This window comes from Sulfitobacter sp. TCYB15 (assembly GCF_040435955.1).
GTDB lineage: Bacteria > Pseudomonadota > Alphaproteobacteria > Rhodobacterales > Rhodobacteraceae > Sulfitobacter > Sulfitobacter pontiacus.
Map to the genome: position 1 here is coordinate 1 of NZ_CP159195.1, position 57,449 is coordinate 57,449.

The window sequence follows — 57,449 nt, forward strand, 5'->3', positions numbered from 1 at the left end:
TTGGCGGATGGTTCTCATAAAACTCTAGGATTGCAGCTAAATGTCATCGGGCCGTTCGATTTGCGGCGCACCGATGGGTCACGTGTCACCATCACCTCGAAGAAGGCGCGCGCTGTGCTGGCGATGTTGGCGGTCGCCCCCGGTGGCAGGCGCGAAAGACGTTGGTTGCAATACAAGCTATGGAGCGAACGCGGAGAGCGTGAGGGTGCGGCGAGCCTGCGCCAGACGCTGTCTGCCCTGCGCCGTGCGCTTGCCCCGATGGGCGATGTGCTGGAGGCGGATCGCACCACGGTCACGCTGTCGCTGAGCGAGGTCGCGGTAGATGCGCTTGAGCTTTCGTCGGTGGCGCAGCGGTTGCCGGGGCAGGCGGAGTTCCTTGAAGGGCTTGATATCAGGGACCCCGAATTCGACAACTGGCTGCGCGAGCAACGCGCCTTTTGGTCCCGCCAGCTAGAGACCTCGCAGGGCGGTCCCGACCCATCAGAGGTTGACTTCGCCCCGCCGCTGGATGTGCCCTGCGTGACGCTCATGCCCTTTGCCAGTGCCGAGCCGCTGACCCCTCAGGCGCAAGAACTGGCAGAGCAGGTGTTGGACCAGCTGGCGCGGCATCGTTGGATCAGCTTTATGGATTGGGCCGTGCACAGTGGCCGCAGCGCCGCCGGTGCCGCGCGGCCTGCGACGGCGAATTACGTGGTGACCGGCCAGTTGCGCCAGAGCGGCGGGCGGTTGGTCTTGATGGTGGAGCTGACGCATCTGACCACGGGGCAATCGGTGAAACGTGCGCAGTTTACCGCGCCGCTGGCCGATGCTGCCGACATCGGGGCGGGGTTTGCCGCAGTCGCGCGGGATATGGCGATCGAGGTGGCGGGGAATTTCAGCTGTGCCTTGGCGCAATCCTACGAACAGCGGTCCCAGTCGCGGCCGGCACAAAGTGACGAGGCGCTGGTGTGGCAGGGGCGTTGGCATATCAACCGTCTCACGGCCGAGGATTTCGAGAAGGCGCAGGCGATCTTCGAGGATATCATCGCGCGCAACCCCGGTCATGTAGAGGCCCATGTCTATCTTGCGCTGACCACGCTGTGGCGGGTCTGGACCTGCCGCGCCGATCCGCGTGACATCAAGCTGGCGCGGCGACAGGCGCAAAAGGCGATCAAGCTGGATGTGTCGGACGGGCGGGGCTATTGGATCGCGGGCTGTGCGGAATGTTGGCTGGGCAACAAGACGGCGGCTGTGCATTACACGGACGAGGCGATCCGGCTGTGCCCCTCGCTGGCCTTTGCCCATGACCAGCGCGGCACGAATCTGGCCTATGATGGCAACCCCCTGGCCGCGCTGGAGGCGCTGGAACATGCGATCCGCCTGTCGCCGCACCACCCGCAGCGCTTTTGTTTCGAGGGGGAGACAGCCCTTGCCGCGCTGCTGGCCGGGGATCTGTCGGCCGCGTTGCAGCATGCGGATCACGCCTTGTTGCTGCGCCCCGCCTATTGGTACGCCCATATGGTCAAGGTCCTGGCGCTGCACCGCATGGGCCGCCCCGACGCCGTGGCGCGTGCCAAGCGCGACCTGTACGAGTTCGAGCCCCGTTTCAACCGCAGCTATATCAACTGGCTTCCCTTTTCGGACCGGTCGCTGAACGCACGTATGATTGAAGAGATGTTCTAGGTACGGCGCGCCGGCTGGTGACCCCCCGGGGGGCCTTTGCAGAAGGCATCCGACGCATGACGAAATATGCAGACAACTACGCTGGTATCCGGCAAGCGCAGGCGGAGGAGCGGGCGCATCCCTCTGATCTGGGAACGCGGCATTTCACGCTTGATGCGCTGAACGGCAGTTGGGTCGCACAGCTGCGTAGCCGGATCACGCAAGGGCTGATGAAACATGGCGGGCTGCGCCTGATGCAGCGGATTGCGCCGGTGGTGCGTTTGGGGCCATATCACTTTGTCACGCGCCACGCCGATATTGTCGCGGCATTGCATCGGCCCGATGTGTTCGGCGTGCCCTTTGGCCCCGAGATGGAAGAGATGGCAGGCCCGCCGGTTTTTGCTTTGGGCGATGATGCACAGACCCATGCCGCGCAGATGGCGATTTTGCGCGATCCTTGGGCGGCGATTGATCCGGCGACCCATGTGCGCCCTGTGGTGCGCCGCGTGACCGAAGCCTTGCTGGAGGATAGCGGCGGGCAGATCGACATGGCGCGCGATGTCTTTATGCGCGTCACGGCAGAGGCCTGTCTGAAGACCTTTGGCATCGCAGCCCCGAGCGCGGAGAACTTTGCCGCGTTTTCGGCGGCCTGTTCCTCGCTGATCTTTGCCGACCCCTCGGGCACGCCTGCGGTGCGTCGGCAGGCGATGATCGGGGCCAAGCGCATCTGCGATCTGCTGGATGCCAGCATCGACGCCTATGCCAAGCTGTCCGCCGACGAGCGGGCGGACCCCGCACAGGCGGGGTTCTTGCAAGGGTTGATGGATCAGGTCGCGCGGCAAGGCGATGCTGGGCCGGTTTGGGAACAGTCGGACAAAGACACCGTGCGGGTGATCCTGTTCGGGGTGATCACCGGCTTTGTGCCCACCACCGCGCTTGCGGCGGGCAAGATACTCGACCAGATGCGCCGCAAGCCGGACCAGTTCCATCAGGCGCTGCGCTGTGCCGCGCGGGCCGAAGCCACCCCCGATGACCCGCAGGCCCGCTTGGCCCTGCGCGACATATTGTTCGAGATCGCCCGCTTCAATCCGTCGCTTTTTCCCGGCCAGTTCCGCCTGCGTAAAGACGCCGGCGATACGCAGGGCCTGCCCGAGGCGCTGCGGCGGATCAAACCCGGTGCCGTGGTCATTCTGGCAACAGCGCAAGCCCTGCATGATCCGCGGGTGGTGAAACACCCCAACCGCTTCATGCCCGGCGAAGGGTTTCTGGCCAAGGACGGCACCGCGCTGCCGGATCTGTCCTTTGGTTTGGGGATGCATCACTGTCTGGGGCACGAGATGGCGCATGAGATCATCACCGAGGCATTCCAGATCATTCTCTCGCGCCCCGGCATCGCCTTTCTGCCCGAGCGGCCAAAGTTCTATGGCCCCTATCTGGGCCGCTTGCGGATGCGGTTCGACATGGTGGAAGGCCACGCGGCACAGTCGACGATCGTGGCGCCTGTGCCCTTGAAAGAGGGGGTGGATATAGAGGCGCTGCGCGCGGTCCTGGCGGGGTTGCAGGAGGAGACATCAGATTTGAAGCAGGGGCTTGAGGGCACGGGGATCGTGCATTTCGCGAGCCTCAATCTGGTTAATCTGGGGGCCGAGACGCGGCTTGATGCGCGGCCCACCCATCTGCTGGCAGAGTTCAACACCGATGGCATGCCGCGGGACGCGCTGGCGCGGCTGGCGCAACGGATCGACGCGCCCTGTTCGACCGTGCTGCCGTTTCTGAAAGATGCGCAGGGCGGGTTTATCGCGGCGGTGCGCGCGCATCTGCTACATCCCGATACCAAGCCCTGGGGCACCATCGGGGTGAACTTCAACGGCACCGAACATATGCCCGTGCGCCAGATCGAGGAGGAGAGAAACCTCTATGACTGGGCCGAGGCGCAGGTGCGGCAGCGCGCAGCCGAGGGCACCACGGACCCTGCCGATCTGGTGGCCGATATCCGCAGACAGATGCAGGAGGACCCTGCGAAAGCGGCGCTGCTGTACCGTCCATCCCATCGCTATCCGCGCTTCTCGCGGCACAAGGATTTCCCCTTCTCGGGGTTTATCGCGAAATATGCGGGGCTGGGGCTGAAGCCCTTGGCGGTCTTTGCGCTGCTGGCGTTGGTGCTGCCTGTGGGGCTGGTCGCCTTTGGTATTGTCAGTCTGTTGCAGGCGGCGGATGTCTATGTCTCGCTTTGGATGGTGCCGCTGTTGCTGGCGCTTACGGTGGCGGGCGGGGTGCTGGCATGGTTGCGGCGGGTCGAAACACGCGAGACGCCGGATGACCGCTATGCGCCTCATGATCACGTCGCCGCCGTGCAAGCGATGGAGGATCTGCCCGGTTACGCGCAGAACCACATCACCTCGGTCAGTGCCTTGAAGCCCGGCCTGCTGCGGCGGCTGACCACGGCGCTGGCGTTTCACATCATCAAATATATGAAAATCCTGTGGTTCCGCCCCGGCTTTGTCACCGATTTCGCCACGATCCATTATGCGCGCTGGTACTGCCCCAAAGGCAGTCAAAAGCTGATCTTTCAGGGCAATTACGACGGCAGCTGGGAAAGCTACCTCGAGGATTTCATCACCAAGGTGCACCGTGGGCAGACGATGGCGTGGAATAACTGCGTGGGTTTTCCGCGCAGCCGGTGGTTTTTTCTGGATGGGGCGCAGGACGGTGACAGGTTCAAACGCTGGGTGCGGCGCCAGCAGGTGCAGACGCAGGTCTGGTACAGCCGCTTTCCAGAGCTGACCACTGGGATGATCCGCACCAATGCGCTGGTGCGCGACGGGCTGGCGCGGGCGCTGACCCATGACGAATATCGCGCGTGGGCCACCCTATTCTACACCGCGCCGCGCCCCGCCGATGCGATCGAGACGGACCAGGTGCAGACCTTGCTGTTCAACGGGCTGGGGCGGCATCCGTTGATGACCGCGCGGGTGCTGCGCTTTGACACGGGGCAGGGGGGCAAACGCCTGATCGCGCAGTTGCTGCAAGAGGCGCGCAATGCCGAAACCCCCGGTGCGCCCTGGGATGCGCGGCTGAGCTTTGGCGACGCCTATCCCGATTATCCGGCGCATTTCATTGCCCTGTCCTCTGGCGGGCTGTCGCTGCTGGGGTTTCCCGACACGCCCCACGACGGGCGCGCGACGTTGCCCCATGCCTTTGCCAGCGGCATGGCGGCACGGGCGCGGGTGTTGGGCGATGCGGGCACGCCCGCCGATCCCGCCCGCTGGCGATGGAGCGACGGCGCCGCGCACGCTTTGCTGCTGTCCTATGCCCGCGATCCTTCGGAGCAGGCGGCGACCGACGACACGCTGACCGTGATGTTCGAGCAATATGGCATCGCGGTGGACAGTATCGTGCGGGCGGATCTGCAACGCCGCGGCTTGGCCCATAGCGACGGGTTCGGCACGCGTGACGGTATCTCGCAGCCGATCATGCGCCACACCCAGGCCTTTGCCAAAGGCAAGGCCGCGCCGGATGATGTGGTCGGCGCGGGGGAGTTCATCCTGGGGTATCCCGATTCCCGGGGCTACCTGCCGCTGGCGATCACCGTGCCCGCCGATACGCCGGCGGCGCAGGGGCTGTCGGCGGTCGAGCGGCCGGTCACGGATCTGGTGCCGCGCTTTGGGCGGCTGCATCTGGGGGACCAGCGTGATTTTGGCCGCGGCGGGAGCTTTCTGGCGGTGCGGCAGATCTTGCACAATGACAAGGCTTTGAAGGAGTTTGTGGCGGCCAAGGCGCGCGGGCTTGAGGCGCGACATCTGCCGCAAAAGGGCATCGCGGATGCGATCCGCGAGGATATTCAGGCCGACATCAGGATCCGGCAGGGCGACCGCATGCCCGGCGACAAGGATATCGTGCTGGGGGATATGCAGCGCGGGCAGATGGATCAGTCGCCCTATGGCGATGTGCCTATGGGGCCGGATGCACGGCAGATCTGGATGGAGCAATGGATCACCGCCAAGATCATCGGTCGCTGGGCCGACGGCAGTTCACTGGCGCGCAACCCGTCGGTGTCGCGCAGCCTGCGCAACCGCGCGCGCTATCACGCGGTCGTGCGTCGCTATGTCGGGCTGCGCCTCAAGGCATTGCAGGCCGCCACGGGCCAGCGCCCTGCGACCGACGGCCATCTTGTTGCGCTGCAGCAGTTCCTTGACCGGACACGCACGCCAAGGGGAAGCGGCCGTTTGGGCGTGCATGGCGGGCTGAGCATGGATGAGACGATCTGGACGACGCAGGGCTGGGCCGCGTTCAACGATGCCTTGTCAGAGCTGGAGCATGAAGTCGGCCCCCTTGGCATACCGCGCGATCTGCTGCGGCCGGTGATTCCCGACAATGATTTCCGCCATGGCGAGGATGACCCCTTGGGGCTGTATTGCCCGATCGGGTCGCATATCCGCCGCGCCAACCCGCGCGACAGTTTCCGCCCCGGTCACGAGATCACATTGCAGATCAACAACCGCCATCGGCTGTTGCGGCGGGGCCGGACCTATAGCAGCGCGTTTGACACGCCGCAGGACGCAGGCTTGATCGACGCGGGCTGGGTGCGGCGCGATACCGAGACCGTACCGCCGGTTGAGCAAGAGGAAGGCACCTTCTTTATGTGCTTTAACGCCAATATCGAACGGCAGTTCGAATTCGTGCAGCAGACCTGGATCAACGCAGACGGGTTCCACGGCGGGCGGCATGGGCCGGACCCTTTGATCACGCCGAAACAGAAGGGTGATACGTTCATTATTCCGGGGTCGGAGGAGTCGCTGGCGCTGGATATGTGCCCGATGTCTCGCGCGGAAGGGGAGGGGGTCGCGCAGCCTGCGCCGGTGGATTTCACCCGAACGGTGGCAGGGGGGTACTTCTTTATGCCAAGCAAACAGGCGCTGGCATATCTGTCGCAACTATAGGTTAGGCCCCCTAGCGTTTAGCGATGAAAAACCGCCTGATGCGTTCTTTTTTCACGATTTTTTCACGGAGCGCCGCGCAAAAAATTACGGTACGTTTACGGTCGATTTTTAACCTTTCTTAACCTGCTGCGATTTCGGCAGGCACCCGCCCGCTTGGGGCTATTTAGAAAGGGCATTCAAATGAAACTTTACATGCAACTGATGACAACGACCGCGCTGGCGCTGAGCGTCGCGGCCTGCGGGTCATCGAACGGGGTCGACAAGGTGATTGATGTGACAGACATCACCGAAGAGGCGCAGGCCAAACGGACCTTTGCGACAGACGAGGACGGTGATCCGGTCGATGCCGGTGCTGCGATCGCGTCAGGCAAGACACTGACCGCGCGCGCCGTGGGCGTCGCCTTGCAGAACCTGAACTATCACACCGGGGAAACCAGCACGACGACTGATGTCACCGCGTCGATCAAGCGCAATGATGATGGCGCGCTGACCGTGACCATCGACGGCGAAGAGCTGGCGTTCACCCCTGCCGACGTGAATGGCGAAGGTGACGGCTACGAGGTCGAGGTGGATGGCAAATTCGCCGGGGTCTATAACTTTAATGGTCCGGTCGAAGAACTGCTGACGGCGGGCAATGGCTTTGCCCAGGTGGTAAGCATTTTCCGGACATCCGAGAACGCCGAAGGTCACGTGTCGGGTGACAATACCTTTGCGATCTTTGGCACAGAGACGGCGGATGAAGATCTGAAAGATCTGCCAAAAGCCGAATATACGGGTCGGTCGCGGATCAATGTTGTGCCAAACAGCGGCTTCGAATCGAACAGCGAAAGCCGGTACAAGGTGCGTAGCGAGATCGCGATGACGGCAGACTTTGGCGCCGGCGAGATCTGGGGCACCATCGGGAACACCACCATCGAAGACCCCGAAGACGGTGAACGTGATGCCGTTGAAGGGACCATCGCGATGGATAAAACCACGTTCGATAACAACGGTTTTGCCGGGACATTGACGGCAGATGCGGACTTCATCAGCGATATCGACGTCAATAGCGCCGAAGGGACGTACTCCGGTGCGTTCTATGGGCCAAACGCCGAACAGGTTGCCGGTGCGCTGACATTTGGTATCGGCGCTGACGACGGGTCGCTGAACGGGAACGGCTACTTCTCGGCCGACAAAGTCGACTAAGGTCGACGACAACGGGATAGAGAAGCGTCGATCAAATTACGGGTCCCGCTTCTCTGGGCGTGGGCATGACCTCAAGCCATGCCTGCGTCTCCCCATTATTTCATGTGGGAGACGCAGTGCAGAGTTCAGGTTTCACGCCGATTTAACTGCTTGAGGGTTAATCCATGAAACATCTTCTTTTTGCCGCCCTGATGGGCGTTCTTTTGGCGTGCCAATCGCCCGGACAGGCGCAGGCCGCGACACCACAGGACTATCTGGAACAGGGAAACTATGACGCCGCGCGGGCCAGTCTGGCGCAGTTGGTCAAGGGGGATCCGAACGGGCCCTTGCATCAGGCCTATCTGGAAGGTCAAATCCTGATGCGCCAGAACCAGCCTGCGGCGGCGGTTGATCTGTTTCGCGATCTGGTACGCATCGCGCCCGATTATGAACCGGCAAGACGAGAGCTGACCCTGCTGCTGGCCTATCGCGGTGATGTGACCGCTGCGCGCTATCATGCGGAACGGTTGGTCGCGGAAACCGCCGACGAACAGCTGCGCGCCGGATTGCAGACCTTTATCCTGAACAATACCTCGCGCAAGCCCGGCGGCTTTGCCCTGCGGTTCGCGCTGTTGCCGTCGTCGAACCAGACCCGCGGCAGTGCCGAGCAGGAGATCCTGATTGGCGGGGTGCCGTTCACGCTGAACCCTGCATCGCGCGCGTCTTCCGGGGTGGGGCTGGCGATTGGCGGCACGGCGTGGCGGCGCTGGCAGTGGAATGAAAGATGGTCCGGCGTGGGCACCGCCAGTCTGGATGCGAAATTCTACGATTCCGCGCTGAACACCGAAACCACGGCGGTCGCTCGGTTCGATGTCATTCGTGGCGGGCAGCGGGGGCGGTTCTCTTTCGGGCCGATTGCCGAGCTGAGCTTTTCTGATTCAGACATCGTGCGACGCCGGTGGGGGGCGGAGCTGCGCGGCGCCTATCAGCTGCGTCCGCGTGATCTGGTGTCGGGGGCGCTTCGGTTTGATCGGCAGACCTATGACCAAAGCCCGTTTCGGGACGGGCACCGGATGCGGGCTTCGGTCTCGTACCAACATCGGCTGACGCCCACGCTCGGGCTATCCTTCGGCCTGTCGCAGCTGCGCGAAACGACACAGCGCGCGCATCTGGATCACCATGAAACCGGCGTGTCGATGGGGATCGACAAACAGTGGAAATCGGGCCTGTCGACCGGCGTGATACTGGCATACGAACAGGACAGATACGACGGCATCTTCCCCGGCACCACGACCCCGCGCGAGGATGACACCACCAGCCTCACCTTCACCGTGCAGCACAACAAGGTGCAGATCGGGAAATACGTGCCGCGCATCACCTATACCTACACGCGGGCGAAATCGAATGTGGCGTTGTTCGACTATGACAGCCACGACATCGGGGCGAGTCTCTCGCTCAAGTTCTGACGTGGGGCGGGCAGCCTGATGGTGTGCCCGTTCCTGCAAACACCAAAGAGACGGCCCGAATATCCTGACAAAACACAGGTTTGCGGGCCATTCGGGCATGCCCTTGCCGTAAAACTTTCAAAAAGTTGGATTAATTCGCCTGCCTTACCTTGCGGCGCCTCGATCCGAGGTGCAGAAAGACGCCATCTACGCGGTGGTCTGCAAAGCAAGGGAGACACGTATGAAAGACTGGAACGCTTTGGCGAGCGCGCTGTATGACGGCAGCTTTCGGCCGATGTTCATCAACGGTAAATGGTGCCCGGCCCAATCGGGCGCAGAGATGGATGCGCGCAATCCGGCGAACGGGTCTTTGCTGGCGACCGTACCGGAGGGGGGCGCGGCGGATATTGATGCCGCCGTGAAAGCCGCCCGCGCGGCGTTCGAGGGGCCTTGGGCCAAGTTCACCCCGTTCGAGCGTCAGGCGCTGCTGCTGCGCATCGCCGACAAGTTCGAGGCCGAATGGGAACGCCTGTGCCTGTCGGACACGTTGGATATGGGGATGCCGATCCAGCGCACGCTGGCCAACAGCCGTCGCGTTTTGGGGATGTTGCGGTTCTATGCGGGGCAGGCGGTGATGATCCACGGCCAGACAATCTCGAACTCCTTCCCCGGCGAGATCTATTCATCCACCGTGCGTGAACCCGTGGGCGTGGTCGGGGCGATCATCCCGTGGAACGCGCCAATCGCCGGTTCCGTCTGGAAGATCGCGCCCGCGCTGGCGACCGGCTGCACCGTGGTGTTGAAACCGTCCGAGGAGGCGTCGCTGACCGTGCTGATGATCGCGCGGTTGATGCAAGAAGCGGGGCTGCCCGACGGGGTGCTGAATGTGGTGACTGGATTGGGGGCCGATGCCGGTGCCGCGCTGGCGGCGCATCCGGATGTGGACAAGATCGTGTTCACCGGATCAACCGCCACCGGTCAGGCGATTGCCCGCGCGGCGACAGGCACGTTGAAACGGGTCTCGCTTGAGCTGGGGGGTAAATCGCCGGTCATCGTTTGTAAGGATGCGGATATCGACAAGGCGGTGCCCGTGGCCGCGATGTCGGTCTTTGCCAATTCGGGTCAGATCTGCATCGCCGGATCGCGGCTGTTTGTGGCGCGCGAGATCCATGATGAATTCACCCGCCGCGTGGCGGAGTTTGCCGCAGGGCTGAAGATCGGGCAGGGGATTGACGAGGGCACGGATATCGGGCCCATCATCTCGGCCCGTCAGGCCGAACGGATCGCCGGTTTCCTGTCGGACGGTCCGGCCGAGGGCGCAACGGTTCTGACCGGGGGGCAACGCGCCGAAGGGGCGGCGCTGGAGGGTGGGCATTTCATCCAGCCCACCGTTTTTGGCGGCGTCACCGACGACATGCGCATCGCCCGCGAAGAGATCTTCGGCCCCGTGATTTCCGCGCTGCCGTTCGATGATCTGGACGAGGTCGTGACACGCGCCAATGACACGCCCTATGGGCTGGCTGCTGGTGTATTCTCGACCAATCTGGGGACGGCGCACAAGCTGGCACATCGGCTGAAAGCAGGGTCGGTCTGGGTGAATATGTATCACGCCATTGATCCAGCGGTGCCCTTTGGTGGGGTCAAGATGTCGGGGTATGGCCGCGAAGGCGGGACCGAGCATCTGGAAGAATATCTGGACACCAAAGCGATCTGGATCAACGCGGATTAAACCGCGCTGCGGGACAAAGGGAGGAACGCGATGAAAGTTGGCATTATCGGTGTCGGTCTGATGGGCCACGGCATTGCGCGGAACGTCTTGCGCAAGGGCAAGTTCGAACTGGGCTTTCTGGATCACCCCGGCAACCAGCCGGTAGACGAGATTACGGGCCTTGGCGCGGTGGCGTATGACACGCCTGCCGCGCTGGCGGCGGTGAGTGATGTGATCATACTCTGCGTCACCGGATCGCCTCAGGTGGAGGCGATTGTCACGGGCGATCACGGGCTGGTGTCGGCGTTGAAACCCGGCGCGGTGGTTGTCGATTGTTCGACCGCGCTGCCCGACAGCACCCTGCGTATGGGCGACGCGGTGCAGGCCGCGGGCGGGGCCTATCTGGATGCGCCGATGACGCGCACGGCGAAACACGCCCATGACGGGGCGTTGAACCTGTTGGTCGGGGGCGACGCCGCGGTGCTGGAAAAGGTCCGGCCCGTGCTGGCAAGCTTTACCGATACGGTCGACCACGTCGGGGCGCTTGGTCACGGGCACCGGTTAAAGCTGCTGCATAACTATGTGTCGGTCGGGTTCATGACCCTGCTGGCCGAGGCCGCAGCGCAGGCCGCCGATGCGCAGATCGATCCGCAGGTCTTTGTGGATGTTCTGGCCGGTGGTGGCGGGGCCAGTGTCGCGCTTGAGCGTTTGGCCCCCTACATCACGCAAGGCGACCGCGAAGGGCTGCCCTTTTTCGTCAGCAATGCACAAAAAGACATCGACTATTACCGTGCCATGTCGACCGCATCGGGGGCGCAACAGACCGTCGCCGATAACGTCTCTGCCGCGCTCGCCCGAACGGTCGAGGCGGGGCATGGTCAGGCCTATGTGCCCGAGCTGGTAAAGTTGTTCCGGAAATCCGCGCAGGGCTAAGGCAGCGTTGCGCGGTGCCACGAGGGCTGCATCTTGTCAGCTTTGGTGGGTTTAGATAGCACATCCACAAGGTTACTGGGAGGTTACCATGAAATTCAATCTGACACATTTTGCGGCCGCAAGCGCCTTTGTCGCGCTGGCGGGTGCCGCCGCTGCGCAGACCGAGATCAAGATCGGCTATGCTCTGGCCCCCGACAGCCACTACGGCGTCGCGGCGCAGAAATTTGAAGAGGTGGTGCTGGCGGAGACCGGCGACCAGTTCAGCTTCAAGCATTTCCCGTCCTCGGGTCTGGGCGGCGAACGCGAAGTGATCGAGGGGCTGCAACTGGGCACCATCGAGGCAACAATCGTGTCCTCGGGCACGCTGGCGAACTTCGTCCCCGCCACCGGTGTTTTTGACATTCCGTTCCTGTTCAGCGGGTTGGACCACGCCCGCGCAGTGCTGGACGGGCCCATCGGTCAGGACATTCTGGGCGAGTTCGACACTGTCGGCCTGCACGGTCTGGCATGGGGCGAACAGGGCTTTCGCCACATCACCAACAACCGCAATGCGATCCACACGCCTGCCGATGTCGAAGGGCTGAAGATCCGCACGATGGAAAACCCCGTGCACCTCGCGGCCTTCGACGCCATGGGGGCCGCCCCCACGCCGATGGCTTGGCCCGAGGTGATTTCGTCGTTGCAGCAAGGTGTGATCGACGGTCAGGAAAACCCGCTGTCGGTGATCGTTTCGGTCAAGCTGAACGAAGTTCAGAAATACCTGACCCTGTCGGGCCACGTCTATTCGCCCGCGATGCTGCTGGTGTCCAAACCTTTCTGGGATGGGCTTGACGACGATCAGAAAGCCGCGATGGAGAAAGCTGCAACTGAAGCGGCTGCCGCGATGCGGGGCTATGTCGACAACGTGGAAACCTCGGGTGTGGAAACGCTGAAAGAGCGTGGCATGGAAGTAAACGCCCTGTCCGCCGAAGAGAAAGCCGCGTTTCAGGCGTCGATCAAATCGGCCTATGAAGGCTACTATGACACCTACGGCCAAGAGCTGGTCGACTCGATCGTAAACTTCGAGTGAGCAATACCGCCGGCATCCAAGGGGTGCCGGCGACATCGGGCGAGGGGAAGCCGTGAAGAGACTGGAAAACATTTTCGTGGCGTTGAACGGTTGGGCGCTGATCCTCATGCTTTCGGCAATGACGCTGGTCGTCGGTGCCAATATCACCCTGCGCTATGTGACCGCCCATTCGCTGCCTTGGGCAGATGAGGCGGCGCGCTATCTGATGATCTGGATGACCTTTGGCGGCGCGGGACTTGTGCTGCGCACCGGCGGGCATGTCGCGATCACCAACCTACAGGATGCGCTGCCCAGCATGGGGCAAAAGCTGCTGCGGGCGGGGATTGCCTTGGGGCTTTTGGTCTTTTTCGGTTTCATGGTCTACGTCGGCATCCAATATGCGCAGCGCATGCAGTATCAGGTCACACCCGCACTGCGGATGCCCTTCCTGTATGTCTACGCGGCGATGCCGGTCGGGTTTGCGCTGCTGATCGCCCACCTGCTGCTGATTGCGCGCCCCTTCATCATGGCCGGGGATTATAAACGTATGGATGGGGCCACCGCCGACCCACTGCCCGGAGGCGCAAATGGCTGAGATCCTTTTTCCCGCGCTTTTCGTACTGCTCGCCCTTGGTCTGCCCGTGGCCTTTGCCATGGCGATATCCGTCTTTGTCGCGCTGAGCTTCGGGTCGTCCTACCCCAACCTCGTTGTGGTGAAAGAGATGTTCTCGGGCCTTGATAGTTTCCCGCTGCTGGCGGTGCCGTTCTTTATCCTCGCGGCGGAGATCATGACCGGCGGGGCGGTGACCCTTGCGATGCTGCGCTTGGCACAATCGCTGGTGGGGCATCTGAAAGGGGGCTTGGGTCATGCGAATGTCGTCAGCTCTGCCATGTTCGCGGGGATCTCCGGCTCGGCGCTGGCCGATGCTGCGGGGCCGGGGACGATGATGATCCGCATGATGGAGAAGGGCGGCTATGGCCGTGCCTATGCCGGAGCGCTCACCATCTCGAGCTCGGTCGTGGGGCCGATTATCCCGCCGTCGATCACGATGATTATTTATGCCATGCAGGATCAGCAGGTATCGGTCGGGTCGCTGTTCATGGCGGGTGTGCTGCCGGGTATCCTGATCACCGCAGCGGTGCTGCTGGCCAACGCGCGGGTCAGCCACAAGCGCGGCTATGCCAGCGGCGCACCGATGCCTCCCTTGGCCGAGATCGCGCGGATCGCGCTTTACGCGCTGCCCGCGCTGATGTTGGTGGTGCTGATCGTCGGCGGTATCCGTTTTGGCGTGTTCACCCCGACCGAAGCGTCGGTGATCGCGGTCTTCTACGCGCTGTTCGTCGGCATGTTCATTTACCGGTCGCTGCGGGTCGCGGATCTGCCCGCGATCATCCTGCGCGCGGCCCTGGTGTCGGGGGCGGTGCTGTTGATCCTTGGCGCGGCGCGGGCCTTTGCCTGGGTGTTGATCATCGAAGGCGTGCCGCAGTTTCTGGCAGAGACGATCATTGCCTGGGATCTGTCGCCGATTGTCTTTTTGCTGGCGGTGAATGCGCTGTTGCTGGTCTTTGGCCTGTTCATGGACCCGCTGCCCGGGGTTATGATCCTTGTGCCGATCCTTGCGCCGATCAGCTTTGCGCTTGGCATCGACCCGGATCATTTCGCGATTATCGTGATTGTGAACCTGACCCTTGGTCTGACCACACCGCCGGTGGGAAGCCTGATTTTTGTCGTCTCGTCGGCGGTGAACATCAAGCCATCGGCCCTGATCAAGGAAATGCCGCCGTTCTTTATCGCATTGATGGGGGCGTTGCTGTTGATCACCTTTATCCCTGCGCTGTCCACGTGGTTGCCGACGCTCAGCGGGTTCTAGGGGAAACTGTCCTTTGATATCGGGTTGTTTGCCAAGGATAAAACCCAATTTAACCGTGCCTTAAGCAAAATAAACTTTCCCAGATTCGTGAAGTGTGGTCATGTTGGGGAAAAAGTTGGGCAGGCAATGACAATAACTTATGCAGCAGCGCGCAATGCGCCGATGTTGGCGTTGGAAGATGAACGTGTCCTGTTAAAGGATTGGCAGGTTAGCAAAGATAAGTTCGCGCTTGAATCCTTGGTGCTGTCGCACGCGCGTATCGTGTTCTACTGGGCGCGCAAGCTCAGCGATGATCAGGCCGAACGCGAAGACCTGATTTCCGAAGGGATACTGGGGCTGATCCACGCCGCCGATCTGTTTGATCTGGATCGGGACGTGCGGTTTTCGACCTATGCGAAATGGTGGGTCAAGAACGCCACGATGACCGCCCGCAACCACCTGCGCGCCATTGTCGAGACTCCGGCGGGCGTGCAGAAAACGGTGCAGCATTCCATCGACGATGATGACAGCTTTGCGCTGCTGGCCTCGGAAGACCCCAACCCCGAAGAGGCCGTGATCGCGCAGTCGTCGCAAACCCTGATCCGCGCGCGACTGCTTGAGGCGATGGAACGGCTTCAACCGATGGACCGCGAGGTGCTGCGGGCGCGGACCTTGCAGCAGCCCCCCGAAAGCATTCAGGATCTTGCCACGCGGATGGAGGTCACCCCCGCCAAGCTGCGCCAGATCGAACGCCGCGCGATGTCGCGATTGAAGTATGAGCTCGCGGCGCGTGGCGTCATGACAAGCAAGATGCACTGAGATGAATGTCGCTCTATCCGCATTGATGACGGGGCAGGCTGGCGTGAAAGCCGGCAAGGGCTCCAGCGCCGTGCCCGAAGGGTTTGCCGCGCTGATGGGGACCGTAGCAATTGGCGAGGCAGGCGCGGCGGTGCCGCCCTTCACCATCGGCCCCGATGGTGAGCCTATTCTGCTGGGTAGTGACGATGCCACCGCCGAAGGGATGGCAGATGTGCTGGGGCTTTCCCTGACCACAGAGCAAGCGGGCGATCCGACGGCCCTGTCGATGGAGGCTTCCTTCACCGGTCTGATGACGGCCGCCCAACCGACGGGCGAGGGGGCTACCGCTCAAGCAACGGGGCAAGTAGCCACCGCGACCACGGTCAGCGCCCCCGCAGTCGCTGTGCCACAGGCATCCGTGCAAGGTGTCGCGGGCGACGCAGACCCCCAGTTGCCGTTGGCCGCGCCGACATTGGCCGCTGACGCGGTAGCGGCCAATGTGACGCAATCCGCTGTTAAGGTCGCGCCCGAAACGGCTGCACCTGCTGCGCCATCCCCTGTCGAGGCGAAAACCGATGTCAAAATCGCGGCACCCGCACCGCAACCCTCTGCTGTGCCGCAGCCCGTTGCTGCCCCCGCGACAGCAGTAGCGGCACAGCAACCAATCGCTGCCACGGCAGAGGTTCAAAGCGTCGCGCAAACGCAGGGGGTGGCGGCGGTGCAACCTGTCCCTAAACCGCAGGTTAGCGACAAGGTTTCGACCCCGCCGCGTGCAGCACCCCAAGCCGCGGCCGCTGTTGAGGGAACCGCCCCGCCAGAACCATCAATCGACGCGGATACGCCCGTCGCGCCGTTGCGACAGGCCGCTTTCGGGGCAGAGCAGCCGACCTTCTTGAACGCAGGTCAGAATGGCGCAGCCGCACAGGGCAAAGCGCCCGTTGATGTCACCGCGACCTTCCGGCCCGCCGAGGTGGTTCAGGCGCAGCCCGTCGAAAGCAACGCGCTGATCCTCGCCGACCAAGCGAGCGATCTGAAAGCCGCCGCGCCAAGTGCCGAGACGCAGGCCAAACCTGCACCGAAACCCTTTGCCGATGCGCTGATCTCGCAAGTGAAGGCCGTCGAGGCGAAAGAGGGCCGCACCTCGGTCAGCTTGCATCCGCGCGGGTTGGGGCAAATCGAGATCGAGGTCGTCACCGACAAGGATAGCGGCACCCGCGTTGTGGTCCGTGTCGAGAACCCTACCGTGCTGCAAACGCTGCGCGATGAACGCCAGCTTTTGGCGCAGGGGCTTGGGTTTACCGACGCGGGCAGCTTTGAATTCCAGCAGGGATTCTCGGACGACGGTGCGCGCGATCAACAACGCTCTACCGCGGGGTTCGGTGGGGGCATTGATGACGGCGTAGGCCCCGTGACCGCTGGCGTTCAGCACAAAAATGTGGTGGATGACGGACAACTTGATATTCTCACCTAAGGGGGTGTGATCCATGCTGACAAGCCAGACACTGTTGAACAATTTCACAAGCTCGAACCAAAGCTCGGCGCAGGATTCACTGGGCCAGTTGGGTGAGGATTATACCAAGTTCCTGACCCTGCTGACCGCGCAGATCCAGAACCAGGATCCGCTTGAGCCGGTCGATAGCACGCAGTTCGTCGCACAGCTTGCGCAGTTGTCGCAGGTGGAACAAGCGGTGCAGACCAATACCCAGCTTGAGACTTTGACCAGCCAGATCAGCGGCTTGCTGAATCTGGGGGGCACCGATCTTCTGGGGCGCGATGTCACGGTGCAATCCGATGTGGTGATGCTGGAAGATGGCACGACCTCGACCTCATACGAGGTGGGGGCCGGCGCAGCCGAGGTCAGCGCGAAAATCTATGATCCGCTGGGGCGCAATGTGCGTACGATCAACGGCCTGTCCACAGTATCCGGCACCACGAACCCGCTGGGGTGGGATGGCAAGGACGATTACGGCAATGCGCAGTTGGCGGGGAAATACACCGTGGTGCTGACGGCGAAAGATGCCGCTGGCAACAATATCGCGATCCAGCCGTCGCGCAGTGCTCGCGTCGAAGATGTACGTTTCCGCGAGGGAGAGATCATCTTTGGTCTGGACGGCGGCGAAACGGCATCGTCGATCACGGTAAAATCGGCGAGCTGATCGGGTCTGTCAGTTGCGTAGGCTGGTATTGGCGTAAAAGCTGTTCAGCCGTGCCGTGCGGACCGCCGGGAAATTAACGTAGAGCTTGCGTACGATTTGCGCGGCAAGCTCTGCTTTGCGGGCTTCTTCTTCGATCGGTTGGGCGAGGCTCAGGTCGGTTTCCGCAAGCTCGGCGATCGCTGACACGGTTGCGTCACGCAAACGGGCGCGCCCGACGGCACCGTTGATCTCGTGAAACGACAAAGCCCCCATGACATAGACATCCATGTCAAACACCAGATGCAGGATTTTGCGGCTCTGGATGATCTGCATGGTAAATTTGCCCAAGGGCATCTTGAACATCAGCTCTTGCGTCGCCGCCTGATCCGAGGGGGCCGATGTCGTTGGCCGCATAAAGCGTTCCCCGACATAGCCCATGGCCCCCGCACCAATCACGCAAACGGCGATGATGATGTATTTGATCACACCCGCGTCCCGCCTTAGTAGGGCAGGAACACTTCAAGCGCGTCCTGACCGTAGCGCGCGGTTTGCACCGTCGAAATCTGCCCGCGCCCACCATAGGTGATCCGCGCCTCGGCGATCTTGTCGTAGTCGATGGTGTTCCCGACGTTGATATCGGACTGGCGGATGATGCCGGCGATGCGCAGCTCGCGCAGTTCGTTGTTCACCTTGACCTCTTGCCGTCCGGCGATCACGAAATTCCCGTTGGGTAGGGTCTGGATCACAAGGGCGGCCACACGCAGACGTATCGTCTCGTTCCGGCGGATCGACCCTTCGCCTTCGCTGGACGAGCTGCTCGACAGGCCAATCAGCTGTCCGCTGTCGGTCGAGGTGTCGAAGTTCAGGATATCGGGGTCGTCCACCCCAGTGGAGGAGGACCGGCTGCGCCCTGTGGCATTTTGCAACTGCGCGCGGTCATCGATATCGATCAGAACGGTGACCAGATCGCCCACGTCGCCGGCGCGACGGTCCTGAAACAGACGCGGTGTTGAATTGCTCCAGAGGCTGGCCTGATCGGCGCGTTTGGGCTGTTCGGGCGCTTTGGGCAGAGGCATCGGGATGCTCACGCGGTTGACCTCGCCCATGTGGTCGGGGCTCAGCGTCAGATCACTGACCGTGGGGTTGTGGGTTTCCTGAAAATCACCACAGGCCGCCAGAAAAAGCGCCGAAGCTGCAAGCAGGCAGCCGAGCCGAGCAGGAAAACGAAGGGATGTCATTGTACGACCTCGACGACGCCTGCTGCCATCGCGATGGTCGACAGGGCCTTGTTGCTGGAAAGATTGACGACGCGCAGTTCCTGACCCTTATGGGCATCATCCAGGGCACGTCCTTTGGCCGTTAGCTGCAGCCCGCCGTGGGTCAGGCGGATTTTGACCTTTTCACCGCGGCTGATGATACGGGGCGGCATGACCGAATTGCGCGGGACGGGGCGGCCGGTGACCAGCATACGACGCACCTGCTGGCCGACGAGTTGATCATATTCATTGATCGCATAGCTGCCGACCCGCTGCATCGGCATTTCGACCAGCGATACGTCTTGGGCGCGGACGATTTCATCGGGCACGATGCGCCGGTTGGGAACAGGCACGGTCAATGTCACCATCGCCAGACCCCATACGCGTTGCGGGACACCGCTGTCGGTTACCACATTTGCGATGAATTGGCCCGAGTCAGGGTCGATCCAGAACTCCTGCACGAAGTTGCCCTTCTTGATCATCCCCTCGGCCATGCGGATATCCAGCTTGGCTTTCGCGGGCAAAGTAGCCCCCAGTTCGGCGACGGCGCGTTCCTCGATCAGGTCGGTCACGGGCACGGCTTGTGCAAGCACAGGGCCCGCCACCACAAGAGCGGCGGCAAGCTGGAACAACACGAAAAGGGCAATGGCAACACGTTTCATCGGTTCAACCCGTTACTTGATCTGGTTCGTCGTGGTCATGATCTGATCGGCGGTCTCGATCGCCTTGGAGTTCATCTCGTAGGCGCGCTGTGCCGAGATCAGGTCGGTGATCTGCTGGATGATGTTGACGTTCGACTGCTCAAGATATCCCTGCCGTGTGATGCCGACGCCGGGAGTGCCGGGGACGTTCTGCACAGGCTCACCCGACGCGGCGGTCTGCTCCATCAAGTTGTCACCGACAGGTTTCAGGCCCGCTTCGTTCAGGAAGGTCGCAAAGTTCAACTGGCCCAGTTCCACCGGTTCAGGGTCGTTTTCAACATAGGCCATGACCACGCCCTCTTGATTGATTTCGACCTGACGGGTCAGTTCGGGCACGATGATCGCGGGCTCTACCTCATAGCCGTTCAGGGTGACCAGCTGGCCTTCGGCGCTCAGTTGGAAGTTCCCGTCGCGGGTAAAGGCCTGTGTACCATCGGGACGATTGACGGTGAAATAGCCGCGCCCCTCGATCGCGAGGTCCAACTGGTTTTCGGTCTGGATCAAGCCGCCCTGGATGTTGTGACGGATCACGCCCGCCGCTTGCACGCCCAAGCCGATATCAGTGCCTACGGGCCGCGCAGTGCCTTCTTCGGATGTCAGCGATCCGGCGCTCGCAAAGCTTTGATAGACCAGATCCTGAAACGCGGCGCGCCCGCTTTTAAAGCCGGTGGTATTGGCGTTGGCGATGTTGTTGGCGATGACGTCAACGTTGGTCTGTTGCGCCAACATGCCCGTGGCCGCGATCCCGAGTGCTTTCATCTTATGCTCCTTCCGGCGGCGTTATACGCGCCCAAGTTTCTGGATGGCCGTGCGGGTCAGATCATCGTCCGACCCCATCAGTTTGACCGAATTCTCATAGGCCCGTTGGATGTCGATCAAACGGGTCATTTCAAGGACGGCGTTCACGTTGCTGCCTTCGATAAAGCCCTGCTTGACCTGCGGGTTCTCCATCTGCTGCGGCTGGCCTGCGTTCGGGGGCAACTGGTACATGCCCGCGCCCATGGGCAGCATCTGCGCCGCCTCGTTGATCGCGACAACGCTGACCGCGCCAAGCACCGCGCCTTGGGGGTTGGTCACGGTGCCGCTGGTGGTGATCACCACCTCGTCACCCACATCATCGGGCAGCACGACAGGCCCGCCGCCCACGCCAAGCAGGGGCATACCGCCTGCGGTTTTCAACTGGCCGTCGACATCCACAACAAGGCGCCCGTGACGGCTGTAACCTGTTTCGCCGCCGGGCAGCTGGAAGCTGAGCCAGCCGTCACCGGCCACGGCGATGTCCATCGGGTTGCCGGTCTGCATCAACGGGCCGTCGGCAAGTTCAAGGTACGTCCCGCTTTCGCGCACATAGTTGATCGCGTTGTCGCCGCTGCCATCGGGTATGGATTCCAGCACGGGGTGGATCGCCTTGTAGCCCGAGGTCGTGGCGTTGGCGAGGTTATGCGCCGTCGTGTCCATGCTGCGGGTCAGCGCGGTTGCCTGAGAAAGCGCCACATAACTGATATTGCTCATCTCATCCTCCGGCGGTGCTGAAGCATCACGAAAAAACGCATTGTACATGTCATTGCAAATACAAATTTTCATGAATACAAGGATAAGGCAAGTTCTATTTACACTCTCAAGGATAGGTGTGCGCCAGTATATTTGCATAACGGTGGTTAAGGCGTTGCTGGTTCTTGCGGTTCCGGCGGGTGTACTTGTGGCCGCGCCCTCTGATGTGGTTGATACGCTGGATCACAGCGCGTTGGACGCAGGGCAGACATGGCGGCGGGATCTGGATTTGCGGCGCTGGTCTCCAGACGGGTTGCGTGATGATTTGCGGCACAGCATTGCCAAGCTCGGCAGCCAACGGGGCAGCGACCAGACGCGGGTGATGATGGATGTGGCCGAACTGTATATGGCCCATATGCTGCTGTTCGAGGCGGGCTCTATCCTTGCCGAAGTGACCCCTGATACGCCGGTTCATAAGCGCCGTCACCGTGCGCTGTCCGACGCGGTGCGTCTGCTGGCGGGGGTAGCACCGACCGCGGTAACGCCCCCTTTCAACACGTCTCCGCTGGCAGGCAACCGACCAGATCGCGCCTTTTGGGCTAGTCTGGACGCGATTGCCACCTCCGACGTTCGGCGCTTGTCGGATAATATCGAGCCAAGCTTTGGCGGGCTGAGCACACAGCCGGAGTCCGTCGTGCGGGCCGTTCTGCCGGTGCTGCTTGAAGCGGCGATTGAGCTGGATAAGCGTGAATATGTCGACGCGACGCTGCGCCTGCTGGACGAAATGCCAGAGCTGGCGGGGGCCGAATCCGGTACATTCCTGCGCGCACGGGCCGCGCAAAAGCGGGGGGACGCGGCGACCGCGCTCAAGATCTATCTGGAAGCGGCAGAGGGCTGGGACCAATACGCCGTGCGCGCCCGTTTGGCGGTTGCGGATATGGCGCTTGCCGATGGCGGAAGAGGGGCGCTGCTGGCGGCGCAATCGACCCTAGAAGGCGGATCAGAGGCGTGGCGCGGCGGGCGGTACGAGCTGGAAGTATTGCGCCGGCTTGAACGGGTGTACCATGCATTGGGCAATCATCCCGAAGCCGTGTTGACCCTTGGCCGTATTCTGCTGCGGTTCCCCGAACCTGCCGAAGCCGCCCCGATTGAGGCGCAGGCGCAAGAATTGCTGGCAGATATCTATAAGGCAGGGGGCGAGGGGCAGTATCCGCTGTCGGCTTGGGTCGCGCTGCATCTGCGTTTGCTGCCCTATTTCCGCTATACCGAAGGGTTCACGGCGCAGATTGAAACACTGGGTGACTACGTCCTGAAGCTGGGGTCGACCGATCTGGCGGCCAAGGAATACCGCCGTGCCGTGCGTATCTTGCAAGAAAAGCAAGAAGAACAAGGCACCTCCCGCGCGGCCGAGATTTTTCGCCTGAACATGAAGCTTGCGCAGGCGCAGGTGCAGGGCGGGCAATTCGCCGATGCACGGCTGACGTTGGAGTTGATGGATGTAAGCGTCGCCCCCGAGATGGAGGAGGCGCATCAGAGTTTGCTGGCGCAAACCCTCTCTAAACTGGGGGATAAGCCTGCGTTGCTGAAGGCGTCCGTCGATGCGCCAACGGCGCAGCATTTGCGCGATGTGGGGCTCGCGCTATCAGAAGAAGAGCGCTGGCCGCAGGCGGCGGACGTTCTTTCGCAGCTTTGGCGGACATATCCGCAGGATTTTTCCTTGCAGGATGCCACGCGCCTGTTGATCGCGGCCTATCGGTCCGAAGATCAAGAGACGCTACAGCAGGTGACGCGTTCGTTTCCCAGTCTCACGCCATCTAAAGATTTGATTTCGCTGGCAAATAGCATATCCGAGGTGCGCGATAACGTGCTGCCGCTGAGCGCGGGCGGGGCGGCGAAGCGGTTGGAGCAGCTAGAGAATGCCTTTGAAAGCATCGCGAATTCAGGGATATCTCCATGAACTCGGCTGCAAATTTCGGCTAAACCAAGGTTAGACAAAAATAAATCGCGAAAATTTAACCTTCTTTAAACCAATTCGATTATTTGTCCTGTTAGGCAAGAATACCAAGAACGACAACGAGGTAGGAAAATGAGCATTTCAAGTGCGCTTCAGACGGGTGTCAGCGGGCTGCGCGCCAACTCCAAGGCGGTTGGCAGCATCTCCGAGAACATCGCAAACTCGAACACGGTGGGGTACCGCCGCGGGTTCGCGCATATGGTCACGACCACTGCCTCGGGCGGGAATGGCGACGGGGTCCTGTCGGTCAACGCCGTTGAAGAGCTGGACATCGCGACAGCAGGCGGCCTGATCTCGACCAACTCCTCTACCGATCTGGCGATTGGCGGGAACGGTTTCTTCGCGGTGTCGATGAACCCGAACGAGACAGTGCAGACCAACTACATGCTGACCCGCGCGGGGTCGTTCCTGCCGGATGAACAGGGCAACCTGAAGAACGCGGCGGGATACTATCTTGCGGGCTACCCCTACGGGCTGGAAGGGGACATCGGATCGGTCGACCGGACGTCCTTCAAGGATATGGAAACGGTTAACATCGGCAATCTGAACATCTCTGCCGGCGTAACGTCGACCATCACGGCCTTTGGCAACCTGCCATCGCAGGACACAGGCCAAACCGATCCCGGCGCACCTTTTGTCACCTCGTCCGAAGTGTTCACCGCCTTGGGTGAAAGCCAACGCGTGAGCTTTTCCTGGGCACCCGGCACCACGGCGAACACATGGGATCTGGCGATTGCGGACCAGAACGGCAATGGGCTGGGCAGTGTCACGATCGAGTTCAACAACGCCGGACCTGCGGCAGGCTCTCCGCTGAGCTATAGCAACATCAATTCCACCGCGACGGCACCGGCCGCCTTTACCGTGGACCCTGCGACAGGCGTGGCGACGATCACCCTTGATAACGGGGTTGTTCCGCAAGAGATCGACATCACCCTTGGCAAGCCCGGCGCATTCGACGGGATCAGCCAGTTCGCGGGGGACTTCAGCCTCGCGTTTGATCGGGACGGGTCCAGCGCGGGCGAGTTGGTGCGGACCGAGATCACCGAAGACGGCACATTGTTCGGCGTTTTCGATAATGGCATGCGCCGCGCGCTTTATGACATTCCTGTCGCTGTCGTCGCCAACCCCAATGGGCTGGTCGAAGTGAAGGGCAACGCCTATCGCCTGTCGGGTGAAACAGGGTCGTTCTCTGCTTTGCAGGCCAATTCTTCGACTGTGGGGTCGATCAACGCCGGTGCGCTTGAAGGGTCTAACGTGGACATTGCGCAAGAGATGACCGACCTGATCAAGGCGCAGCGGGCATTTTCGACCAATGCCAAAGTGATCACCACCGTCGACGATATGATGGATGAAACCACCCGTCTGAAACGATAAGCCAGACGGTCTGACCGGAGCATGACATGAGCCTTTCGGGCGCGCTGAATTCGGCCACAGCCGGTTTGCATACGACACAGGGTCAGTCGCGGATCGCGGCCGATAACGTGTCGAATGCGATGACCCCCGGTTATGTCCGGCGCGAGGCGGTGCTGGTCACCGCCAGCGGCGGGCAGGGCGGTGCCGTCATCAGCGAGGTCCGCCGCGAGGTTGATGCGACGCTGCAACGGATGTCGCGGCTCGAAAACAGTCGGATGACGCAGTATCAGTCTATTCAGGAAGGGCTGACCACCTATACCGCCTATCTGGGCCAACCCGGGGACGGCACATCGCCCGCAGACCGGTTTAACGATTTCCAGAACAGCCTGACAACGCTGGTCAATATGCCGTCGTCGAACGGGGCGCAGACATCCGTTGCGCTGGCGGCAGAGGATTTGGTGCGGTCGGTCAAAGGGGCGGCGACAACGCTGTCCACGACGTTGAACGACGTGAATATGGAAATCCGCTATGAAGTCGCGGACCTGAACACGGCCTTATACCAGTTGCGCGATCTGAATGCCTCGGGCAGCGGCTTTACCCCCGGTTCGCTGGAGGCCGCGCAGTTTGATGAAAAGGTCGACACGATCCTTGACCAGATTTCCGGGATCGTCGACACGCGGATACATCGGTCTTCGAACGGGTCGATCAGCCTTTATACGGTCAGCGGGGCCGCCTTGCTGGAGGGGCGCGTCGTGCAGGATGTGACCTTTAACCCCAGCGACGGCACATTGATGGCGGGTAATCAGGACATCACCCCGTTCAAAGACGGTGTACGTGGTATTCAGCACGGCAGTCTTGCGGGGCTTTCCGAGCTGAAGCGAGAGACTATACCGCAGTTTAGTCAACAGTTGGACGAATACGCGCGGGGGCTGATCCAGACCTTTGAAGAGGCCGATGCCAGCCTTGCACCGGGCGAGGCGGGGCTGTTCACAGATAACGGGATCGCGTTTGATCCGGCAAATATCACAGGTCTGGCGAGCCGTTTGCAAATAAACAGCAAGATCTCCTCTACCGGCGAGGCGGAGGTTTGGCGTATCCGCGATGGTCTGGGGGCCACGTCCCCTGGTGCAGGGTCTGAAACGGTGCAGATCAACGCATTTCTGGCAGGGCTCGACACGGCGATGAATGCGGCGACGGGCACGGGTATTCCGGCCGAGGTCACTTTGCGCGATTTTTCGGCAGAGATGATCACCAGCCAAGCGGCCACGCGCGCACGGGCAGAGAATGACTTTAACGCCGCGGCCTCTGCGGCCGAGGTCGTGATGTCGGCGCGGCGCAACTCTGAAGGTGTGAATATTGATGACGAGATGCAGCAACTGCTGTTGATCGAACAAAGCTATGCGGCAAACTCCAGAGTGCTTACAGCAGTGTCAGAGATGATCGACACGCTGATCGCAGCGGTATGAGGCAGGGACAATGGTTCTAGGTATCAGCAGTTTTTCGTCGTTCCAGTTTAACCTTTTCAACCGTCAGAACGTGCAGCGCACGACGCTGGAATTGCAACGGGTGAGCGAAGAAGTCTCTACCGGAAAAAAGGCCGACATCTATGCCGATCTGGGCCCGCGCGCGGCCTCGGTGATGAAGCTGCACGGGCGCGAGGCGAATACCCAGACCTTCATGACATCGAACGACGTGCTGGCGAGCAAGCTTGACGCGATGCTTGCGTCCGTCGATGCGGCACGTACGCAGGTACAATCGGTGCTGGAAAGCGCGCTGGTCAATGCCACACGCAATGGCAACGGGGCAGAGGTGTTGCAGATGCAGGCCCGCGCCGCGCTGGAAAGCCTCGTGTCGACGATGAACACGTCGTATAATGGCGAGAACCTGTTTTCGGGGCTGGAATCCAACAAGACCTCGCTGACCCGCTGGCCCGAAACCAGTGCCGACACAGGCCGTTCACCGCAATCGGTGGTCGAAGAAATCTTTGGCGCCGGTCCAACCGACCCAGCCAGCGCCCAAGCCATCGCGGATCAGCTAGAGACCGTGTTCAACTCACAAGACGCCGACGCCAGCCGGAACTTTCAGGGCACCTTCTATCAAGGCTCGCCCGAGCGTGATGCCAGTGGGGCCGAGACAAAACAGATCAGCGCCTGGGTGAATACCGGCCAAGAGGTCGTTTACGGTGTGCGCGCCAATGACCAGTCTTTCCGCGATGCCTATAAAGGGTTGGCGATGCTGGCCGTGACCGACGTGAGCCAGATGGACGAAGCGGCCTATAGCACCTGGATGTCAGAGGTGGTCGATAGCCTATCGGCGTCGCAAGAGGGTATGTTGGATATCTCGGCGCGGATCGGGTTCAACCAGCAGATCGTTGAAAAGACCCAAACGCAGCTGACCGATCTGTCGCTTGTGCAGCGGACGCAAATCTCGAACTACGAAAGTGTTGATCCCTACGAGGCGATCACGCGCATGAATAGTCTCGAGACACAGTTGCAGGCGAGCTATCAGGTTTCCTCGCGGCTTTCGAGCCTGTCGATCCTGAATTATCTGCGCTGATCAGCCGGCTTTCGACGTCACCTCGGGCGAGCTTAGCTTGTAGCCGCGGCCATGCACGGTTTCGATATACTGCCAGCCTGACTTCGACGCGGAAGCGAGCTTTTTGCGCAGTTTGCAGATGTAGACGTCGATGACCTTATCGAAGGGCTGATCGATGCTGCTGCCGTAGATTGCGTCATAAATCGCGTCTTTAGAGATGACTTTGTTCGAGTTCAGCGCAAGATGCTGGAACACCGAATATTCCCGTTTTGACAGTTTGATGCGGCTGCCCGATACAATCGGATCGCGCCCGTCGAAATAGGCGGTCAGTTCTCCGACGATCACGCTTTCAGAAGCATGGCCATAGTGACGCCGGATGATCGAATTGGTCCGCGACAGCACTTCGGCCCCACGGATCGGGCTGACGATCACATCATCCGCGCCAAGGTTCAGCAGGTCCGACGTATCCTTGGCGTTGCGGAAATCCTTGAGCACGATCACCGGGTTGACGCAGCCTGCGGTACGCATCGCGCGGATATACTCACGCGTATCGTCACATTCACCGATCAGAACCGCATTGGTCTGATGGCCCGGTTGCAGCAAAGGGCCAAGGCCCGTCGTGAAAAACTCGGCGGTGACGAACTGAAGCTCGATACCTGCGCTGCGCAGCTCTGCCGTAAGGCCGGCGCATCGTTCTTTCCGCTGTTCGAAAATATACATGCGCATGTTTGTGTGCCCTAAACCCTGACTATTCCTATCGGTAGCAAGTATATTCTGCGGTAGCAACAATTAATAGATGATTTAACTTGTATAAATCCGGTTATTACGTGATTATGCCAAGGATAGTTGAACTGTTCTTGTACCGGAGATTTCGCAATGGCGCACGGCCAGCGACGCCCCATGACCCGCCTGTTGCGCTGCCTGCAGGCGCTTGCCGCCGCAACACTTTTGGTTGTGCCCGCGATGCCGTCCTGGGCGGAGGTCCGGATCAAGGATATTGCGCATTTTGAAGGTGTGCGGGAAAACCATCTGATCGGGTATGGCCTCGTTGTCGGGCTTCTGGGGACGGGGGACAAGCTGAACTCCAGCCCGTTCACCCGTGAATCCATTCGGGGGATGCTTGAACGGCTTGGCGTTGCGAACCTTGATGGCGAGGCGCTGAAAACCAAGAACACCGCCGCTGTAATGGTGACGGCCAAGCTACCCCCGTTTGCGCGGCGTGGCTCTCCCATCGATATCACGGTCTCTTCGCTAGGAGATGCGACGAGTTTGCGGGGCGGCACCTTGTTGATCACCCCGCTGACGGGCGCGGATGGTGAAGTCTATGCCGTGGGGCAGGGCGCAGTTGCGGCCTCGGGCTACCGGGTGGATGGCAATGCCGCGAGCGTTGTGGATGGCGTGCCGACCATCGCGCGGATCGAAAACGGGGCCATCGTCGAGCGCGAGATCGAATTCAGCCTCTTTCAGCTCGACAGTATCCGGATTGCGCTGAACAACCCTGATTTCACCACGGCGGATCGCGTGCGCGAAGCCATTGCGAAACACCTTGGGTCCAGTCAGGTCGAGGTGCTGGATTCCGGCACGATCGAGGTCTGGGTCGGTGACAAACGCAACGCGCCCGAGACGATCATGGCGGTGGAAAACCTGCTGGTCACGCCGGACGCCGTAGCGCGGGTCGTGATTGACGAAAAATCGGGCACCATCGTCATGGGCTCGGACGTGCGGATCGCGCAGGTCGCGATCAGCCAGGGGGGGCTGACCGTGCGCGTGCGCGAGAATTTCGGCGTCAGCCAGCCCGGTCCGATCAGCCTTGGCGGAAATACGGCCGTGATCAGCGAGGAACCTATCTCTATCGGGGGGACGACCGTGATCGTGCCGGAGACCGAGATTGATATCGAAGAAACTGACGGTAGCTTTACCATTCTGAACGGTGACGTGAGCCTGCAAGAGCTTGTCGACGGGCTGAACGCCATCGGCGTCGGCGCGCGGCAAACGATTGCGATTTTGCAGGCCATCAAGGCCGCAGGGGCGCTTCACGCCGATCTGGAGATTATCTGATGACCGGTTCAATCCCCCCGTCACTGCCTAGTTTCGATATCGCCAAACCCGACCGCGCGGTGCAGACAGGTAAAGAATTCGAAAAGGTTTTCTTAACCCAGTTCGTCGACGAGATGATGAAAACCGCCGGTGCCTCTGCTTTCGGCGGGGAACAGCAGGCGGATATGTGGCGGTCCTTCATGTCCGAAGCCGTCGCTGGCCAGTTGGTAGAGCAGGGCGGCTTGGGTTTTTCCGGTAGCGTGTCGCAAATGCTGGACGCCTACGGGCAGGGCAAAGCCGAATTTGCGGAGCAGGGCGAATGACCCCGCGCACCTTCCGTTTCGGTCAACGCGGCACCGCCCCCGAGGGCGAGGCCCCTGACCAGCTGGCGCTGACCCCGCAGGACGAGGAAAACATTCACGCCTATGTAGCGAGAATCCACGACACCATCGACGTGCTGAACCGCGAGGTGGATGCGATTAAAGCCGGCAATCTGGATGTCGTCAGTGCGATTTTCGACGAAAAATCCCGTGCTTTGAAGTGGCTGGAGCTGCAAACCCCGCTGGTCGAACCCTTTATGGATCACCCGATTATGGTTGAGCTGGAGGTGAAGGCACACCTCAAGCAGTTAAAGGGTGCGATTGAAGAGGATAGCGCAATTTTATCCCGCATGGCCGTCGCCGCCCGCACCATTCTGCGCGAGGTCAAAAAGATCAGCAATCGCAACGCGCTAGATGGAAATTATGGCAAGATGGGCCAACGTGTGAGCGGCGTTGCGGATAAGAACATGCACGTCGATCAGAAATTCTAACGCGCGTTCCGTCGATTTTACCCAATTTGTTAACCCTGCTTTAACCTGAACTGCTATGTAGTTCAGGTTAGCCTTTACGGCTGACCTCAGTCAGAAGACTGGATCAATACGAGAAGCAAGGAGAACATTAAATGTCGTCCATTCTCACAAATAGCTCCGCAATGAACGCTCTGGCCACGTTGAAAGACGTGAACCGCGGGCTCAACGATACCCAAAGCCGTGTTTCCACAGGCCTGAAAGTGGCCTCTGGTAAAGACAACGCTGCCTATTTCGCCGTCTCCGAGACGATGAAAGGCGACAGCGGCATGTTCAAAGCCATCAACGAAGGCATGACCGCGACCAAGAACTCCGTCGCGACAGCCCGTCTGGGTGCCGAAACAGTTACTGACATTGCTCAGCAAATGGTGGAACGTATCGCCTTTGCTCAAAGCGATGGTGTTAACAAGCAAGACGTGCAGAACGAACTGGATGCGCTGGCCAAAAACATGTTGTCCGCGATTGAGCAGGCAACTTTCAACGGCGACAATTTGGTAGACGGTTCGAACTTCGACAGAACCGACCCTGCGAACCCAGTCGCCAATTCGATCAGTGTCGTCAACGGAGTTACTCGTCAGTCTGACGGGACATTCGGAACCACCTCATTTTCCTTTGAGGCTGTCGACCTTAAGGCGATCCAATCCGCGTTGGATGCTATTGATGTAACCACCCCAGAGGATGCTGATCCTGCCACCGCCGATTCTATGAGTGACCGGCTTGCTTTGGCTGAAGCGCAGTTGTCTGCGGCTATTACAGCGTCGACATCGCTGGGTATTACCGAAAACGCTCTGGAAGGTCAGATGGAATTCATCGACAGCCTGACAGACACGCTGGATTCCGGCGTGAGCTCGATGGTTGATGCGGATATGGAAGAAGAAGCGGCGCGTTTGCAGGCCTATCAGGTTCAGCAGCAGCTGGCGACGCAGTCCTTGTCGATTGCAAACCAGGCGCCTCAGAACATCCTGAGCTTGTTCCGTTAATTCGGTTCAGGCGTTATATGAAAAACCCCTCTCCGCCACTGGTGGGGAGGGGCCCTGACGAAGTGGCCACCGGCTTGGACATGCGTCCCGCCGGTTTTTTATTGCGCCTGACCAGCCTCGGCGCGGGCGCGTTCCTCGAAAAAACTACGCAGCGGGTCTTCGATGCCGGATTCCAGTATCATCCGGTAGGTGTCGGCAAAGCCTTCGGCGGCTGGGGTCTTGTCGCCGCGGCTTTGTGACAGAAATGGGCTGGCCGCGCGGAAAAATGTGATGGCTTGGTCCGTTTCCGGGTCGGACCCCGCTTTATACGCTCCCAATCGGATCAGATCTTCCATATCGGCGTAGCGGCCCAAGGCCTTGCGCGCGACTTTGGTGATCTCGTATTCTTCGGGAGAGTGGCAGCCCGGCAGCATCCGTGACAGCGATTTTTGCAGATCAATCGCGGGGAAACGCCCCTGTTCGGCGATGCGCCGGTCGAGCACCAGATGCCCGTCCACGATCCCGCGCACAGCATCCGCGATGGGTTCGTTCATATCGTCCCCGTCCACCAGCACCGTATAAAGACCGGTAATATCACCTTCTGCCGCCATGCCGGGGCCAGCACGTTCCAACAAATGGGGCAATTCGCTGAACACCGACGGCGGATAGCCCCGCAGGGTTGGCGGCTCGCCGCGGGCGAGGCCGATTTCACGCTGCGCCATCGCAAAACGGGTGACGCTATCCAGCAGCAGCAGCACCTGCTTTCCCGTCGATTTGAAGTACTCGGCAATCGCGGTTGTGGTTAATGCGGCCTGTTTGCGCAGCAGCGGTGCCTCGTCCCCGGTAGAGACGACGACGACGGCGCGCGCCATGCCTTCTTCGCCCAGATCCTCCTGGATGAACTGTTGTACCTCGCGGCCACGTTCGCCGATCAGCCCGATGACAATTACATCGGCATCCGTATTGCGGGCCAGCATGGCCATCATGGTCGATTTACCGACACCGGAACCGGCGAAAACACCCATCCTCTGGCCGCGGCAAATCGGTGTGAAAATATCAATACATTTGATCTGTGTTTCAAGCTTCTCGCCCACCTTCTTGCGGTCGAATGCACCGGGTGGGTTGGCGCGAAAGCGGGTTTTGCGGCGCGGGCGGCGCGCGCGGGTGTATTGCGTGAGGGGGCGGCCAAGCGCATCAACCACCGTGCCGATCCAGCTGTCGTCGGGGGACACCATATCGTCATGCTCGATCAATTCGACGGTATTCCCGACGGACACGCCCTCCCATGTGCCGAACGGTAGAACGCATAGATCACTGCCCTGTGCGCTGACGACTTCGCCATCGATGTGTCCTGCGGGGGTGTGCACCCGGCATTGGCTGCCGATCGCTGCCATCGCCTCTAGCCCGCTGACGGTGAGGGTCATGCCAGTGATGGACCTGACGGTGCCCGAGATCTTTGCGCTGGCGCATGAATAGATGGACTTTTGCAGGTTTGCGAAGGCAGAAATCAAAATATACTCTTTCGAAAATATTCTATCCTTGCTATATAACAAGGATAAATAATGAGTCTAGTATGAATACAGATCCCACATCCTTGTTCAGCCTTGCACCCAAGCGTTTGCAGTGGCTTGCCACCCGGCAGAATGTCGTGTCGGAGAATATCGCGAATTCTGACGTTGCGGGATACCGCACGCAGGATGTGCAAAGCTTTGCCAGCTATTTGGAAGACGCAGGTCGGTCGCAACGTTTGCAGGAGGCCGAGGTGGTTGAGGCGCGGGTTCTGGGTGGCACTACGGCAACCGGGAATAACGTGAACCTGGAAGAGCAGTTGGTCGAGGCGAACAGCGCCTCGGGTCAGTTCCAAATGGCCGCGAGCCTGTACCGCAAAGCGCACGAGATGGTCTACGCCGTCGCTGGCCGGAAATAACGGAGAGACGCGCGATGGATTCCCTTTCCAGAATTTCGGCAACAGCGGCGAGCGGGATGCGGGCGCAGGGTGACCGGTTGCGCATCGTCTCTGAAAACCTTGCGAATGCCAGTTCGACCGCGCAAACGGCGGGGGGCGACCCGTACCAGCGCAAGACGATTTCTTTTGAAAGCGCTACGGATCCGTCAACGGGGGCGGCGATTGTGCAATCTGCAGGCGTGCTGCGGGATGATGCCGATTTCACACTGCGGTATGAACCATCGCACCCCGCGGCGGATCAGAACGGCTATATCAAGATGCCGAACGTGAACCCGCTGATCGAAATGAGCAATATGCGTGAAGCCGCGCGCAGCTATGAAGCAAACCTTTCGATGCTGGACAAGGCGCGTGACATGCGCCGTCAGTTGGTCGAGCTGTTGAAGTAAGGTGCCAGAATGACAGATTTTTCCGCCATCCGTTCTTCCTACGTTGAAGCCGCCTATGCAAAGACGGTGCAGGGCGAAACGCGGGGTGCAAAACCCGCTGGCCCCGCGCCCAAGGATTTTGCCCAGATGGTCGGCGATGCCGCGTCGCAGGCGGTGGATTCGGTGCGCGAAGGCGACCAGATGGCGATCAAGGGGCTGACAGGGCAAGCCAGCCTGCAAGAGGTTGTTCAGGCCACCATGGCGATGGAGCAGACAGTTCAGGTTTCGGTCGCGCTGCGTGACAAACTGGTGGAAGCGTACCAAGAAGTTATGCGTATGCCGGTTTAACGTCAGGTTAACACGCGCCATGTTTTTCGGAGGTCCGCTGTGGATTCTGTCACTATCTACGAAATCATCCGGCAGACGTTAACCGTGACATTGATCGGATCGGCACCTGTGCTTGTTGTGGCGCTTGGCGTCGGGCTTGCCATCGCGTTTTTCCAGGCTTTGACACAGATTCAGGAAATGACGCTAACTTTCGTGCCCAAGATCGCGGCGATTTTTGTGACGCTCGCCATCAGTATTCCTTTTATTTTTTCGACACTTGTCGGGCTCTCGGACCGGGTGTTTGATCTTGTCTCTAACGGGGGGCTCTAGGGTGCGGCTTACCGCCTTGTTCATGGTTCTCTTGCTGCCAGTGTCTGCCTTGGCGGACAAAGGCGGTTGGACGGGGTTTTACACGTCATCCGCTCCTGCCGTGAAGTTGGGTAGGCAAAACGCCACGTCAAACCCGATGCGCGTCTGCGTGGACGAGATCCTTTCGGCTGAACAGCGCTATAACATTCCCGGTAACCTGTTGCTGGCGATCGGGATTCAGGAAGCTGGCCGTCAGGTGAACAACAAGCTGGTGGTATGGCCGTGGACCGCAAACACAAACGGTAACGGCACGTTCTTTGGCAGCAAGCTCGCATTAGAAGCGCATGTGCGCGAGACAGAGGGCCGTGGCATCCGGTCCACGGATGTGGGATGCATGCAGATTAACCAACGGTGGCATGGCGACCAGTTCTCCTCGCTAGAAGAGGCGACGACGCCAGCGCATAACGTCGATTATGCCGCACGTTTCCTGACCGCACTATATCACGAGACAGGCGATTGGTGGCAGGCCGCTGGCCGGTACCATTCGTCTAACCCCAGCTACAAAGCTGTTTATCTGCAGAAGTTGCAGCAGAACCAGCGCATCGCCCAGGCATTCCTGACCCGCTTTGCAAACGATGTTAGCCCGGTCAATAGCACCCCGCAGCAGGTTGCAGTCACCCGCGAGATGCCCGATTTCAACTGGAGCGCCGATCTGAGCGGTGCAAACTCCGGCAAAGCGGGCGGCGCGCTGTCTATCTATTCTACGCAGGCGTTGGCCCCCATCCTGCCCCATTACGCAGAGGTCAACTGAGCGTGGCGACACCAGACACAAATCCGCAGCCCTTCAGCTTTGCCAAGCTCAGCGGTGCCAATCGCGACATCGGGTTCGCCGTGGGGATGGTTCTCATCCTGGCGATGTTGTTTATTCCTTTGCCTCCCTTCTTTCTGGATCTGGGTTTGGCGATTTCCCTCGCGTTGTCCGTTCTGATTCTCATGGTGGCCCTGTGGATCGGTACACCCTTGGAATTTAACTCCTTTCCGACGCTTTTGCTGGTCGTCACGATGCTGCGTCTGGCACTCAACGTATCCTCCACCAGATTAATTTTGAGTGAAGGTCATAACGGACCGGGCGCTGCGGGGAATGTCATCGAGGGATTTTCGCAGTTCATTCTGGGCGGCGACTTCATCATCGGCATTATTGTTTTCACAATTCTGGTGATCATTAACTTTATCGTCATCACTAAGGGCTCTACTCGAATCGCGGAGGTTGCGGCGCGATTCTCGCTGGATGCGATGCCGGGCAAACAGATGGCGATCGATGCTGACCTCGGCGCCGGTGCCATTACGGAGGAGGAGGCGAAACTACGGCGTAAAACGGTCGAGGAAGAAAGCGCGTTCTTCGGGGCGATGGACGGTGCGTCCAAGTTCGTCCGCGGGGATGCTGTTGCTGGGTTGATCATCACTCTGATCAACGTTTTTGGCGGCATTATGATCGGTATGATCAGCCACGGACTGAGCGTGGGCGACGCGATGAGCCGCTATACAGTGCTAACGATCGGTGACGGTTTGGTCACGCAAATCCCGGCGTTGGTCGTGTCTCTTGCCGCTGGTTTGCTGGTGACCAAGGGCGGAACACTGGGTGCGGCGAACGAAGCCGTCTTGGGGCAGCTCAGCAATTTCCCCAAGGCTTTGTATGTCGCGGCGGGGCTGACATTCTGTATCGGTTGGCTGCCCGGCTTTCCGTTGATGATCTTTCTCGCGCTCTCTGCCGGGATGGCGGGCTTTGGCTATATCATGCAGAAGTCCTTTGTAGAGCGGGACAAAGCCGAGAAACTCGCCGCCGCGCGCGACGCAGCACCTGTTGAGAGTGCTGAAGACAAGCTGTCGGATATGCTGCGCGTTGATGATGTCCGGCTGGATCTCGGCTCTGGTCTCGTGCCGATGATTACCTCGGTCAATGCGGCGCTGCCGGGTAAGGTTAAAAGCCTCCGGTCGTTGTTTATAAAAGACTTCGGGTTTGTCTTGCCGTTGGTTCGGATCAAGGACGATGCGGAGCTTCCCGCCTATACCTACGCCATTTCCCTGCAAGGGGTGGAGGCCGCCCGTGGGGAAGTGGACCCGATGATGATGATGGTGATTAACCCGTCGGGCCAAGAAATTAACCTTCCCGGCAAACGCACGCGCGAACCGACCTTCGGGTTGGAAGCGATCTGGGTTGACGAAACGCGCGCATCCGAAGCCGAGCTCATGGGGATGACTGTCGTTGATCCGGAAAGCGTGATCACCACGCATCTGACCGAGGTGATCAAGGAGCATATGCCCGAGATCCTGACCTATGCCGCGACGCAGGAATTGATCGAGGGGCAGGGCAAGGAATATCAGAAACTGCTTTCAAGCGGCTCTGACAGCAGCTCGGCTGTTATGTTGCAGCATGTCTTGCAGGCGTTGCTAGCAGAGCGGGTGTCGATCCGAAATCTGTCGATGATCATCGAAGCGGTTGCGGAGGCAAGCGCCACGTCCAAGAATATCCGCACAGTGATCGAGCACGCCCGTAGCAAACTGGCTAAACAAATTTGCCAATCCTTGAAGGATTCTCAAGGATATGTGCCCGTCATAAATCTGGGTGGAGATTGGGAGCGCGAGCTTGCGAGTTCGATCTCTAAAGCGAACGGGGAAGAAACCTTCCTGATGTCGCCGTCGCGGGTGCAGGAATTTGTTCTTGCAGTACGCAAGGAAATCCAGAAGTTTTCGAGCGCGGATGAATGGCCGGCCATTTTGGTCAGCCCGCAAGCGCGGCCCTACGTCCGGTCGATCCTCGAACGGGTGAGCCCCATGACCCAAGTGATTTCGCACAACGAAGTCCACCGCAAAGCGTCGCTACGTACTGTTGGCACCGTCGGTTAACCGATCGTGGCAATCGAACCCTTCATCTCAACGCTATTTTTCTCTTTTTTCGTGGTGTTTGCCCGCATTGGCACGGCGCTGATGTTTATGCCCGGGTTTGGGGAGGTGCAGATTCCGGTGCGCCCGCGGCTGTCCCTGGCAGTGCTGATCAGTCTTTCCCTGCTTCCGCTGACGCCCATTGCAAGCGCGCTGCCTGATAGCGCGGTGACCGCGGTGTTCCTGCTGGGCGCCGAGGTGCTGATCGGGCTGTGGATTGGTCTTTGCGCGCGTATCCTGTTGTCAGCATTGCAGTTTGCGGGGTTTCAGGTCGGGCAGGTGTCTGGTTTGGCAAACGCTTTTGGCCCGTCGTTCGGGTCGTTTGAAGGCGCGACGATGGTGGCGACTTTGCTGCTGATGAGCGCGGTGACGATGATCTTTGTCACAGACACCCATCATCTGATCATCCGCGCATTGCTTGCCAGTTATCAGGTGTTCCCGCCCGGACAGTTCGTGCTCGCCGATCTTGCTGATCAAATACTCCGTGTCGCGAGTGCGAGCCTCTATATCGGGACGGCAATTGCCGCCCCCTTCTTTGTGATGGGTGTGATTTTGAACCTTGGCATGGGGCTGGCAAACCGGATGATGCCACAATTGCCCGTGTTTTTCGTGGCGGCATCGCTGCTGATCGGGGCGGGGCTGCTGATCCTTGCTATCGCCCTGCCGGCCATGCTTGATTACTTCCTAGTGCGATTCCAGGAGTGGATCATGGGCTTTAGGATCTAATCATGGCCGAGAATAGCGACAGCACGGAAAAGACCCTAGAGCCGACCGAGAAGAAGCTTAAGGACGCGCGCAAGAAAGGGGATGTCCCGTCTTCAAAGGAGACGGGGAACATGGTCGTTGTCGTGGCGATGTTGGGGATCGCCGCCTTGGTCTTGCCCTATCAGGCCCCGCAAATCGTCGTCGCGCTGTCCGTTCTGCTGGACCATTCCCCAAATCTGATGGTCGCCACGGGGGAGCCGGGGGTGATCCGGCTGGGGCAGATCATGAGCGAATTCTTCTATATGATCGTGTGGGCTGTCCTTCCTATCTTTGGCGTTTTGTTTTTGGGCGGCGCGATTGGCGCTGTGATTCAGGGTGAAACCGTCGTCGCGGCAGAGCGTATCAAACCAAAGCTTTCCAAATTGTCACCGCTGGAGGGGTTGAAGCGTCTTTTTTCGGCCAATGCGTTGGTCGAATTCGCGAAAAGTATCGTCAAAGTCTTGGCAATCGGTGGGCTTGCCGTGTGGTTCACGAATGAAGCGGTGCGGCGCATCTGGACCTCGTCGGGCTTTATCCCCGAGCATCTGCCCGGCTATCTGACCGCCGCTGCTGTTAAGTTGTTGATTGCGGCTGCAATTCTGCTTGTGCCAATCGCGATTGCCGACATTCTGTGGCGTCGTTTTGATTGGCGGCGCAAGCAACGGATGAGCCAGAAAGACATCAAGGACGAACATAAGGAATCCGAAGGCTCCCCCGAAATCCGGCAGAAACGGGCGCGTCGCCGGCGCGAGCTGTCACAACAGCGTACAATCACTGCTGTGCCTTTGGCAGATGTCATTCTGACCAACCCGACCCACTATTCAATCGCGCTGAAATACGACCCGGCGCAGGATATGGCCCCGGTCTGTATCGCCAAAGGCGCAGATCATCTGGCGCGGCGCATCCGCGAAGTGGCTGCGGAGCACGATATTCCGATGATCGAGAATAAACCGTTAACGCGAATGCTGTATGACGAGATCGACGTCGATCAGGTCATTCCCGTCGCCCATTGGGAAATTGTCGCCGAAATCATCAGCTTCGTCTTTGACCTACGCAACAATAAAAAGCGGGCGGCACCGCAGGGGTCTACCCTGCGGACCGATCCATATTAACGAAGCTTGATACCTGTAAGATCTTGATCCGCCGGAAGCTGCGAACGTTCCAGAATGATTTTGGAGACGGCGCGCGCCCGTACAGGCGGGATCTTTGCAAGGATAGGCGCAGCTGTTCTTGGCTTCATGGTGCCAAGGATCATAATCGTCGTCTCGATGTCCAGATCATCCATGATACGCGCCGCATCGGTCGGCTTCATATTCGTGTAAAGCTGGATCAGACGATCAAGGTCTTCGGTCTGCGCGGCATCAACGCGACCCAGCAGATCCTCGATAGAGGTCTTGAGCTCGGTTAGAGATGCTTTTTCGATGTTAAGCCGTTCGCGGGCCAGTGCAAATTCAGCACGTTGGTTTTCCAGCTCTTCCTGCTGCAACCGCACCAATTCGCGTTCTTTCGTGAGCGAGATCAAAACGTCTTCGGGCGCTTCGCAGCCGTTTGAAAGTTCGGGCAGGTTGCCCACAAGCGGCGGGGCATCCTGAACCGGTTGCAGGCCCGTTTCCTCTTTGGTTTCAGCGGCAAGAACGACCATCGGCTGCTGCGGCAGCGCGCTATCCTTGAACAAGGGCAATTCAGGAAAGGATAGCGCGGCTTTGGCGCAGAGCGTCAGGGCCAGCCCCCCAAGGATAATTTTCCCGTTCAACATACCTGGTCCAAACATCTATCAGCCCTTTGCCGCAGAAGAATTTTCGAAAAACGCGCGCACCATCTCTTTTTTATCCCGTACCACACGCACGCCATTGCGTTCCACTGGCGCTTGCTTGGTCGCGCGGCGGCTGGCGAAAGAGGCGGCTGTTTCTTCGGGCGGGGGGGGCGCTTCGACGGGGGCCGGCGCACGTTGCGCGGTTTCGATGCTTTCGCGCATGTGGTGCACAGACTGTTCGGATTTATCGACCGCAGAGGAGAATTGTTCGACCAGCGGTTCAAGCTGTTTCAACGTCGCCGTCAACTTGCGCAATTTCATCGAAACCACGTAGCCATAGCCGATGCTGCCGATCAGCAATACGACAATCAGGCTGTCAATTATCGTTGCTATCATCTTCGTGGTCCTCCAGAATTTCCAGCTTTTCGGTAATTTGCACAGCCACATAGCCGTTGTTACGTTTGCCCAACGACACGTTGAACATCGGGGTGTCGGCACAGGTCACAGTGGCATCGCGGCCTTCCTCGATGCCGAAATCAATGGTGTCGCCGGGCCGCCATGACATGATTTTTTGGAGCGGAAAGACGTTTTCGGACAGGACGACATCCAGATCGACGTTCGCCCGTTCGATCTGCGCCCCGATCAACCCGCGCCACTGGTCTTGCGACACCATACGGTCGCCGAAATAGACTTTGCCCAAGTCGGGCAAGATCTGTTCAAGTGCGTCATAGGGGATGACAAGATCAAGGTTTCCGGTATTTCCTGCAAGGGTCAACGAGAGCCGTAACCGCGCGCAAAGGCTCGTGTTTTTGGCAATCGCGGCACCTTCGGCCTCGGTTTCGATGCGATCGAGTTCGAGGTTCGCAGCCCCCACAACCGACAAAGACCGCTCCAACTCGGCAAACACGGCAGAGGCGAGCCGTTCGCCAAAGCCAAGCTCGATCGCGGTAAAGGGATCGGTGTTGTCGAGATCGACGTTCTTGGCGTTCCCGCCCAGCATCAGTTCAACCGCGGTCATAAGCAACGCTTGATCCATCACCACAAGGATTTCACCGACAAAGGGGTGACCTGTGCCAACGGCCAGAAACGTGGGCTTGGGCAGCCCTTCGATCACTTTGCCCATGGGGATATAGTCAAGCGAGGCGAGTGAGGCTTCACACATGGCGCGCATCAGGTCGGGCAGGGCAACCGACAGGTTTTCGACCATGCGATCGCCAATGATGTCGAGCATGGGCAGGCGATCAAACGTGAAATCCGACATGCGGATGATTTCGTCGATCAGGGTGCTGCCTGCTTCGTCGGATCGCCGTGCTGTTGTGTCGCTCTCGCTCATCGCCGCCTCCTACTGCACGATCAGGTCTTTGATCAGGATTTCCTGCGGCAGATCGCTGCCCACGGCGGCGCGCGCCCGTTTCAGCAGTTCGGCCTTGATATAAAGAATGCCCGCCATGCCGCGCACGTCGTTTTCGGTCAGCCCCCGAAGGTAGCCGTTGAAAAGATCACGCATGAAGGGCTGGCGTTCGACCATCAGCTTGTCCGCGCCCTCATCGGGCCGGTAGGCGACCATCAGGTTCACCTTAAGAAACGCCGATGTCGGCGTGCCGTTCTGATCGAAGCCTTGGATGTTGGTCAACATCTCGCCCAGATCAATCAGCCCTGTGCTTGCGGCCTTGGTATCGTCGGCGTGGTCTTCGGCATCACCCTCGTCCTTGGCGTGGTCGTCTTTACCATGATCTTCCGTGTCGGCGTGATCATCCTTGGTGTCCGTCTGATCGGCTTCTTCGCTTTTGTACTCGGGTTCGAAGGCTTCGGCGTCTTTGACGTAGGCCGCACGGGCAAGGAAAAAGCCGCCGCCCAAGGATGCCACGCACATGAGCGCGGCCGCGATCAGCATTTTACGCGATCCGCGTGGCCGGTCCGCTGCGTCAGCAGAGGCGGCCTGCTTTGCCGCAGCTGGCTTTTTTTTCGCTTTGTCGGCCATGTGGAAACCTTAACTTGGTGTTAATGCCACATTCCCCTTTTAAGGGCAAAAACACAAGGTTAAAAATTGTTTAATACTTGCCTTGAGGCATGAATTGATCAATATATTCACAACAAATCGATGCTGAGGGGCCCCATGCAAGGATTAATCGACAATCTCAAGTCGCTCGGTAAAAACAAGCTCATGATGCTTGGTGGGGCGGGCATTGGTGTGGTGCTGTTGATGATTCTCGGCATTGGTGCCGTGACCCGTCCGGACTACGCGCCGCTCTATTCGAATCTGTCGATCACCTCCGCCAATTCGATCGAGGCGACGCTGGCAAACGCCGGCTTCAATGCCATGGTCTCTGAAGACGGTACCAGCATCTCGGTTCCCCGCGGGGACGCGGTGCGGGCGCGTATGGTTTTGGCAGAGACCGGCATGCCCATCGATGGGGATCCGGGATGGGAGCTGTTCGACGAAAGCAGCGGGCTGGCGATGAACTCCTTCCTGCAGAAGATCAATAAGATGCGCGCGATGGAGGGGGAGCTCGCCCGCTCCATCCAGACGCTTGACGGGATCTCGTCTGCGCGGGTTCATCTGGTGTTGCCCGACCGCGAACCTTTCTCCCGCGATGCGCCAGCGCCGCGTGCGTCTATCATCCTGCGCCCCGAATCCGGCCGTGCGGTGACCCGCAAGCAAGCCGTGGCGGTCAGCAATCTGGTCGCCTCTGCCGTTGCAGACCTAGATATTTCGCGCGTCACCGTTCTGTCGGCCAGTGGCGAGACGATCCTGGCGGAAGGGCCGGACGGCAGCAGCCAAGGCGGCGTCCAATCCGCCAAAGCAGGCATTGAAGACCGCCTGTCGCAAGAGATCCAGAACATCCTGACAGCGCGGGTCGGCGCGGGGAATGCGCGCGTCCATGTGAACGTCGAATTGACCACGCAGCGCGAAGTCATTGTCGAGCAGACATACGACCCCGACCAGCAGGTCGTGCGGTCGACCGAGACGAAGTCCGAAGACCAGACCGGCACGAAAGAGGCTGGAAACGTTGGTGTGGAAAACAACATTCCTGCCGCTTTGGCCGATGGCAATGGGGCAGGGACATCGACCCGCCGGTCCGAGGCTGATGAGATCGTGCAATATGAGATCGGCAACACCCGCCGCGAGATCGTGCGCGAAGCCGGCGACGTGCGGCGCATGTCCGTCGCGGTTCTGGTGAATGGGATCTACAACGTTGACGGGTCAGATGTGATCTACGCTGAACGCACGCCGGAAGAGCTCGCGCGGCTTGGGGAACTGGTCAAAACTGCTGTGGGATTCGACACTACACGGGGGGATAGTGTCTCTGTCGATAGTATGCGGTTCATGGATTATTCGATGGATTTGGGCGATCCGATCGACAAATCTATCGGGGATGAGCTGACCGATAATGTCGTGTCTATTGTCCGCGGTGTTCTGGCCCTGCTGGTTGTCGGCCTGATCCTCGTCTTTGGCGTACGGCCCATGCTGCGCAAGTTCAGCGAAGGCGATCAGCTCAACAGTTACGAAGATCCCGCCCTGACCGCAGAAAAGGCCGCCGAACCCGCCGCACTGACAGCGGAAGGCCAGCGCCCCAAGCTGCCCGGCACCACGCCAACCGTCGCGGATATTGCCGAGGATGACGACCCGCTGACTGTCACGGATGACGATATCGAAGCTGCGGAAGTGGCTGAATACGTGCGCAAGGAAGGTATCCGTGGGAATCTGCACAAGAAAAAGATCGAGACGATCCAACAGCTTGCAGATGAGAAACCCCAAGAGGTTCTGCGCGTGATCCGGTCGTGGCTTCCTGCCGAGGCAGGCGCATGATCGATCTTTTCGCCCGAAACTTTGACAGCGACAATGCGCCCGCGGCGCCCGTCACTACAATCGACGAGGAAGAGCTGAACCTGCGTCTTGCCGAAGCGCGCAAGCAGGGCTTTGATGCCGGGCGCGCCGTCGGGCAGCAAGATGCAAAGGCGGCGTTTGACGCGCAAGAGGATGCACGACTAGAGGCGGAGAGCGCTGAAATCCGTGCGCAGCTTGACGCGCTGATCGCGCAAGATACGAGACAATGCCGCGCAACAGAGACTGATATCGTGGAACTCTTCCTCGGCATCGGCGACCGGCTTGTACCAGAGTTGCTGCAAAACTACGGCGTCGATCTGGCCATTGGTCGCATCCGTGAAAGCGTCGCCCTAAGCCGCAGTACACCGGTTCTGTCCATCACCGCCTGCCCCGAAGTCGCCGCACGGCTGCAGGCCGAGCCGCCGGTTTGGCTACCTGCATCAACAGACGCCGCGTCGATCAAGATTGTCGCGGATAGCGATCTGCCCCGTGGTGCGGCGCGGGTCGTCTGGCAGGGCGGGAAGCTGGAATACGATCTTGAAGAGGCAACCACGGCCGTGCGCAGCGCCTTGCAAACCGCCGCCGTTGAACTGACCGCAACCACAAGGATTGCTGAATAATGCTACATAATGACCAGGATAAAACCCAAGCAGACCTGACTGACAGCAATGCTCAGGATGCAGAAACCAAAGCGCCGGCGGGTCTGGACGGCAAAAGCCTTGATGCGATCTTTGGTGTCAAACTTGACGTCCGTGTCGTTCTGGGGCGCAGCCGTATGCCGATCTCGGAGCTGCTGAACCTGACCAAGGGGTCGGTGATCGAGCTTGACCGCCGCGTGGGTGAACCCGTCGACATCATGATTAACGATCGCATGGTCGCGCGCGGTGATCTGGTGCGCGTGCAGGGGGATTCCCTTGGAGTTGCGCTGCGTGAGATCGTCAAAGACTTCGTCTCAGAAATCTGATGTCCCCCCGTTTGCTGCCCCTGTTTGCACCGCGCGTGATGTGCGGTCTGGTCTTGGTTTTGGCCGGTGTCGTCGCGTCCGCATCGACTGGATGGGCGCAAGAGGCAGACCTTGGCAGCATGGTGCGGGACCTCTCTTCGGCTTTCGGTGACGTAACGCCGGGCACGGACGAGGGGGCCAGCCTGTCAGGCCGTCTGATCCAGCTGTTCGCGATCATTACGGTCCTCAGCGTGGCACCGGGGCTTTTGGTGATGGTCACGAGCTTCACCAGATTTGTCATTGTTTTCTCGATGTTACGGCTTGCGCTTGGGCTGAACCAAACGCCACCGAACATCGTGTTGAACGCTATGGCGCTGTTCATGACCTTCTTCGTGATGCAGCCGGTGTTCGAGGATGCGTGGGAGGGCGGGCTGGTCCCCTTGATGGAAAACGCCATCATCGAAGAGCAGGCCGTGCGCAATATATCCGAACCGTTTTACAACTTCATGTTGGTGAATACGCGCGACAAGGATCTCCAGCTTTTCACCGATATTGCGGATGAAGCCTCGCCACCCTCGGACGGGCCTGCTGCGCTGCCAAGCTGGCGGGTGCTGGTGCCATCCTTCATGATTTCGGAGCTGCGTCGCGCGTTTACCATCGGCTTCCTGATTTACCTTCCATTCATCGCGATCGACCTGATCGTGGCATCGGTTTTGATGAGCGCAGGCATGATGATGCTGCCGCCCGTGTTGGTTTCGCTGCCCTTCAAGGTCATCTTTTTTGTACTGATCGATGGGTGGTACATGCTGGCTGGATCGCTGATTCAATCCTACGTGTCCGGATAAACCGCCGCGGTCATAAATAGCCATGTCAAACAAGAATAGTTTCGGCTATCCTTGTGCGATAATATCCAGCCTGCGGGAATCGACGATCTCATGAACCAGTTTGTACCCCTTCGCAAACATCGCCATATGTCCGGCGCGCAGAAATCGGCGATCCTTTTTCTGTGTTTGGGTGAGGAGAGGGGCGGCGCGATCATGCAGCAGCTTGATGTTGATGAGATCCGCCAGATCACTACCGCTATCTCGACGATGGGCGAAGTCGACGCCGGTATCGTCGAAGAAATCATCGCGGAATTTGATGAAAAAGTGAATCACAGCGGTAGTGTGGTTGGCTCGATTGATGCTGCGCGCGGATTGCTGAAAGAATTCCTCCCCGAAGATCGTGTTGCTGAAATTTTGCAGGAAATTGACGGCAAAAAGATCGATAACGTTTGGAAAGACCTGTCGGATCTGGACGAGAAGGAGTTGGTCGCCTTTCTTCAGAAGGAACACAACCAGACGATCGCGGTCATCCTGACACGAATCCGGCCTGACGTCGCAGCGAAAGTATTGCCGCTTTTGGGGGCCGAACGCGCCGCTGATCTGATAGAGCGCATCATGGGCATGGACAAGCTGCCGATCGATACGATTCAGAATATTGAGAATACACTGCGTGAAGATGTGTTGGCCAAGGCCGGGAACAGCGCTGAAGCCCGGATCGAGAGCCAATTGGTGTCGATTTTCAACAAACTCGATGAAGATATGTTGGTTAATCTCACCCGCAACCTGGAAGAGCGCCAGCCCGATAAGCTCTTGTCCATCAAGCAAAAAATGTTTGTTTTCGATGATTTGGTTAAGTTCAACGAAATGATGTTGGGGAAAATCATGCGCGAAGTGAGCGGGAATACCCTGCCGATGGCGCTGCGTGGTGCCAAGAAGGAAGTGCGTGAACATTTCCTGGCGTCCCTGCCTTCGCGATCACGCGGAATGCTGCAGGATGAAATGTCTTCAATGGGCCCTGTCCGGTCCAAAGATGTTAAAGGCGCGCAGGCTCAGTTGGTCGAAGCCGCATTGCGTTTGATGTCGGAAGGAGAGGTATCCTTGCCCGAAAATGACGAGGATATGATGTCGGATATGCCGAGCTGATCAGCGATACAGGCGCGATGCAGAGAATGTGACAGCCGTCACATCGATTGTGATCGGCACGAACTGGCCGCCCAGATTGTAGGATTGCAGCAGATCAAGTGCGATAGAATTCGCCTGAAATCCCTGTGGGTTAACTGCATCTGAAATGGCGACGTAGCGCGCGATCAGCTTCTCACGTTCCGCCGGATCCGCCAGTTTTTCGAGGTCGAATTTATCAGCGAGAAGCGCCTTTTGTTTGTCGAGATCAAGGGCAGACATCTGTTCGGGGAGCGACAAGGCGACCTGGAAGAAATTGGTTAGCTTCTCGCTGGCCAGTACTTCGAACCAGTTATTAATACCGCTAAACTTGTCACGAAATTCTAATACCGTGCCCACGGTCTCGTTCTGGGCGTCATTTTCGTTGATGTACTGCCGATTATAGAAGCGCGTCGTCACATCATTCAGGAAATTAGGGTCCGTCAGATCAGGGGTTTGCGGACCTGCCTCAGTCGTGAAGCCAAGGGCCAGATGCATTTCGCGGAAGCGGCTGTCGGTCAGTCGGTTCAGCAGGGATGAAGGTTCGACCGGATCGGATTCCAGCATCTTGCGGATCAGCCCTTTGCCGAAAATCTGGTCTTCCAGGTCAAAGGCTCGCATCACAAAACTGTAGACTTCGAAATCCGCGATCAGCTCTTCCGGGCTGGAGATGTCGCCGATTCTGTCGCGAAACGCTTCTTCCGCGCGTTTGTTGGCGGCGGAATCACGCATAAGATCAAGCTGTTTGTCCCGCGTTGCGTCAATCAGCTTGAGCGCGGTGGAACTGCCTAAACCTGAAATGCTGATCATAGGTTTACCCTATTCCGCTGCCGTGGCTGTGTTCTTTTCCCGGATCATTTTGAACAATTTTTCTTCATATTCGATCAGGGGCCGCAATGTGCGCATCGCTTTGTAGAAGTCAGCCGAAGACACGTGAGCCGCGGCTTCAAAGATGTGGCCGGCCATCTCGTCGTGGAAAACCGGCGCTAGCGCGCCTAGTTTCCTTTGGATGATCGACACCAATTTTTTGCGGGTCGTTGGCTCAAGCAAGGCGGTCTGGATGAAGAAATAGACCTCTTTTACAGGGGTGCGCTCTTCATCCTCTTTTAGCAGATCGGCTTCACGCACAATGTCTGCCTGATTCTCGATAATAATCATCTGACGGCGATCGGCGTTGCGGACGACACAGCCGTTAATCAGGATCCGCTCGTTCGGTTTCAGGGTTAATCGCAGCGCCATAAAGCTTACTCCGCCGCGACTTTTGCAGCCCGTCCGCTCAGACCGTCGATAATACTGCGGTTAATATCAATCAAAGGCTTCACATTTTTAGACCCTGACAGGACCGCTTTGGTGTGGTTTTCCACCCAAAGAGCCAGCGAGATCAGCGCAGCGCGCAAATCGGCCGTCAGCCCGTTATCCTTCTCGGCCAAATCGGCCTTGAACGTGAGCCAAACGCGCTGGTTCTCCCACAGGGTATCGCGCAGGCCATCTGCAAGCATCTGAAGCTTTTGAGATTTTTCCGCAGCACCGTCAAATGCTTCGAATTTGTTTTCAAGTTTGGATGTCACGCTCGCCAAAATCCGACGCTCAATCTGGCGCGGATCTTCGGTGTGCGAGATGGTCCGCTTATACGCGGTTACACTCATTTCACTGCCTTTTTATTCTGCCTCGGTTCAACTATAGGGTGGCAGAGTTAAGGGAGAATTAAAAAATCCTTAATTTCTTGAAAGCAAGGATAATTTTAAGCACTTGTTTTTAAATCATGCTTTGCATGTCACACTGTGGCGGGGTTTTCGGGGGGCCGCAGTGTTAATGAATGTGCTGGCCCGGAGTAACCGTGCGCAGCATTTCACGGTGAAAGCTGTGGGCGATATTATCAGCGGAAAGTAAGCCATCAGGGGCGGTGCCGTCACGCTCGGACTGGGCGAGGGAAACGATGATATGGCCGATGTGGTGGCCAAGTTGAACGGGGCACGTAGGCGTCAGGGTTGGTTGGGCGCAGGGTTCGATCAAAACGATGGCGTCATCTTCCAGATCAAGGCCAAACTCCTGATCTAGAACATCGGCCAAAGAGGCACCGGAAATGATCTCTTCTCCGGCGTAGATCGCGAAGGGCGTCAGATCAATGTCCTCTACGGCGACGGTGAAACGGGTGATCGGCGACGCCAGCAGTGACGACAGGATGCGGCCCAAGGGCGTGTTGCAAGGATCGGCGCAAAATTCCAGCCGACCGCCCCAGATGTGCCCCATCAAATCAGAACGCATAGTTAAAACTTCCCCAAGTGTCGCGTGTGCAACCCCAAGGTATCTTCCCGACACGGTTTTTTGAATTCCGGATTTGTTAAACTTCGCAAGCTGTTCTCGAATTCCAACAACGATCAGCGCAGCGGTTTTGTGCTGACGCTTGCGGTGATTTCGGCAAAATTCCCCCAATCACCCATATTTTTGGGAACCAAATATGGGGCGAAATGTTATCCACAGCACAAGCATTGGTGGGCAGGGCAAAATATGGCTGCATGTTCGCCCGTGTGCGAATTTACAATAAATATGTTGAGAATGTGCGGTAAGTGTGTGTGCGGAAAGGTGCGATTCTCTCACGATGCGGGTACAGGCCCCGTTACGTCGGATCGAAGGCATTCAGCCCGCCCGTGCGCAGCATATACCCGCTGGAGCGTACCGTTTCGACGGAAATACGCTCGTCAAATGTGTCCGCAAATTTCTTACGGATTTTCGCGACGTGGACATCAAATTTCCGATCACCATAGCGCCACGGCCGAGATTCTACGGCGAGACTTAGCGCATCGCGGGTCACGATTTGCCCGTCCTGCGCGAATAATACCCGCATGATCTGAGCTTCCGCCGTCGTTAATCCGGCGCGCAGAGCGATATACGCTTCGACATCCCAGCTTACATCGTGAGGTTGTTCAACTGACGGCGTAGGGGTTGGTAGGCGTCGGTTCAGTCGCAAAGACAGTTCGCGCAGATTGCAGGGCCATGTGAGGACATCGATCGCACCCGCTTCAAACGCATCGGCACCCCATACCCCCTTCAGCTCTTGTATTGCGAGCACGACTCCGGGCTGCGCGTGGGTGGTGAGCGTGCTGATCAGCGGGGCCGGGTTGCTGTTCGCTTCGGTCATATCGACGAAAATCGCGTTAACGCTTTCGCTGTTGTGTAGCCAATGTTCGCAGGCGTCAAAGTCTATACATTCAAAGTCGAACTTTAGGATAACCGTAAATAAATAGTTCAGGGCGTTGCGCACCGAAGGTGCCGTCGAGACGAGTAGGATCTTGGTCATTTATCGCGCTGCTCCAATGGGTTGACCGATGGATGTTCGGAAAAGGATAGCATTGCGGCGAGACGCGGAAAGGACACGATGATAACGGCCATATACTAGGAAAGGGAGCGATGAATTGGGTTATCCCTTTGTTGCACGAACCCGTGGGCGAAATCAAAGTCAGAGTTATGCGGCAATAATTGGGCCTGCTTGTCATGAAAAAGCCATACGTTCACTATTCTTTAACCTTCCACGCTATGTATATCCTTGCAGACTGCAGAACGCGTCTGAGAGAACCTCAAGAATAGGCGCTAGAAAATGGCAGACATACTTGAAATTGTTGCGCCAAAGCGGCGTGCGCTCGCGGCGGCCAAACGGCTGGTCCATTTGCGCGACGAGGCGGTGCAGGATGAAAACATGCGCGCGGTGATCCTTCACGCGGCAGAAGTTGTGGCCAAGTCGGGTGTTCTGTCCGCAGTCGCAGAGAGTGGTCAGAAACGGCAAGGTTTTGCCACATCTGACCTGCCGAGCTTGCATCCCGACCGCCACCGGTTGAATTAATCCACCGCAGTTTATCTTGAGTTCATAAGTTGTTGTCCTTTCGCCACTCCTTGCGGCGGACCAACCTATACTTAAGAGACATTGACAATTTTTGTGAGGTTGGCGGACAATCCTGGTATTCTAGTAGAGTTTCCAAGATTTGTTCACGAGGCTTCATCCCGCACCGACGTAGTAGAGGCGCATACGAAAGTGACAGAGTTTACAGATCCCCCCGTTTCCGAGGCCGCAATTCGCGTGATTACCGCATTCGCTGGCCGTGAATCCGCAACCGTGCAAGAGATTCTGGCGTTGTCGCAGGCGCTTCCCGCCGCGCTCGCCGGGCTCCAGCCCGCAGCCGCCAAGGCCGAAATCAGCAAGGTAGCAGCGCAGTTTACGACTGAAACCGCCATTCCCGCGGTTCCGGTTGCCGAGTCTTTTACCGATGATTCCGTCACCTGCCTGTGCTGCGGCCGATCCTTTACCATGCTCAAGCGTCACCTGCGCGCAGAGCACGGGTTGAGCGAGAGCGAATACCGGATCAAGTTCAATCTTGATGATGATCATCCCCTCGTCGCACCGAACTATTCTTTGCGCAAAGCGGATTATGCAAAGAAAGCCGGCCTTGGTCGCTATGCCCGCGACGAGGCGGTGCAGGCAAATCTTGGGTCGCAGCTGTAAAGTTCAAATGCCTTTCCTTTGCCACCGTTTTGTCCTGCGGAGCACCTAATCCCCCTCGATACATGTCTCTGAGGCAGTCGGTGCAGAAGCACGTCTGCCGAACCGGCCCCCGTGGTCGCGAGAATAGAGGCAGGACATATGGCAGCGACGACACAGCCGCGCGTATTTAAAAAAGTAGAAGTTATCGAAGGCGGTGGACATCACGGTGGCGGCTGGAAGGTCGCCTATGCTGATTTCATGACCGCGATGATGGCGTTCTTTCTGCTGATGTGGATTCTCTCGAGCGCGGACGAGCAAAAGCTGCGCGGGATTGCCGAATACTTTACCAATGCGACCCTGCCCGGCGGCAGTGGTGTATTGGACGGTGCTACCCTGGGGCCACCCGGTACATTGACCGCCTCGAATGGGGCAATTGTGGCCCGTGGCAGCGAGCTTGGGAAAATCGACGATCCGGCCTCGGCCAAGTGGGAAATCCGCGACGAAACCGCGACGTCGGTGCCAGATGAGACGCAAATCGGCTCCGAAGACGGTGCCCATGAAAACCCCGCCGCGGCCAATGTTGCCAGCGCGTCGCAAACCGCATCCGACGGGTCAAAATCGGCTGGCGATGCGACCATTGATAATGTGCACGCATTGGACAATGAAAAGTTCAAAAAGCTGGAGCAGGATATCTTGCAGGCGATGCAGGAGAATCCCGACCTTGATCCGCTGAAGAAGAACCTGATTTTCCAGCAAACCCCCGAAGGCTTGCAGATCCAGATCATCGATCAGGAAGGGCAGCCGATGTTCTATAGTGGCCGTGCCGAAATGCAGGGTGCCACAGATCAGCTGCTCGCGAATTTGGGTAAGTCTTTGGCGCGCCTGCCGAATAAAATCACGCTGTCAGGGCACACCGATGCTGTCCGCTTTGCCAATAGCCAGAAATACGACAACTGGGATCTGTCCTCGGATCGTGCCAACGCCACGCGCCGTGTTTTCGAAGCCTCGGGCGTCGCACGTGATCGTATCATCCGCGTGTCGGGCCTTGCCGATACCGCGCCGCTGGTGCCCGAAAACCCGACCGACGCGTCTAACCGTCGGATCACGGTGTCGGTTCAATATCAGAAGGTCGAGGATTATGCCGGTGATGACGTAGCCCCGACGCAGATTGATGCGGCGACACCGCCAGCCGAGACCGGCGAGAAGCTATATAAGGCGTCGATCCCTGCGCCCGTAGCACCACAAAACAGTGGCGAGGTGCAACGGGTCGCACAGAATGTCGATCCTGTGGCGGCACCTTTGAAGGATGATGTATTCTTGAACCTGCGCAACGCGCTGCGGTGATCAGGCTCTGATCAACTCGCCCAAGGTGGGGACCCGTCGGCTGGCAAAGATCGGCCGGCGGGATCGTTCGACCGAGCGGCGCAGGAACTCTGGCAGCATGGGGTTTGCTTCTTCATTTACCATCGTGCCGCGCGGTGCAGCGACCACGGGGTCGGCAGTGGGAATATCCAGGCCGAGCATCTTGGCGGGGTCCAGCCCTTCTTCCAGCGCGTAGTTGTAGTTCACGGCGTAATCGACCGCTTCTTCCAGCACCACCGGGTCCGATGCGACCAGCGCCATCAACCGGCGTTCGTCGGAATATAGGAATTGCTTGGTCTTGAAGCCGTCGACCTCGGGGACAAAGCAGGTGTTTTCGCGGCGCAGCTTCAGCAGCTTAACCAAACGATCCGGCATCAAGTGGCGTTCATCGCGGCGAAACACAATCATGCTGCAGGTCCCAAAGCTGGACAGGCACGCCGCGAGGCAGATGTGATCCGGCCAGCCCGAGAATGCGAATTTCACATCGTCCGCATCAATCAGGACAATCATTGTGGTTTCAACATCCGAGATCACGGCACTCTCCAGCTTATTCTGAGGTTTACCTTAGTCACACCATGGAAAGATAGCAATTGGTCTTGAGCGACAAATGTTTAAACTTGGAAGAACATGAACTGTTCTTGAGATTTCAATGAAAATGCCTAAAGTGCTTGAAAACTTGCAAGTGGAAAACAAATGACGATTATTCTGGGCTTCGTGGTCGTGATGGGCATGGTCTTTGGGGGGTATATGCTCTCTGGCGGCGACATGGGCATCATCACCCACGCGCTACCGTTCGAAGGTATGATGATCGGCGGTGCCGCGCTTGGCTCGTTTATTGCTGCGAATTCCTTTGCCAATATCGCGGGGGCAGGGCGCGCGCTGGTTAAGGCATTCAAGGGGCCCAAGTGGAATTCGGGCGACTATGTGGACCTGCTGAACCTCATGTATACGCTGGCCCGCAAGTACCAGCAAAATGGCATGCTCGCGCTGGATGAACATATTGAAAACCCGCAAGAAAGTTCGATCTTTTCGCAGTATCCCAAGCTGCAGAAAGACCATTTTGCCATTGATCTGATCACCGATAGTTTCCGTATGCTGGCGATGCAGTTCGATGATCCGTATCAGGCGGAAGATGTCATTAACCGCAAGCTCAAAAAGCACCACCACGAAGCTTTGGTGGCCCCCCACGGGCTGACCACCGTATCCGACGCGCTACCCGCCATCGGGATTGTTGCAGCGGTTTTGGGTGTGATCAAGACGATGTCGTCGATCGACAAGCCGCCTGCAGTTCTGGGGGCGATGATCGGCGGCGCGTTGGTCGGGACATTCCTTGGAGTTTTCCTTGCCTATCTTTTCGTTTCTCCGGTCGCCAACCGTCTGCAAGCCATCGAAGAGCAGGACGGCATTTACTACGCCGTGATCCGCGACATCTTTATCGCGATCCTGCATGGCCATTCGCCCGCGATCTGCACCGAGATCGGGCGCGGCAACATTCCCACCAGCCTGCAGCCCAGCTTTTACGAGATGGAAGAGGCCCGCAAACAGATGCCAGAGGCCGCATAACCCATGGCCGGACGCCGTCAGATTGCTGCGCTTAAGCTGATCAACACCATCCGGCAACACGAGCTGGATGCCATCGGGGCACAGCTTTCGGGCCTGCGGGCACAGCAAACATCGCTGACGGAACAAAGTGCGGCGCTGACCCAGCGGGCGATTGCTGAACAGACGGGCAGCACCTTGGAAACACAGGCCTATTTGCCCGCCTACCTATCCTCGGTTGACCGGCAACAACGTGGCTTGGCGGCGGAGGGGGATGCGCTGTCAGGGCAGATCGACACGCTAGAGGATGCGCTTTTCGCGCAGTTCCGCGCGCTTAAGACCACGCAAACGGTGCTGTCGAAAGCGCAAACCGAGGCGAAAGCCGATGCCGACAGGGCAGAACAGGCCGCACTAGACGACGCGTCGCGCGCGCTGTTCGCATTGCAGCGCCGGTGACGCTTTTTGCCTTAGCGCCCGCTGCTGAATTTTGACACCACACCCAGCGAATTCTTGTTCTCTACATTCCGGATGACCAGCACGCAGACCGGCCAGCCCGAGGGCATCAAACCTTGCGAGGTTGGCACCGCCATGACGCTGGCCGACCCGTCGTTGATGGCAAAGGTCAGCACGACATCCGCCTGCGACGTCGCGACTGATTTTGCGAGATCTACGGTATCGTCAAAGGTCACGATGCTTTCGGTTTCAAGCCAGCTGGCAACATCCGGGTGATCGACCGCCGCGATGGTCAGCGGTTGCGCGGGATTGCCGATGGGTTCGGCACAGGTGGCGAACCATGCCCGCAACTGAGCCACAGCGGTGGATGCGCTGCCCGCCGCGCTGTGATCCGTGTCCGAGGCGGCTTCGATCACACAGACCGCCGCATCCGCAATCGCGCCCGCGCCGATCAACTGCGAGAGCGTGTCGCGTTCGTTCTGGGTGATCCATTTATTTAGCAACGGCGCGCCGACGATTTCGACACCTGCGGCCAGACGCCCGACGTCGGCTTTGCCAAGCTCGAACTCCGGTCCGTATCCCGCGCGTGTGATCTGTTGCACCAGATGTTCCGCGGCGGTCTTTTTGATGACAGACGGCGTCTTGCGGGCCTGCTGTTCCAATGCGGCAGAAAAGGCCGTTGGCGGGGCGACTTGCACCGGCGTGTCGGGTGCTGGCGCGTCCTCTTGCGCGAGGCGGGGGAGGGAGATGATAATTTCTGTCCCCACGTCTTCGCGGCTGAAGAACGTGATCTGTCCCTGATGGTGATCGATGATGACTTTGGCGATGGTCAGCCCCAGGCCCGTGCCCCCCTTGGACCGGCTGTCAGAACTGTCGCCTTGAGTGAATTTTTCAAACACCGACGCCTGCGCGGCAGCCTGAATGCCGGTGCCGAAGTCGCGGATCGAAATGCGCAGCTGATCCCCGACCGCGTGCAGGGCGATCAGGATCTCCCCGCCGTGTTCCGAAAACTTCACCGCGTTGGACAAGAGGTTATCCAGCACCTGCACCAACCGTTTGGAGTCGCCATAGGTCAGCAACACATCGTCGTCGGGGGTATCGACACGGCGCAGTGATACGCCTGCGCGTTCGGCATAAAGCTGGTTCGGCACCAGCGCCGTATTCAGCGTCTCGGACAGGTTCAGCGCCTTCATCCGGAAATCAAGCGTGCCGGTTTCGATTTTCTCCATATCCAGAATACTGTTGATCAGCAGGATCAGCCGGTCACAGCTTGAGGCGGCGATGGTGATCAGCCCCTTCATCTTGTCAGGCAACTGCCCCGTTGCACCTGACAGCACCAGCCCCAAGGCCCCTTTGATAGAGGTCAGCGGCGTACGCAATTCGTGGCTGACGGTGGACAGGAATTCGGTCTTTGCTTTTTCGGCCACCTTGCGCTGCGACACATCGCGGTAAATCGCGATGAAGCGCGGTTCGTCCTGGGCGGGGCAGACATATTCAAGGCTGATGTCGTAGGTGATGCCTGATTTCGCCTCGACCTCCCAGGTGACGCGCCGCTCTGGCCCTTTGATAAGGCCGGCGCAGCGTTCGCGCAGACTGTCATAATCCCGTTTGCCAATCAGGTCGGACAGGCTCTTGCCGCGCCAGTCGTCACTTTCATCATGTCGCATCAGGTGTCGTGCGACCGATGCATTGGCATACATCACCGCATAGGTTTGCGGCTGGAAGACAACGACATGATCCTGCAACAGTTCCAACGTGTTGTTGAACCGCGCCTCTGACACGCCTTCGCGGGTCTTGGTCATATCCGAGGCGACAATCGCGATCTCGCGCAGCTGTTTTTCGCCGTCGGTGATCGGAATAAAGCTACATTGCAGCCAGACCGCCTTGCCGTCGGTTTTTTGCAGAACGATGGTGCCTTTCCACGGGGTGCCCGACATCATGGCGGGCAAGACATCGCCCGTCAGCACACCGCGATTGCCGGCATCCATGACATCAACCAACGGCGTGCTGATCAGAGCCTCGCGGGACCGGCCGCTGGCCTGGACAAACTGGTCGTTCACATGGGTGATCGCGCCGTTCTGGTTCAGCATGCAGAACACGGTATGGGCCTCTACCGCGTTGCGATAAAATTGCTTGGACCGAACTTCCGACTTCAGCACATCCTTGCGGGCATGGGCCTGTCGCGCGTTTTCGCGCAGCTGGAAAATCAGGAACAACAGCGAAAATACGATCAGCAGCAACGTGCCCAACACCAGCCACTTGTAGGTTGATGCAATGCGCAAGGCGGAGCGCTGCAGGTAATTCTCGTAGGGGCGCGCGCGCAAAGAGATCAGCAGCTCGTGCACGGATTGATAATTTTGCGGGGGCAGCCAGACGGTGCCACCGGCGGCAATCGCCTCGGGGCTGCCGGTATCTTGGCCCAACAGGGTGTCGACAAGAATGGTTAACGCCGCCTGCGGCACACCGGGGATCGTCCCCAGCACCCAATCGGGGTACAACATGGTACTGGCCCAGAACGGATAGCCTGGATGATCGACAGGGGACACGGGGCGGAAATCGTTCATATCGATCACGCCGTCGCGGGCCAGCGCTTCGAGCACACCGGCGCGCACGACGCCCACATCCACCAGACCGGCTTGCACGGCATAGACGACCTCGCGCTGGTTCCCGCCCGAGAACAGCGCGCGGGACGCGATATCATCGATATCCAGCCGGTACTTGCGAAACTCTTGCAGCGCGAGCTTCCAACCGGTCATTTCGTCGGCCGAAACCCCCATGATGCTGCGACCTGCGATATCCGGGATGGCGCGAATATCGCTGTCAGCGGTGGTAAAGACGACGACGCTGGTTTTATCATAGACCTGTCCCTCCCACATCTGGGCGACAGAGAGCAGCGGGCGGGCGTTGCTTTCGACCTCTGCCACGACAAAGGCCGCGGGATCGACAAGGAAGAAGTCCAGCGCGCCTTGCGAGATTTTATTGATCATTGTGGCGTCGGTGTAAGGCGCGATCTTGAAACGGTAGTTCAGTTCTGCGCCCTGTGCGGCGGTGTTCAGCGCGGCGGCCATTGGCAACCAGCTGTCCAGCGCGCGGGTGATCCCTTCGGAGGCGAGAATACCGATGGTGATGTCACGAGGCGCATCCATCGTGTCCACCTGCTGACCAGCCGCCGGTTGCAGTGCACCGATCAGGGCGATAGCGGCACCCAAAAGCGTTCGACGCAGCTTGCCCCATGCCTGTTTCACGATTTTAGCGCCCGCCATATTCTCTTTCTGGTTCATCTCGTCGCTTTGCGGACGCCGGAAAGCATAGTCAAAGCCCGCCTCCTGCTATCAAACATCACAACGTCAAACCACTTGTAAAAGCATCCAAAGCGATCGATTCCATTGCGCCCCCGCGGCATATGCTGCGGAGCATGGCAACTTGGATGTCGTCTGGTGCTGTCCTTTCACTACTGCTCTAACTGCGTTTTTTGCTGCGCCTCGTTGATCGGGCGCTTTTTGCAGTTGCGAAAAGGCTAGGCGGGGCGGGCTTTTTTGGCAATGGTAAACTCCGTTTCTGCCTGCAGGGCAGGGTGAATAGTGCCAGTGCAGCAGCAGGTACCTATC

The 57,449-nt window shown here is 59.1% G+C and carries 56 protein-coding genes; 38 read left to right on the plus strand and 18 right to left on the minus strand.

Annotated elements, in window-relative coordinates:
• Positions 1-30: 30 nt before the first annotated feature.
• The 12 genes from ABM428_RS15870 (at position 31) to ABM428_RS15925 (ending at position 17,683) form a co-directional block, all read left to right on the plus strand.
• Positions 31-1,662: a hypothetical protein gene (locus ABM428_RS15870; protein ID WP_353628586.1), complete on the plus strand. Its 1,632-nt coding sequence runs from the start codon at positions 31-33 to the stop codon at positions 1,660-1,662.
• A 56-nt stretch (positions 1,663-1,718) separates the two neighbouring features.
• Complete coding sequence (locus ABM428_RS15875; protein ID WP_353628587.1) at positions 1,719-6,581, plus strand: cytochrome P450; 4,863 nt, start codon at positions 1,719-1,721, stop codon at positions 6,579-6,581.
• Positions 6,582-6,773: 192 nt separating this feature from the next.
• A complete protein-coding gene (locus ABM428_RS15880; protein WP_235208571.1) occupies positions 6,774-7,766 on the plus strand; it encodes a transferrin-binding protein-like solute binding protein in 993 nt (330 codons plus the stop codon).
• Positions 7,767-7,930: 164 nt separating this feature from the next.
• Positions 7,931-9,211, plus strand: coding sequence for a surface lipoprotein assembly modifier (locus tag ABM428_RS15885; RefSeq protein WP_037966667.1), 1,281 nt, complete (start codon positions 7,931-7,933; stop codon positions 9,209-9,211).
• A gap of 220 nt (positions 9,212-9,431) precedes the next feature.
• Positions 9,432-10,919 (plus strand): aldehyde dehydrogenase family protein, encoded by a 1,488-nt coding sequence (locus tag ABM428_RS15890; RefSeq protein WP_353628588.1) that lies wholly within the window; start codon positions 9,432-9,434, stop codon positions 10,917-10,919.
• A 30-nt stretch (positions 10,920-10,949) separates the two neighbouring features.
• Positions 10,950-11,831: an NAD(P)-dependent oxidoreductase gene (locus ABM428_RS15895; RefSeq protein WP_289085325.1), complete on the plus strand. Its 882-nt coding sequence runs from the start codon at positions 10,950-10,952 to the stop codon at positions 11,829-11,831.
• A gap of 88 nt (positions 11,832-11,919) precedes the next feature.
• The gene (locus ABM428_RS15900; RefSeq protein WP_260005671.1) at positions 11,920-12,900 is read left to right on the plus strand and encodes a TRAP transporter substrate-binding protein; all 981 of its coding nucleotides are present in this window, start codon (positions 11,920-11,922) and stop codon (positions 12,898-12,900) included.
• Positions 12,901-12,952: 52 nt separating this feature from the next.
• Complete coding sequence (locus ABM428_RS15905; RefSeq protein ID WP_353628589.1) at positions 12,953-13,474, plus strand: TRAP transporter small permease; 522 nt, start codon at positions 12,953-12,955, stop codon at positions 13,472-13,474.
• Positions 13,467-14,750, plus strand: a complete 1,284-nt coding sequence (locus ABM428_RS15910) for a TRAP transporter large permease (protein WP_005849002.1) — start codon at positions 13,467-13,469, stop codon at positions 14,748-14,750. Before ABM428_RS15905 ends, ABM428_RS15910 begins: the two co-directional genes overlap by 8 nt.
• A gap of 126 nt (positions 14,751-14,876) precedes the next feature.
• On the plus strand, positions 14,877-15,548 hold the full coding sequence (locus ABM428_RS15915; RefSeq protein ID WP_005849004.1) for a sigma-70 family RNA polymerase sigma factor: 672 nt from the start codon (positions 14,877-14,879) through the stop codon (positions 15,546-15,548).
• A gap of 1 nt (position 15,549) precedes the next feature.
• A complete protein-coding gene (locus ABM428_RS15920; RefSeq protein ID WP_353628590.1) occupies positions 15,550-16,998 on the plus strand; it encodes a flagellar hook-length control protein FliK in 1,449 nt (482 codons plus the stop codon).
• 13 nt (positions 16,999-17,011) lie between these two features.
• A complete protein-coding gene (locus ABM428_RS15925) occupies positions 17,012-17,683 on the plus strand; it encodes a flagellar hook assembly protein FlgD (protein ID WP_132997937.1) in 672 nt (223 codons plus the stop codon).
• A gap of 9 nt (positions 17,684-17,692) precedes the next feature.
• Here the strand turns inward: ABM428_RS15925 and ABM428_RS15930 are convergent, their stop codons facing one another.
• From ABM428_RS15930 to ABM428_RS15950, 5 genes are read right to left on the minus strand one after another with little or no spacing between them, the layout of a single operon-like run.
• Positions 17,693-18,148 carry a flagellar biosynthesis protein FlgH gene (locus tag ABM428_RS15930; protein ID WP_168592475.1) on the minus strand — a complete coding sequence of 152 codons (456 nt, stop codon included), beginning with the start codon at positions 18,146-18,148 and terminating at the stop codon, positions 17,693-17,695.
• Positions 18,149-18,162: 14 nt separating this feature from the next.
• Entirely contained in the window at positions 18,163-18,900 is a 738-nt protein-coding gene (locus tag ABM428_RS15935) for a flagellar basal body L-ring protein FlgH (RefSeq protein ID WP_005849010.1), read from the minus strand.
• The gene (gene flgA / locus ABM428_RS15940) at positions 18,897-19,580 is read right to left on the minus strand and encodes a flagellar basal body P-ring formation chaperone FlgA (protein ID WP_064216618.1); all 684 of its coding nucleotides are present in this window, start codon (positions 19,578-19,580) and stop codon (positions 18,897-18,899) included. Before flgA ends, ABM428_RS15935 begins: the two co-directional genes overlap by 4 nt.
• A gap of 12 nt (positions 19,581-19,592) precedes the next feature.
• Positions 19,593-20,378, minus strand: a complete 786-nt coding sequence (gene flgG, locus ABM428_RS15945) for a flagellar basal-body rod protein FlgG (protein ID WP_005849013.1) — start codon at positions 20,376-20,378, stop codon at positions 19,593-19,595.
• 21 nt (positions 20,379-20,399) lie between these two features.
• Positions 20,400-21,131: a flagellar hook-basal body complex protein gene (locus ABM428_RS15950; RefSeq protein ID WP_240790865.1), complete on the minus strand. Its 732-nt coding sequence runs from the start codon at positions 21,129-21,131 to the stop codon at positions 20,400-20,402.
• A 118-nt stretch (positions 21,132-21,249) separates the two neighbouring features.
• On the opposite strand from ABM428_RS15950, the gene ABM428_RS15955 reads away from it, so the two are divergent.
• The 4 genes from ABM428_RS15955 to ABM428_RS15970 all read left to right on the plus strand — a co-directional run bounded on the left by ABM428_RS15955 (position 21,250) and on the right by ABM428_RS15970 (position 27,033).
• Positions 21,250-23,067 carry a hypothetical protein gene (locus tag ABM428_RS15955; RefSeq protein ID WP_240790866.1) on the plus strand — a complete coding sequence of 606 codons (1,818 nt, stop codon included), beginning with the start codon at positions 21,250-21,252 and terminating at the stop codon, positions 23,065-23,067.
• A 129-nt stretch (positions 23,068-23,196) separates the two neighbouring features.
• Positions 23,197-24,498: a flagellar hook protein FlgE gene (locus ABM428_RS15960; RefSeq protein ID WP_132997939.1), complete on the plus strand. Its 1,302-nt coding sequence runs from the start codon at positions 23,197-23,199 to the stop codon at positions 24,496-24,498.
• Positions 24,499-24,524: 26 nt separating this feature from the next.
• Positions 24,525-25,943 (plus strand): flagellar hook-associated protein FlgK, encoded by a 1,419-nt coding sequence (flgK, locus tag ABM428_RS15965; protein WP_064216619.1) that lies wholly within the window; start codon positions 24,525-24,527, stop codon positions 25,941-25,943.
• Between the two features lie 10 nt (positions 25,944-25,953).
• A complete protein-coding gene (locus ABM428_RS15970; RefSeq protein ID WP_243252080.1) occupies positions 25,954-27,033 on the plus strand; it encodes a flagellin in 1,080 nt (359 codons plus the stop codon).
• Here the strand turns inward: ABM428_RS15970 and ABM428_RS15975 are convergent, their stop codons facing one another.
• Positions 27,034-27,738, minus strand: a complete 705-nt coding sequence (locus ABM428_RS15975) for a response regulator transcription factor (RefSeq protein WP_005849021.1) — start codon at positions 27,736-27,738, stop codon at positions 27,034-27,036.
• A gap of 174 nt (positions 27,739-27,912) precedes the next feature.
• Between ABM428_RS15975 and ABM428_RS15980 the strand changes: the two genes are divergently transcribed.
• From ABM428_RS15980 to ABM428_RS15995, 4 genes are all read left to right on the plus strand, one after another.
• Positions 27,913-29,070 (plus strand): flagellar basal body P-ring protein FlgI, encoded by a 1,158-nt coding sequence (locus tag ABM428_RS15980; protein WP_039911415.1) that lies wholly within the window; start codon positions 27,913-27,915, stop codon positions 29,068-29,070.
• Complete coding sequence (locus ABM428_RS15985; protein ID WP_184583849.1) at positions 29,070-29,372, plus strand: hypothetical protein; 303 nt, start codon at positions 29,070-29,072, stop codon at positions 29,370-29,372. Before ABM428_RS15980 ends, ABM428_RS15985 begins: the two co-directional genes overlap by 1 nt.
• The gene (locus tag ABM428_RS15990) at positions 29,369-29,860 is read left to right on the plus strand and encodes a flagellar biosynthesis protein FlgI (protein WP_353628591.1); all 492 of its coding nucleotides are present in this window, start codon (positions 29,369-29,371) and stop codon (positions 29,858-29,860) included. The genes ABM428_RS15985 and ABM428_RS15990 overlap by 4 nt, the downstream gene beginning before the upstream one ends.
• 131 nt (positions 29,861-29,991) lie before the next feature.
• Positions 29,992-30,876 (plus strand): flagellin, encoded by an 885-nt coding sequence (locus tag ABM428_RS15995; protein ID WP_353628592.1) that lies wholly within the window; start codon positions 29,992-29,994, stop codon positions 30,874-30,876.
• A 98-nt stretch (positions 30,877-30,974) separates the two neighbouring features.
• Here the strand turns inward: ABM428_RS15995 and ABM428_RS16000 are convergent, their stop codons facing one another.
• Positions 30,975-32,366, minus strand: coding sequence for a FliI/YscN family ATPase (locus ABM428_RS16000; RefSeq protein WP_353628593.1), 1,392 nt, complete (start codon positions 32,364-32,366; stop codon positions 30,975-30,977).
• Between the two features lie 62 nt (positions 32,367-32,428).
• On the opposite strand from ABM428_RS16000, the gene ABM428_RS16005 reads away from it, so the two are divergent.
• The 8 genes from ABM428_RS16005 (at position 32,429) to ABM428_RS16040 (ending at position 38,618) form a co-directional block, all read left to right on the plus strand.
• Complete coding sequence (locus tag ABM428_RS16005) at positions 32,429-32,782, plus strand: flagellar basal body protein (protein ID WP_353628594.1); 354 nt, start codon at positions 32,429-32,431, stop codon at positions 32,780-32,782.
• Between the two features lie 14 nt (positions 32,783-32,796).
• Positions 32,797-33,207, plus strand: a complete 411-nt coding sequence (flgC, locus tag ABM428_RS16010) for a flagellar basal body rod protein FlgC (protein WP_074636865.1) — start codon at positions 32,797-32,799, stop codon at positions 33,205-33,207.
• A 9-nt stretch (positions 33,208-33,216) separates the two neighbouring features.
• The gene (locus tag ABM428_RS16015; RefSeq protein WP_005849033.1) at positions 33,217-33,534 is read left to right on the plus strand and encodes a flagellar hook-basal body complex protein FliE; all 318 of its coding nucleotides are present in this window, start codon (positions 33,217-33,219) and stop codon (positions 33,532-33,534) included.
• A gap of 39 nt (positions 33,535-33,573) precedes the next feature.
• Entirely contained in the window at positions 33,574-33,843 is a 270-nt protein-coding gene (locus tag ABM428_RS16020; protein WP_005849035.1) for a flagellar biosynthetic protein FliQ, read from the plus strand.
• 148 nt (positions 33,844-33,991) lie between these two features.
• A complete protein-coding gene (locus ABM428_RS16025; protein ID WP_240790867.1) occupies positions 33,992-34,633 on the plus strand; it encodes a lytic transglycosylase domain-containing protein in 642 nt (213 codons plus the stop codon).
• A gap of 2 nt (positions 34,634-34,635) precedes the next feature.
• A complete protein-coding gene (gene flhA, locus ABM428_RS16030; RefSeq protein ID WP_009824341.1) occupies positions 34,636-36,726 on the plus strand; it encodes a flagellar biosynthesis protein FlhA in 2,091 nt (696 codons plus the stop codon).
• 6 nt (positions 36,727-36,732) lie between these two features.
• Positions 36,733-37,488: a flagellar biosynthetic protein FliR gene (locus ABM428_RS16035; protein WP_005849041.1), complete on the plus strand. Its 756-nt coding sequence runs from the start codon at positions 36,733-36,735 to the stop codon at positions 37,486-37,488.
• Positions 37,489-37,490: 2 nt separating this feature from the next.
• A complete protein-coding gene (locus tag ABM428_RS16040) occupies positions 37,491-38,618 on the plus strand; it encodes a flagellar biosynthesis protein FlhB (RefSeq protein ID WP_005849043.1) in 1,128 nt (375 codons plus the stop codon).
• Here the strand turns inward: ABM428_RS16040 and ABM428_RS16045 are convergent.
• From ABM428_RS16045 to fliL, 4 genes are read right to left on the minus strand one after another with little or no spacing between them, the layout of a single operon-like run.
• On the minus strand, positions 38,615-39,277 hold the full coding sequence (locus ABM428_RS16045; RefSeq protein ID WP_005849044.1) for a MotE family protein: 663 nt from the start codon (positions 39,275-39,277) through the stop codon (positions 38,615-38,617). The two genes, ABM428_RS16040 and ABM428_RS16045, sit on opposite strands and share 4 nt — an antisense overlap.
• Positions 39,278-39,280: 3 nt before the next feature.
• Complete coding sequence (locus ABM428_RS16050) at positions 39,281-39,655, minus strand: flagellar motor switch protein (protein ID WP_184583841.1); 375 nt, start codon at positions 39,653-39,655, stop codon at positions 39,281-39,283.
• Complete coding sequence (locus tag ABM428_RS16055; protein ID WP_132997947.1) at positions 39,636-40,592, minus strand: flagellar motor switch protein FliM; 957 nt, start codon at positions 40,590-40,592, stop codon at positions 39,636-39,638. Before ABM428_RS16055 ends, ABM428_RS16050 begins: the two co-directional genes overlap by 20 nt.
• Before the next feature lie 9 nt (positions 40,593-40,601).
• The gene (gene fliL / locus ABM428_RS16060) at positions 40,602-41,240 is read right to left on the minus strand and encodes a flagellar basal body-associated FliL family protein (protein WP_353628595.1); all 639 of its coding nucleotides are present in this window, start codon (positions 41,238-41,240) and stop codon (positions 40,602-40,604) included.
• 135 nt (positions 41,241-41,375) lie between these two features.
• On the opposite strand from fliL, the gene fliF reads away from it, so the two are divergent.
• The 5 genes from fliF (at position 41,376) to ABM428_RS16085 (ending at position 45,998) form a co-directional block, all read left to right on the plus strand.
• Positions 41,376-43,070, plus strand: a complete 1,695-nt coding sequence (gene fliF / locus ABM428_RS16065; RefSeq protein WP_353628596.1) for a flagellar basal-body MS-ring/collar protein FliF — start codon at positions 41,376-41,378, stop codon at positions 43,068-43,070.
• Complete coding sequence (locus ABM428_RS16070; RefSeq protein WP_340271022.1) at positions 43,067-43,708, plus strand: flagellar motor switch protein FliH; 642 nt, start codon at positions 43,067-43,069, stop codon at positions 43,706-43,708. The genes fliF and ABM428_RS16070 overlap by 4 nt, the downstream gene beginning before the upstream one ends.
• On the plus strand, positions 43,708-44,052 hold the full coding sequence (gene fliN, locus ABM428_RS16075; RefSeq protein ID WP_064216629.1) for a flagellar motor switch protein FliN: 345 nt from the start codon (positions 43,708-43,710) through the stop codon (positions 44,050-44,052). Before ABM428_RS16070 ends, fliN begins: the two co-directional genes overlap by 1 nt.
• Complete coding sequence (gene fliP, locus ABM428_RS16080; RefSeq protein WP_132997951.1) at positions 44,052-44,876, plus strand: flagellar type III secretion system pore protein FliP; 825 nt, start codon at positions 44,052-44,054, stop codon at positions 44,874-44,876. The genes fliN and fliP overlap by 1 nt, the downstream gene beginning before the upstream one ends.
• Positions 44,877-44,966: 90 nt before the next feature.
• Positions 44,967-45,998 (plus strand): flagellar motor switch protein FliG, encoded by a 1,032-nt coding sequence (locus ABM428_RS16085; protein ID WP_064216631.1) that lies wholly within the window; start codon positions 44,967-44,969, stop codon positions 45,996-45,998.
• Here the strand turns inward: ABM428_RS16085 and ABM428_RS16090 are convergent, their stop codons facing one another.
• From ABM428_RS16090 to ABM428_RS16110, 5 genes are all read right to left on the minus strand, one after another.
• Positions 45,999-46,823 carry a DUF1217 domain-containing protein gene (locus ABM428_RS16090; protein ID WP_064216632.1) on the minus strand — a complete coding sequence of 275 codons (825 nt, stop codon included), beginning with the start codon at positions 46,821-46,823 and terminating at the stop codon, positions 45,999-46,001.
• Positions 46,824-46,832: 9 nt separating this feature from the next.
• Positions 46,833-47,252 carry a flagellar biosynthesis repressor FlbT gene (locus tag ABM428_RS16095; protein WP_353628597.1) on the minus strand — a complete coding sequence of 140 codons (420 nt, stop codon included), beginning with the start codon at positions 47,250-47,252 and terminating at the stop codon, positions 46,833-46,835.
• Positions 47,253-47,257: 5 nt separating this feature from the next.
• Entirely contained in the window at positions 47,258-47,659 is a 402-nt protein-coding gene (gene flaF, locus ABM428_RS16100; RefSeq protein WP_005849061.1) for a flagellar biosynthesis regulator FlaF, read from the minus strand.
• 163 nt (positions 47,660-47,822) lie between these two features.
• Positions 47,823-48,278 (minus strand): hypothetical protein, encoded by a 456-nt coding sequence (locus ABM428_RS16105; RefSeq protein ID WP_353628598.1) that lies wholly within the window; start codon positions 48,276-48,278, stop codon positions 47,823-47,825.
• Positions 48,279-48,630: 352 nt separating this feature from the next.
• Complete coding sequence (locus ABM428_RS16110; protein WP_353628599.1) at positions 48,631-49,311, minus strand: winged helix-turn-helix domain-containing protein; 681 nt, start codon at positions 49,309-49,311, stop codon at positions 48,631-48,633.
• Positions 49,312-49,608: 297 nt separating this feature from the next.
• Here ABM428_RS16110 and ABM428_RS16115 point away from each other — a divergent pair, with 297 nt between their 5' ends.
• The 3 genes from ABM428_RS16115 to ABM428_RS16125 all read left to right on the plus strand — a co-directional run bounded on the left by ABM428_RS16115 (position 49,609) and on the right by ABM428_RS16125 (position 51,831).
• A complete protein-coding gene (locus ABM428_RS16115; RefSeq protein WP_005849065.1) occupies positions 49,609-49,851 on the plus strand; it encodes a hypothetical protein in 243 nt (80 codons plus the stop codon).
• A gap of 189 nt (positions 49,852-50,040) precedes the next feature.
• On the plus strand, positions 50,041-50,508 hold the full coding sequence (locus ABM428_RS16120; protein ID WP_132997956.1) for a MucR family transcriptional regulator: 468 nt from the start codon (positions 50,041-50,043) through the stop codon (positions 50,506-50,508).
• A 138-nt stretch (positions 50,509-50,646) separates the two neighbouring features.
• The gene (locus ABM428_RS16125; protein ID WP_009824327.1) at positions 50,647-51,831 is read left to right on the plus strand and encodes a flagellar motor protein MotB; all 1,185 of its coding nucleotides are present in this window, start codon (positions 50,647-50,649) and stop codon (positions 51,829-51,831) included.
• On the opposite strand, the gene ABM428_RS16130 is transcribed toward ABM428_RS16125, so the two are convergent.
• Positions 51,832-52,383: a hypothetical protein gene (locus ABM428_RS16130; RefSeq protein WP_009824326.1), complete on the minus strand. Its 552-nt coding sequence runs from the start codon at positions 52,381-52,383 to the stop codon at positions 51,832-51,834.
• 159 nt (positions 52,384-52,542) lie between these two features.
• Between ABM428_RS16130 and motA the strand changes: the two genes are divergently transcribed.
• Positions 52,543-53,412 (plus strand): flagellar motor stator protein MotA, encoded by an 870-nt coding sequence (gene motA / locus ABM428_RS16135; RefSeq protein WP_005849072.1) that lies wholly within the window; start codon positions 52,543-52,545, stop codon positions 53,410-53,412.
• 3 nt (positions 53,413-53,415) lie between these two features.
• On the plus strand, positions 53,416-53,844 hold the full coding sequence (locus tag ABM428_RS16140) for a flagellar motor protein (RefSeq protein ID WP_132997957.1): 429 nt from the start codon (positions 53,416-53,418) through the stop codon (positions 53,842-53,844).
• An 11-nt stretch (positions 53,845-53,855) separates the two neighbouring features.
• Here ABM428_RS16140 and ABM428_RS16145 read toward each other — a convergent pair whose 3' ends face one another.
• Positions 53,856-57,122, minus strand: a complete 3,267-nt coding sequence (locus ABM428_RS16145) for an ATP-binding protein (RefSeq protein ID WP_132997958.1) — start codon at positions 57,120-57,122, stop codon at positions 53,856-53,858.
• Positions 57,123-57,449: the final 327 nt, after the last annotated feature.

Coding starts and splice junctions, on each gene's coding strand:
- ABM428_RS15875 (WP_353628587.1), top strand. CDS start 1,719: ATGACGAAATATGCAGACAACTACGCTGGTATCCGGCAAGCGCAGGCG.
- ABM428_RS15880 (WP_235208571.1), top strand. CDS start 6,774: ATGCAACTGATGACAACGACCGCGCTGGCGCTGAGCGTCGCGGCCTGC.
- ABM428_RS15885 (WP_037966667.1), top strand. CDS start 7,931: ATGAAACATCTTCTTTTTGCCGCCCTGATGGGCGTTCTTTTGGCGTGC.
- ABM428_RS15890 (WP_353628588.1), top strand. CDS start 9,432: ATGAAAGACTGGAACGCTTTGGCGAGCGCGCTGTATGACGGCAGCTTT.
- ABM428_RS15895 (WP_289085325.1), top strand. CDS start 10,950: ATGAAAGTTGGCATTATCGGTGTCGGTCTGATGGGCCACGGCATTGCG.
- ABM428_RS15900 (WP_260005671.1), top strand. CDS start 11,920: ATGAAATTCAATCTGACACATTTTGCGGCCGCAAGCGCCTTTGTCGCG.
- ABM428_RS15910 (WP_005849002.1), top strand. CDS start 13,467: ATGGCTGAGATCCTTTTTCCCGCGCTTTTCGTACTGCTCGCCCTTGGT.
- ABM428_RS15915 (WP_005849004.1), top strand. CDS start 14,877: ATGACAATAACTTATGCAGCAGCGCGCAATGCGCCGATGTTGGCGTTG.
- ABM428_RS15920 (WP_353628590.1), top strand. CDS start 15,550: ATGAATGTCGCTCTATCCGCATTGATGACGGGGCAGGCTGGCGTGAAA.
- ABM428_RS15925 (WP_132997937.1), top strand. CDS start 17,012: ATGCTGACAAGCCAGACACTGTTGAACAATTTCACAAGCTCGAACCAA.
- ABM428_RS15935 (WP_005849010.1), bottom strand. CDS start 18,900: ATGACATCCCTTCGTTTTCCTGCTCGGCTCGGCTGCCTGCTTGCAGCT.
- flgA (WP_064216618.1), bottom strand. CDS start 19,580: ATGAAACGTGTTGCCATTGCCCTTTTCGTGTTGTTCCAGCTTGCCGCC.
- flgG (WP_005849013.1), bottom strand. CDS start 20,378: ATGAAAGCACTCGGGATCGCGGCCACGGGCATGTTGGCGCAACAGACC.
- ABM428_RS15950 (WP_240790865.1), bottom strand. CDS start 21,131: ATGAGCAATATCAGTTATGTGGCGCTTTCTCAGGCAACCGCGCTGACC.
- ABM428_RS15960 (WP_132997939.1), top strand. CDS start 23,197: ATGAGCATTTCAAGTGCGCTTCAGACGGGTGTCAGCGGGCTGCGCGCC.
- flgK (WP_064216619.1), top strand. CDS start 24,525: ATGAGCCTTTCGGGCGCGCTGAATTCGGCCACAGCCGGTTTGCATACG.
- ABM428_RS15970 (WP_243252080.1), top strand. CDS start 25,954: ATGGTTCTAGGTATCAGCAGTTTTTCGTCGTTCCAGTTTAACCTTTTC.
- ABM428_RS15975 (WP_005849021.1), bottom strand. CDS start 27,738: ATGCGCATGTATATTTTCGAACAGCGGAAAGAACGATGCGCCGGCCTT.
- ABM428_RS15980 (WP_039911415.1), top strand. CDS start 27,913: ATGACCCGCCTGTTGCGCTGCCTGCAGGCGCTTGCCGCCGCAACACTT.
- ABM428_RS15985 (WP_184583849.1), top strand. CDS start 29,070: ATGACCGGTTCAATCCCCCCGTCACTGCCTAGTTTCGATATCGCCAAA.
- ABM428_RS15990 (WP_353628591.1), top strand. CDS start 29,369: ATGACCCCGCGCACCTTCCGTTTCGGTCAACGCGGCACCGCCCCCGAG.
- ABM428_RS15995 (WP_353628592.1), top strand. CDS start 29,992: ATGTCGTCCATTCTCACAAATAGCTCCGCAATGAACGCTCTGGCCACG.
- ABM428_RS16005 (WP_353628594.1), top strand. CDS start 32,429: ATGAATACAGATCCCACATCCTTGTTCAGCCTTGCACCCAAGCGTTTG.
- flgC (WP_074636865.1), top strand. CDS start 32,797: ATGGATTCCCTTTCCAGAATTTCGGCAACAGCGGCGAGCGGGATGCGG.
- ABM428_RS16015 (WP_005849033.1), top strand. CDS start 33,217: ATGACAGATTTTTCCGCCATCCGTTCTTCCTACGTTGAAGCCGCCTAT.
- ABM428_RS16040 (WP_005849043.1), top strand. CDS start 37,491: ATGGCCGAGAATAGCGACAGCACGGAAAAGACCCTAGAGCCGACCGAG.
- ABM428_RS16045 (WP_005849044.1), bottom strand. CDS start 39,277: ATGTTTGGACCAGGTATGTTGAACGGGAAAATTATCCTTGGGGGGCTG.
- ABM428_RS16050 (WP_184583841.1), bottom strand. CDS start 39,655: ATGATAGCAACGATAATTGACAGCCTGATTGTCGTATTGCTGATCGGC.
- ABM428_RS16055 (WP_132997947.1), bottom strand. CDS start 40,592: ATGAGCGAGAGCGACACAACAGCACGGCGATCCGACGAAGCAGGCAGC.
- fliL (WP_353628595.1), bottom strand. CDS start 41,240: ATGGCCGACAAAGCGAAAAAAAAGCCAGCTGCGGCAAAGCAGGCCGCC.
- fliF (WP_353628596.1), top strand. CDS start 41,376: ATGCAAGGATTAATCGACAATCTCAAGTCGCTCGGTAAAAACAAGCTC.
- ABM428_RS16070 (WP_340271022.1), top strand. CDS start 43,067: ATGATCGATCTTTTCGCCCGAAACTTTGACAGCGACAATGCGCCCGCG.
- fliN (WP_064216629.1), top strand. CDS start 43,708: ATGCTACATAATGACCAGGATAAAACCCAAGCAGACCTGACTGACAGC.
- fliP (WP_132997951.1), top strand. CDS start 44,052: ATGTCCCCCCGTTTGCTGCCCCTGTTTGCACCGCGCGTGATGTGCGGT.
- ABM428_RS16085 (WP_064216631.1), top strand. CDS start 44,967: ATGAACCAGTTTGTACCCCTTCGCAAACATCGCCATATGTCCGGCGCG.
- ABM428_RS16090 (WP_064216632.1), bottom strand. CDS start 46,823: ATGATCAGCATTTCAGGTTTAGGCAGTTCCACCGCGCTCAAGCTGATT.
- ABM428_RS16095 (WP_353628597.1), bottom strand. CDS start 47,252: ATGGCGCTGCGATTAACCCTGAAACCGAACGAGCGGATCCTGATTAAC.
- flaF (WP_005849061.1), bottom strand. CDS start 47,659: ATGAGTGTAACCGCGTATAAGCGGACCATCTCGCACACCGAAGATCCG.
- ABM428_RS16105 (WP_353628598.1), bottom strand. CDS start 48,278: ATGCGTTCTGATTTGATGGGGCACATCTGGGGCGGTCGGCTGGAATTT.
- ABM428_RS16110 (WP_353628599.1), bottom strand. CDS start 49,311: ATGACCAAGATCCTACTCGTCTCGACGGCACCTTCGGTGCGCAACGCC.
- ABM428_RS16115 (WP_005849065.1), top strand. CDS start 49,609: ATGGCAGACATACTTGAAATTGTTGCGCCAAAGCGGCGTGCGCTCGCG.
- ABM428_RS16125 (WP_009824327.1), top strand. CDS start 50,647: ATGGCAGCGACGACACAGCCGCGCGTATTTAAAAAAGTAGAAGTTATC.
- motA (WP_005849072.1), top strand. CDS start 52,543: ATGACGATTATTCTGGGCTTCGTGGTCGTGATGGGCATGGTCTTTGGG.
- ABM428_RS16140 (WP_132997957.1), top strand. CDS start 53,416: ATGGCCGGACGCCGTCAGATTGCTGCGCTTAAGCTGATCAACACCATC.
- ABM428_RS16145 (WP_132997958.1), bottom strand. CDS start 57,122: ATGAACCAGAAAGAGAATATGGCGGGCGCTAAAATCGTGAAACAGGCA.